Raw genomic sequence first — 57,671 nt, 5'->3', positions numbered from 1 at the left:
AGATGACACAAGGGACAATGAAAATACCCGTGTTAATTGGAATTATAATAGTTACTCTAATTGTCGCTTTTGTGGTTATATTCATTCCGTGCATATCCCCAATTTGCGCACCGATTTACGTAATATTACAAGGGGTTTTATTAGGAAGTATTTCAGCATATTATACAATGCGCTTTGGTGATTCTATCGCTTTAACTGCCGTATTACTAACAATTTCGATTTTATTTTCCATGTTAGTGTTATACGCAACTCGAATAGTAAAAGTAACTAAAAAGTTTCGTGCGGTTGTAACGGTTGCAACACTTGGAATTTTTATTATGTATTTTATTGTTTTCTTATTGAGCATCTTAGGGGTGACTGTTCCATATATTCATCAAGGTGGGACAATTAGTATTATCATAAGTGCAATTGTAATTGTTGTTGCTGCATTAGATTTATTACTAGATTTTGATTCAATTGAACATGGTACTCATAGTGGAGCACCAAAGTATATGGAATGGTACAGCGCAGTAGGACTTATGATGACATTAGTATGGTTATATCTAGAGATCCTTCGTCTGGTTTCTTACATTATGAAAAACAAAGACTAGAAAACATCCTGCATGGTTCAAACATGCAGGATGTTTTTGTATTTCGTAGTATCAATTAGGTCACGTTATGTAGAGAAAGAAAAATTTCATTTAGAGGGTACTTCAAAACTTTAGCTTGATGGTGATGTGGTGCTCCCCCACATCCATCAACTTAAGGATTTAGACTATTCTTAAACATAAAAGCACGTTACTATTCTCTTATGTTAATGAGAAAGGGTGACGTGCTTTTTATGAATATGCATCAAAAACAAGAGCTGTCTTTATTTGCCGAAGAGTTATATCGATATATGTCTCCCGCTACACTTAATCAATTAGCTATAGAAGCAGGCGGGATGAAACGAAAACGCAAGTGCCACGGGCACCATTTCTTATCTTTGTGTGTATGGTTAAATCAACAAATCGCTACTACCTCTCTTACTCAACTTTGTAGTCAATTAGAAACTTCAACAGGAATTTTATTAAGTCCGGAGGGACTGAATCGACGATTTAATTCGGCTTCAGTAGCCTTCTTTCGCACTGTATTTACTACACTTCTACAAGCTAAAATTGGAGGAGTATCTAAGATTTCTCATTCTCTTTCTTCTTATTTTGAACGGATTCTCGTCCTTGATTCTACAACCTTCCAAGTTCCAAATCGATTCGCAACTACTTATCCTGGTGCCGGAGGATGTAGTCATACAGCTGGTGTGAAAATTCAACTAGAGTATGACTTGTTGAGTGGAAAATTTTCTGATGTGGAAATTGAACCAGGAAAACGAAGTGATCAGGCATATAGTGCGACTCGAACAGGCATGGCACAAAAGAATGAACTATATATTCGTGACTTAGGATATTTTCGTCTACAAGATTTTAAGTCTATTCAAGATAAGCAAGGATATTATTTATCACGTCTTAAGTTACCAACTAAAATATATAGAAAAGAATTCGAAACAGTCGTATTTAAAACAAAACCCGCTCAATTGAGACCGGTATATATACAAATTCATTTGGAAGACATCATGAAACAATTACAACCTGGCCAAGTGTATGAATTACATGATGTATATGTGGGGAGTAAAGACAAACTGCCTACTCGCATTGTAGTTTATAGATGTACCGAGGAGCAAAAACAGAAACGCCTACGTGATCGAGCTATTCGCGAAAAGAAAAAAGGAATTACATATACAGAGCGTACAAAACTTTTACAAGGCATTACGGTATATATGACAAACATTCCTACGGAATGGGTACCAAAAGAGAAAATTTATGATCTATATTCACTGCGTTGGCAAATTGAACTGTTATTTAAAATATGGAAATCTTGGTTTCAAATTCATCGTTGTAAATCTATTAAACAAGAACGCTTAGAATGTCACCTGTATGGGCAACTCATTAGTATTCTATTATGTTCTTCTACTATGTTTAAAATGCGAGAACTCCTGTTACGTAAGAAACAGAAAGAGCTAAGTGAATATAAAGCGATGTACATAATTAAGGATTATTTTTTACTTTTTTACCAAGCATTACACAAAAACACCCAAGAATTATCAAAGGTTCTCCTTCGTCTGTTTAACCTCCTACAGCACAACGGACGAAAATCTCATCGATATGAGAAAAAGACAGTCTTTGATATTTTGGGTGTTGTATATGAGTATACCACTTCTACTCATCAGGTAGCATAGTAAAAAAATTGAAGCCCGTCAGGGTTTATTTGATATGCCAACTTTTATAAAATCCAGAAAAGATAATAAAAAACTATATGGAAAGAACACATTTTGTATAAAAATATACCTTAAGTTGATGGATGTGTGGTGCTCCCCCATCCCCATCAAGCTAATAGTTTTAATTACCCCCATAACGAAAATTTTATGCATCGTTAACTATTGATAATGATAGGTTATGTTAATAAAAATTGTATGGGTGATATATCATAAGTATTTGTATTTCGAGTTATAAATTGTTATGATAAACTGGTTAATTTAGGGAAATAAAGGAGGGGAAATATGGATTTAATCAAAGAAGTGACTTTATTAAGATATCAATTTAGACTTATGCAAAGTATGATTCAGTCAGATGAATTCCCATTTTATAGATTTGTTATAGATCATGAATTTGAAGAAGAACAAGTAAATGCCTTAAGAAAAATTTTAATTGCATTTCATGATCGATTAACTAGAGAAGAAGTTTCGATTTTTGCCCAAAACGATCATTTATTTTCTAAATTTAAACTTCCTTTAGATATGCTATACAGCCCAGAAAAGCCTAATTTAGATGAGTTTAAACTATATATCACTAAGATTTTTTATCAAGAATTTGAATTGAAATACTTATTATTAAGTTTAAAAAAACAATGTATTTTTGTGAATGTCTGTGATTATCTTTTAGAGCAATTAAAAATAATTAATAACGTTTGATTATATAGATATATAAAGGTGATATAAATAATTATTAAACGGCTATTTGGTACCGTTACATCGATATAAAACTAAGGTTTTGCACTATCCATAAAGCAAAAAAGGCGTTATCCTTTCTGTAGAATTATAGGAAAGGATGGCGTTTTTTATGTCTGTTTCTGTGTCTGATGAATTACAACTATTTGCTCAAGAGATTCAAAGTTTTTTATCTCCAAATACCTTACGGGATCTTGCTAGAGATGTTGGTTTTGTACAACGAACTAGTAAATACCAAGCAAAAGATTTAGTCGCTTTATGTATATGGATGAGTCAAAATATCGCTACAACCTCTTTAGCTCAGTTATCTAGCTGTTTAGAAGCATCCACAGAAGTACTTATCAGTCCAGAAGGACTGAATCAACGGTTTAATACATCAGCCGTTCAGTTTTTACAACATATATTGACTAACCTTCTAAATAAAAAATTAACTTCATCTATGCCACTTTCTTCTCCATACACCTCTGTTTTCAAGCGTATTCGCATTTTAGATTCCACTGCATTTCAGCTTCCAGATATATTTTCAACCATTTATCCTGGGGCTGGAGGATGTAGCCATACTGCTGGGATGAAAATTCAACTTGAATATGACCTATTAAGCGGACAATTCCTGCATATCCATACAGGTCCAGGGAAACAACATGATCGAACCTACGGTTCTCTGTGTGTTCCAACTGTAGCACCAAATGATTTATGTATCCGTGATTTAGGGTATTTTCATTTAAAAGATCTTCAACATATACAAGATAAAAAGGCTTACTATATCTCTCGTATTAAATCCAATACACGTATTTATCAAAAAAATCTCACACCTGATTATTTTCAGGATGGAAGCATCAAGAAAGGTACAGAGTATATACAGATAGATATGGAGGTATTAATGAACTCTCTCCAACCAGGAAAAACCTATGAAATATCCGATGCTTATGTAGGAATGACTGATAAAATCCCAACTCGTGTGATCGTTCATCGGCTAACAAAAGAACAACAACAAAAACGATTACAAGATCAAACTGTAAGAGAAAAAAAGAAAGGAATGAAGTACTCTGCTCGTAGTAAAAGACTTAGCGGTATCAATGTATACATGACCAATACCTCTACAGATATTGTCCCGATGGGACAAGTACATGATTGGTACTCTTTACGTTGGCAAATCGAGATTTTATTTAAAACATGGAAATCATTCTTTCATATTCAGCATTGTAAAAAGATAAAACGAGAAAGATTGGAATGTCATTTGTATGGGCAACTGATTGCCATTCTACTCTGTTCGTCTACTATGTTTCAAATGCGACACTTACTTCTTATGAAAAAGAAACGAGAACTGAGTGAATATAAAGCCATATATATGATTAAAGATTATTTTCTTCTTATTTATCAAGCTACACAGAAAGACACCCAAGAACTATCAAAGATTCTCATTCGCCTGTTCAACCTCCTACAGCAGAACGGGCGAAAATCCCATAGATATGAGAAAAAAACCGTCTTTGATATATTAGGTGTCGTTTACAATTGTACCATGTCTGATGATCAAGCGGCCTAATTCAAAAAATGAAACCCGATAGGGTTTATTTCGCATGCAACTCTTTAAATTCTCTACACCTAGCTTTTAGAAAAAAGAAACAAGTTCTACTATACTTGACGTTGTAAGGGCTTAGCTTGATAGCGATGTGGTGCTCCCCCTATAAGCTCAATAGGTCATAGTTGGAAAAAAGTAAGGCTATGGCCTATTTTTACACGTATCTCGGTTGTACCCCTTTAACCGATGAATATTGCAAGTAAGAACGGCCCATTCAATATTTTCTATTCAAATATGATAGAATGAAGATATATCCAAAACGGAGGGAAAACAAATGAACTCAAACACAAAACAGTTTATTTATGATATCCAGCAAAGAAAGAACAATTATATAGAAAATGTATTAATAGCAATACAACACCCTCAAAAAGAGCAATCTGAACAAGTCATTCAAAATATAGTAGAGAAGATGGATATGATGATTAGTTTAGTTACTACTTACATGGCTATTGAATCCGAATCTACAAAAGAATTAAAAGAGCTTCAGGAAGAACTTATTCATGCTCAAGCATATATTCAAAAACGGAAATTTGAAGAAACACAGAGATAAAACCCTGTGTTTTTACTTGGTGGACTATGACATTAATTTTTTATAAATTTGATTATTGCTTTGGCATAATCCATACAATTTGTTGAATGCGTACAATATATGGCGCCGTATCTTCAATGAGCAAATGATCTGGTTTCACATCCTTTAATTTACCTCTTATATTGCCTCTTACAGTTTCAATAACCACATGTTTACCAATTACTGATTGTAATGTCTGATATACATAGGGATTAGGCACACTTACCATATGTTGTTCACTCAAGTCATTTCCTTTCGAATAACTCATTCTATAAGACTCCTTTCTAACTTGCATTCTTTCTACTAATATATGATATAAATCTTATAAATATGCTAGAAGGATAATTCATTATAGGAACGAAAATACCATTTTAATAGAGTACGGTTTCTATTTCTACGTTGCTAAAAAATAATTTATATAAAGTTACTTTTACTAGTTAATAGGAGATGATAAAGGGATATTTTGAATATACATCTAGGTTGTTCGTTTCTGGATATGTATCATTTTAAATACGGCCTTTATTAGAATAGTGCTCATACTTTTTTTGAGATTCTTTCGTAATACGTGCGTTAAGTAAAATTGCTAACAATAAAAACACTCCATATTTTCCTCCTGTAGCTCCTATGATAATCACACTACTACAAACAAGTATAATTAATAGGATAAACGAAACTGAATAAATACGGTCATAATTCTTTGACATCTTTTCGTATTTTATGCGTTCTTTCCTTGCATTCATCTAAATTCCTCCTTTAAATTACCCATTTCACTATCAAATAAATCTCACCCTTAAAAAGGAAATAATATAACGTTATGTAAATTAGTTTGTTTTTTTATCAACTAATTTATATAACGTAAAAAGAAACCCTACCAATATTAAGCTTTCCATTATGATAATTCCGACCCTCTCCTTCCTTTTAATCCCAACACATCAAATAAAAGTTGCAGCAAACAAAAAGGATCATCCCTTTTCGTAAAGGATCATCCTTTTCTTCATTCAACAATTTTCAGGTATTCTTGATTGATTAAAATAACAGCCGGTCCATCTACAACAATTCCACCAACTTCAATTTTTTCATAAGGCTCAATCTTAATAGAAGTAATCCCTTTCCGCTTCTTTAACTCGTTACTTAATTCTTGCGTTGGCATGCGTTTCATATCTTCACCCCTTCTTATTGTTTCATTTAATCTTATTATGTTAAATAAATTGTAAAAATGGTTTCTAGTTCTAGAAATCCCATCAATTTGTATCGTTGACCATATATTTAGATGTTACCAACTCGCGTATCTCTCTTATGAAAAGAAGATAAGCAATTACTATTCACTGTCTCAGTGAATGTAAAAATTCTTAAAGATAGAGATGAGATTGATTGTTTTTTCTTTTAGAAATAATGACTTAGATATATATACCTAAAACAATGAAAGCCCTACCTCTCTTTCATCCTTACGGCTCCTTGTCCGTGCCAGTGTGAATCAGGATTGCAAAAATTCAAGTGACTATTTGATCGAGTTATTTAATGAAACTTCGAACGTTCGTAAAAGAAATTTAAAAATAAAAATGGATTAGATTGAAGTAATAACAAAAGAGGTTCCTACTCTAAAAGTGAGTTGAAGAAATTGAATGTCTTTGAAATGAGTTGCTTTTAATACTCATCATATTCCCGAAAGATTTAGAATGTTTTTAGAGGATATAACGCAGTATTTATAATGAACCTTAACAGAAACTTTTTATTTGATTTTCAGTGATTCCTTTAATTAATTCTAGTTCACTGACCAAAAATCTATATGCATCATCCAACAATTTTTTTTCGCTTGTATTGAGTGCTTTTTCTTTCTTCATACGCATTAAATCCCGTACAACTTCAGCACCTTCTTGTATTTCACCCGTTTTTATTTTGTCCGTGTTCACCTTATGCCTTTGTTTCCACGGCAGTAATTTACAGGATTCTTCATGCTGAAAAATGTGTATAATGTGCTTTAATGCAAGTATATCAATAACTGGGCGTATATTCGAATTCAATATTTTACCCGTAGGAATCATGACTTGCATATTACTGATCGACATTTTTATGACAAAATACTGTTGTTTTTTTCCTGAGAATTCTTTTTCTTCTATGGCTTCAATTATACCTGCTCCGTGCATTGGATAAACAATGTTATCGCCAATTTGAAACATATAATCCACCTCCATATATGGTAACCTTCTTAACTTTAACATATATGTGTTTTTTTATCAAATATTTTATAATATCATAAAATTATTTTTGTTGTCAATTACTTTTTCTTTAAAAATCAAATCGAATAAAAATAGCACAAAAAACATAGGGAGTGTGTCAGATTTCCCATAAAGGGAAGGGGAATTTCCCCTCGTATATTCTGAAACCTCTACTCATTAACGTAGATCAGTTTTTCCCTTGAAAACGACCAAATCGATCCCTTATTTTTTTCAATCTTGTGTGGTAATCCAAAATCTCAATTCTTGCTTTTTCAGCTAGAGGTGCAATTGGTCGTAGGGCTTTTAAACCCCAATACTCAATCACTACATCAAGTACTTGATCAAAATATTGTAGTGGTCCATAGTTCGCTTCTTTTGCAATTACAGCCATTCTATTTTCAAAATCAGGCATGACGGCACCTGGCATTTTAAAATTCTTAATTACATTGGCAATATGATAGCAATAATTAGGTTCTAATTCCAAATGTGTTCGAATGACGTCTCGATAAAAAGCATAATGAAGAGTCTCATCTTTGGCAAGACGACGTAATAACGTAGCAAGATCTGGATCATGCTTACTTGCAACCTTAGCAACATTATTGTAAAACACCATTGTTGCAAGTTCTTGTAGCGTCGTATACGTCATAGCTTCGATTGGTGTATGAAAATCAGGTTCAAATCCCCCCTCAACGACTGACTTTCTTAATTCATGTATTCGTTTAGGATTCACACTTCGAGTGAGTAGTAAATATGTCTCCAATAGATTCGAATGTTGATCCTCTTCTGATGTCCAAGTATGAATAAAGTCTGTAATAACAGAGAGGGAGCCTTTAAAAGTCGCAGATAAATACGTGGTAAACCAAGGTAAATTCACTTCTGTTAATAAAGCTGTTTCAATGGCTGTAATTACACCAGTAGGAAGAGTAACTTGACTTTCATCCCAAGGAACTCTTTTAAAGTCCATTCCCTTATCCCATGGTAAAAACTCATGATAACCCCAGTCTATCTTCTGCGCTCTAATTTTATGTTGTTCATACAGTTCTTTTAAACGTGGTTCTAATCGGAAATCTAAATCATTTGTTAGCATAAAAGTCCCCCCATTTCTTATCACAGATAGTCATTCTATTTTTACTCTTAAAATTTTCTACAAATAAATATTACGTTCCTTTTTTTAAGTCAAACATAATAAATTTGTAACAAAACCTTTTAAGAGCGCTATATTTTTATAGGATTTTTTTATTAAAAGAGGGACCGTTATATATTTTCCTTTTTATAAAATAGATACTGAGGCATACAATATGTTAGTTAGCCTAAATAGAGAAACTAACCTCAGTAAATTCAGAATAACATTCATGGATGAAGATACTCGTCATGTTATAAATCTTCGTGAGTGTAAAAAGGTGCATGCTTATAAAGAATCATTTTATAATAAAGATAGATAGTGTTTTATACACATTAACAACTTATTTAGATGTAAATCCAATATATTAGATTAAGCACTTGAAGACCAAATAAAGTGGATGAGATAGCATTAAACGACAAATCCCAACTAGAACAATGTACATTGGCTATGTATGGTGAGTTAGACCAAATTTTGTTATACAACAAAAAAGGGAAGAGGCGATAAACATGCAGTCAACAGAAGCGCATATGAAGGAAAAACAACGTAGAGAAAAAATAGAAATTATATTTAGTCACAGGGTAAAAGGGGAGAGTTATTTTCACGGCTCTTCCTATCAATGGAAAAACATTGTATATCAAAATTATGATAGAATACAACAAAAAGAGATGGAAGTTGAACAACTCATTTCGAAAATGGAAAAAGCAGGGGTTCGTTTTACGCAGCACCGTTCACTCATATACTATCCCGTCATTGATTTTGTAAAATATATAGCTAAGATTTATAAGGAACCCCTCGAAATACAATAATCATATTTAAAGGAAACATTTATAAAAGGTTTATTTTCGAGGCTTTTTTAACTAAAACCTTAAAAAATCATTACTACATTCTTTTTATTTTCAATACTCATCGGTTTTGTTATAATATCAACCATAGCGTATTATATTCGTTTGTATATTTTCATATTTTGGGGATTTTATTACACAAAAAGACAACTCTTAATTGGAGTTGTCTTTTATTTTTTTCGATATACACAATACTATTCTGATACAAAAACATCAAGATTCTTACAACCAAAGAAAAAGTAGGATTTCTAATAAGAAAGATCCTACTTTATTTCCTCATATTCCGTCATTATTTTATGAAACGTGTTTTTCTTTAGCTCTAACATTTACATAAACATAGTAGCCGTCTTTTCTTCACCTTTACATTTATTACAAAAAATGTTATTATTAAAATGAATTATTTTTGTTCGGTGTAAAGGATTTGTAACTTTTCACCTTTATGATCACTGAGAGCAAGGATAGTATTACATTGTGTGTGTTTACACACTAGGAGGCAATACAAATGGAAAAAGGTAATGTAAAATGGTTTAATGGCGAAAAAGGCTTCGGATTCATCGAACGTGAAGGTGGAGACGATGTATTCGTTCATTTCTCAGCGATTCAAGGCGAAGGTTACAAAACTTTAGAAGAAGGTCAAGCAGTGACTTTTGATTTGGAGCAAGGTCAACGTGGACCTCAAGCTTCAAACGTACGTAAAGCTTCTTAATTTTACAAACTAGGGAAGGCAGGCTCTTTTATAAGAGTCTGCTTTTTTTCCGTGAAACAAAGACCCCCCGACTCGTAAAGGACATGAAAACAGTAAATCAAATGGTAAACCAAGTCTAGCATATACTTACGGAGTATCCTAATTTAATTTTTGAGCTACCAACTTTATAAGCCTTTTTTTAGCATAAAAGTACCCCCTAAATGAAAATTCTCTTTCTCTACAGTTAGTTATTTTGAGAAGTCAGCTCATTTTTTGTTTTGGGGGTGTTTACACTCCTTAAGTTGATGGATGTGGGGTATGGCCACATCGCTATCAAGCTAAGACCATAAAACGTTAATTATAATAGAGGTTGTTTCTTTTTTTTAAAAGCTACGTGTAGGGAATTTAAAGATTTGCATACGAAATAAACCCTAATGGGTTTCAATTTTTTGATTTAAGCCGCTTGATTATCAAACATGGTACAATTGTAAATGACACCTAATATATCAAAGACTGTTTTCTTCTCATATCGATGAGATTTTCTCCCGTTTTGCTGTAGGAGGTTGAACAGGCGAATTAAAATCTTTGATAGCTCTTGGGTGTCTTTCTGTATAGCTTGGAAAATAAGAAGAAAGTAATCTTTAATCATATATATGGCCTTATATTCACTCAGTTCTCGTTTCTTTTTCATAAGAAGCAATTGTCGCATTTGAAACATGGTAGAAGAACAAAGTAAAATGGCAATCAGTTGCCCATACAAATGGCATTCTAATCGTTCTCGTTTTATCTTTTTACAATGATGAATATGAAAGAATGATTTCCACGTTTTAAATAAAAGCTCGATTTGCCAACGTAAAGAATACCAATCATGTACTTGTCCCATCGGGACAATATCTATAGAGGTATTTGTCATATATACATTGATACCGCTAAGTCGTTTACTACGAGCAGAATACTTCATTCCTTTCTTTTTTTCTCTTACAGTTTGATCGTGTAATCGTTTTTGTTGTTGTTCTTTTGTTAGTCGATGAACAATCACACGAGTCGGCACTTTATCAGTCATTCCTACATAAGCGTCAGCTATTTCACATGTTTGTCCTGGTTGAAGAGAGCTCATTAAACCCTCCATATCTATTTGAATATACTCTGTACCTTTCTTAATTCTTCCATCTTGAAAATAATCAGGATTGGGATTTTTTTGATAAATACGTGTATTCGACTTGATACGAGAGATATAGTAAGCCTTTTGGTCTTGTATATGTTTAAGATCTTTCAAATGAAAATACCCTAAATCTCGGATACATAAATCATTCGCTGTCACAGTTGGAACACGCAGGGAACCGTAGGTTCGATCATGTTGTTTACCTGGACCTGTATGGATATGCAGGAACTGGCCACTTAATAGATCATACTCTAGCTGAATCTTCACCCCCGCTGTATGGCTGCATCCTCCTGCACCTGGATAAACAAATGAAAAGGGATCTGGAAGTTGAAATGCAGTTGAATCTAAAATACGAATACGCTTGAAAACAGAAGTATATGGAGAAGGAATAGGTATAGATGAGGCCAATTTTTGGTTTAGTAGTTTAGATAATATGTGTTGTAAAAATTGGACAGCCGCTTTATTAAATCGTTGATTCAGTCCCTCAGGACTGATGAGCACTTCTGTCGATGCTTCTAAACAGCTAGATAACTGGGTTAAAGAAGTTGTAGCGACATTTTGACTCATCCATACACATAAAGCGACTAAATCTTTTGCTTGGTATTTACTAGTTCTTTGTACAAAACCAACATCTCTAGCAAGATCTCGTAAGATATTTGGAGATAAGAATTTTTGAATTTCTTGAGCTAATAGTTGTAATTCATCAGATACAGAAATAGACATACAAAAACGCCATCCTTTCCTATGATTCTACAGAAAGAATAGCGTATTTTTTCATTTTATGGGGTATTTTGTTTTGGTATCTTGATAGCGATGGGGTGGACTCCCTTTTTAACATAAGGGTAATTTATGTCGTGTTTAGCAATTATTCATTACATAATGCAAATGATTGTTTACATTTTGTTAGTAATCATTTACAATTACAGTAATTGTAAATGAGGAAAGGGGAATTATGATACTAGAAAACAGAGTTAGAGAATTACGAGCACGATTTAGATGGACTCAGCAAGACTTGGCCGATGCAATTGGGGTCACAAGGCAGACAATTGGATTAATAGAAAAAGGTGATTATTCTCCATCTGTCACTATGGCGTTAAAATTAGCTGCTGTATTTCAAGTTACCGTAGAAGAGGTTTTTTATTTAAAGGGAGAGGAACGATTATGATAAAACAGGTTTTAAGATCTCCACTTATAGGGGCCAGTATATTTGTGTTGATTATTGCATTTTTACTATTTTCTCTTATGAATACACAAGTCATTTTAGCTAAGTTATGTTTCGGGATTTTAGTGACGGTTACTTTTTTATGGCTCATTCTCACAAGGATTTATAACCGAAAGAATCCTCATGATAAGATTAGGCTATTTGGTTTTATACCATCCGAATTTCGTGAAATAGATGAAGGGCAGCAGTGGGTAACCTATAAGGCTTGCCGAAATGTGTATATTTACTATAGTATTGCGTTTCCAGTAACGGCAGGGATTTGCTTTCTCTTTTCTCAACATAATTTTGTTCCATTATTGTGCATTGGTTTACTAGGTGCAGGTCAATATATTGTCTATTGGTTAACCACTATTTTTATTTTAAATCGTATTTAACAAAGGGGATGAAACAATATGGTGGAGTGGGCTCAAAATGCGGGGGCATTATGGCAATATGTAGTGTTATTTCTTTTAGCATTTGCCCCATGGATGGATGTATCAATTGTTGTACCACTTGGTATCGCATGGGGATTACAACCATTTGCAGTAGGAGTAACAGCATTTGCAGGAAATCTTATCTTGGTTCTATTACTCGGTTTTTTCTTTAAACAGTATGCAAAATGGCAAGCAGCAAGAAAACAAAAAAAAGGTATAACAACACCTTCTAAAAAAGAAACCCGATCAAGAAAAATATGGGATCGATATGGTATTCCAGGTTTGGCTCTTCTAGCTCCAATTCTCGTAGGAACTGATATTGCAGCCGTATTAGCTTTAACATTTGGATCTAACCGGACACACGTCATAAGTTGGATGACGGTCAGTCTAGCAGTATGGACAGTCATTTTTACAGTTGCTGCGATGTATGGACTTAGCTTTTTAAATATTATTTAGGATATCATAGTGATTTTAGGTAATCTAAAATCGTTCACTACCTAAAAATTATGGAGTGATGAAGTGAGTTCATATGATATTAGGAGAAAAGCTTTGACCAAAAACATTTGAACACTCAACTAGCTGTACGATATGGTCATAGTACCGTAATTCACGAACCTATATGGATAGAGACACATTGCTATCAAACTAATATTTTGAAGCATCCCCAAAACAAAAAAATTGTACATTTTCATCTGGAAATGTCAATTTTCTCGTTTTGGGGTATTTGCTTTCCTTAGGTTGATGGGCATGGGGTATGGCCACACATCCATCAACTTAAGGTATATTTTTATACAAAATGTGTTCTTTCCATATAGTTTTTTATTATCTTTTCTGGATTTTATAAAAGTTGGCATATCAAATAAACCCTGACGGGCTTCAATTTTTTTACTATGCTACCTGATGAGTAGAAGTGGTATACTCATATACAACACCCAAAATATCAAAGACTGTCTTTTTCTCATATCGATGAGATTTTCGTCCGTTGTGCTGTAGGAGGTTAAACAGACGAAGGAGAACCTTTGATAATTCTTGGGTGTTTTTGTGTAATGCTTGGTAAAAAAGTAAAAAATAATCCTTAATTATGTACATCGCTTTATATTCACTTAGCTCTTTCTGTTTCTTACGTAACAGGAGTTCTCGCATTTTAAACATAGTAGAAGAACATAATAGAATACTAATGAGTTGCCCATACAGGTGACATTCTAAGCGTTCTTGTTTAATAGATTTACAACGATGAATTTGAAACCAAGATTTCCATATTTTAAATAACAGTTCAATTTGCCAACGCAGTGAATATAGATCATAAATTTTCTCTTTTGGTACCCATTCCGTAGGAATGTTTGTCATATATACCGTAATGCCTTGTAAAAGTTTTGTACGCTCTGTATATGTAATTCCTTTTTTCTTTTCGCGAATAGCTCGATCACGTAGGCGTTTCTGTTTTTGCTCCTCGGTACATCTATAAACTACAATGCGAGTAGGCAGTTTGTCTTTACTCCCCACATATACATCATGTAATTCATACACTTGGCCAGGTTGTAATTGTTTCATGATGTCTTCCAAATGAATTTGTATATATACCGGTCTCAATTGAGCGGGTTTTGTTTTAAATACGACTGTTTCGAATTCTTTTCTATATATTTTAGTTGGTAACTTAAGACGTGATAAATAATATCCTTGCTTATCTTGAATAGACTTAAAATCTTGTAGACGAAAATATCCTAAGTCACGAATATATAGTTCATTCTTTTGTGCCATGCCTGTTCGAGTCGCACTATATGCCTGATCACTTCGTTTTCCTGGTTCAATTTCCACATCAGAAAATTTTCCACTCAACAAGTCATACTCTAGTTGAATTTTCACACCAGCTGTATGACTACATCCTCCGGCACCAGGATAAGTAGTTGCGAATCGATTTGGAACTTGGAAGGTTGTAGAATCAAGGACGAGAATCCGTTCAAAATAAGAAGAAAGAGAATGAGAAATCTTAGATACTCCTCCAATTTTAGCTTGTAGAAGTGTAGTAAATACAGTGCGAAAGAAGGCTACTGAAGCCGAATTAAATCGTCGATTCAGTCCCTCCGGACTTAATAAAATTCCTGTTGAAGTTTCTAATTGACTACAAAGTTGAGTAAGAGAGGTAGTAGCGATTTGTTGATTTAACCATACACACAAAGATAAGAAATGGTGCCCGTGGCACTTGCGTTTTCGTTTCATCCCGCCTGCTTCTATAGCTAATTGATTAAGTGTAGCGGGAGACATATATCGATATAACTCTTCGGCAAATAAAGACAGCTCTTGTTTTTGATGCATATTCATAAAAAGCACGTCACCCTTTCTCATTAACATAAGAGAATAGTAACGTGCTTTTATGTTTAAGAATAGTCTAAATCCTTAAGTTGATGGATGTGGGGTATGGCCACATATCCATCAAGTTATCTAAATAAAACACCCTCTAAAAATTAAGAATACCCAAAAATAAAATAGACATTAATTAACTTTGTTTGTTATAATTCAAACAAAATAAAAAATCGTTTACATTTTACGATATCAAATTTACTGGAGGGGATAAAGATGAAAAAAGCACTTTACATCAATATAGGTGGAGAAGGACACTTAAATCCAACATTAGGATTAGTACATGATTTAGTACAACGTGGAGACAACATTGTCTATTATTCATCAAATGATTTTGAAGAAAAAATCAAAAAAGCAGGTGCACAATTCCGTCCCATCAATCAAGAGGCACAAAGAGAGCTTTCGGAAACTATGAATCTTATGACTTCCCATCCTCAAGAGTACTTATTACACTTCCTTCATGCTATGGAAAGAATTACTGATTCCATTTTTGAAGAAATCTCCAAAGAAACATACGATTACATCCTCTATGATGCACAGTCTTTACCTGGAAAATGGGTTGCTCACCATAGAGGTTTAGCATCTATTGCAACTTGGACCACGTTTGTTTTTTCACAAGAACTAAAAGAAAATATGAACCTGACAGGAACAAGAAACATAGAACAAAAACAGGAACGTTTAGCCATGCTACAAGCATTTTTGCAATTAGAAGAAATAGCAAAAAGGAAACAATATTTAGAAGGAAAATATGAAGTATCCCTATCTGATAATTTTTTACTTTGTCCGGGTTCAGGCGATTTGAATATTGTCTTTACTTCTCGCTATTTCCAAAGAAACAGCAAGGATTTTAAGGCTGGCTATATTTTTATCGGTCCTTCCATTGCTGAAAATGAAACTCTAAATGATTTTTCGGTTGATGAATTAAAAGGAGAACGTGTGATTTATATTTCTATGGGAACCATAATTAATAATCAGCCTGAATTCTATCAAAAATGTTTCGTCGGTTTAAAAGATCTCAATCCGAAAGTAGTACTTAGTATAGGCAAACAATTAATAGTGGAGCAGCTAGGAGATATACCTGATAATTTTATTGTTGGTAACTATCTTCCACAATTAGATATACTGCGTCAAGCGGATGTATTTATTAGTCATTGTGGAATGAATAGCACAAGTGAATCACTTTATTTTGAAGTACCTCTAGTTATGCTCCCATTTATAAATGATCAGCATACGATTGCTGAGCGAGTATACGAACTTGGCGCAGGACTTATGTTAAATATCCAGCAATTATCGGCCGAGGATTTAAAACATGCCGTTAATGAAGTGTTGCAGCATTCGCTTTACAAAGAGAATGCCAAAAAAATTAGTCAATCATTCCGTGAGGCAGGTGGTTATATCAAAGCTGTTGATGAGATTATTACATTTACTCGTTAATTCTGCTATGTATGCCACTCAAGGCCTATTAACTTAAGAATTTTATAACACCCTACAACAAAAATATAGAAGATAGAAGAAATGCTGGCAGTATCCCATACTCATCAAGCTAAGAAATTAAATACCTCACATCCACCAACTTAAAAAATCAAGTCATCCCCAAACGACAAAGTTAGCTTCTTATTTTAAAAAGATAAGAAGTGAGCCTTTTTGTCTACTATGATAATGATTGATATGTAAGTTACATTTTTATAGCATTAAGTTTTTTTATCATTTCTATATACTCTTTTTTAATGAAACGCTGCCATTTAAGGAAATAAAAAAGCTATTTCAAAGAAATAGCTTTTTTATAGACTCAATTTTTTAGTAATTAAATTATAGAATAGGTTTCGGATATTTAATTAATATAGGACTCTGTTTTTTTATTTTGAAATTCAGATTTTAATTTATCATATGAAACGGACACAATAGAATCATGTACTTTTTCTGGGAAGGTATTTGAGTTGTCACATATAATATTGGTGTCTCCGTTTTCTGACATACGTAATTGAAATGCATTTGGAATATCTAATTTAATCTTTTTATAACTATCTTTATTAAATTGGTATACCCAAATTTTTTGATTGTCAGTTCTAAATGCCCAATAATTCATAGTTGCACTCATAGATCCAATCCCATCTCCTTGTTGGGTATTTACCCCTTCAATAGAGAGTGGTGTTACCTGCTTAGAGTCCATATCCAAAATGAAATAACTTTCAATTGAATTTTCACTTGTTTTTTCATCGTTAGATAAGCTTACATAGACTATTTTGTTACCTACAATTTTAGGAGCTAAAACATTATTTTGTGGAACTACATATTTGTTTATATTTTTATTTTTCAAGCTATATGTGCTTATGGTAGTTTGTTTTTCAGTAGAGTTAGTATAGACTAATTTATCTTCATTCATATGAAGTGCAGTACTAGCTGTATCATAAGATTGTACAGTGTCTATTTTCGTTTTTGTATTGGTTTCTAGGTCATAGAGAATAATATCTGCATTTTTTTGACCTTCATTAATTTCCATCCATGATACATAATGGTTATAAAGATAAGGTTCTATAATTTCATTTGTTTTATGGATTTGATTTTCCTTATCATTACTTAAATTTTTTGCGTATAGAATGGTTTTTGATCCAATAGCATTGGTATCCATCCATAATAACCATTTTTCATTGGCATGTACCCCTTGTATATTTGCCTCGCTACCCATTTTCGAATGAAATATAGTCTCTTCTGTTTGATTAGAGAAATTATATGCAAGAAGTTTATTAGGTAGACGTTCTTTAGTATTATCAGAAACAGGTAAGTACATTTTGTTATTGGATGTAGATGCCATGTAATAGTTTTCATAATCCAATTTTAATTCTGTATAGGTACTATTAAGCTCTTTTTCTTTTATATTTGATTTGTTTTGACTGCAAGATACAAGTATACCTAGACATAGAATAAACAATAATATTTTAAAATTTCTCAATATACTAATGTTGGATTGCCACCTGTTGCACTTAGAACGGCTTTTCCTACTCCTTTTCCATTCTCGTCTACTTTCTCCTCATATACACCACCTAAGGATTTTCCATCTTTATCTAATTTGTGATTAGGATCGACAATTTGCATTGTTCTATCTGCACCATGATAGCCATTAATTACTATAAAATGCCTATAGTTCTTTTCTGCTCTTTTATAACGTTCCATGTGTTGTGTATTTGTCAGCACAATCGGTACATTCGTTCCATCTGATAATTTGTTTTTTACTAATACTTCTAGTTCCCTAATGCTACTAGGGCTCATAGCTCCATAGGTACTATCAGCAAAATCATAATTGTCTTTGTATGCATTTAATCCCCAAGCCAAATTAAGAGAATTTGTTCCTTGGTTAGTTGTTAACATTAAAGAAGCAAGAAGTTCTTCAGTTGGTATTGGAAATGATGATCCACTATCTGATTTGTGGAAAGTCAGAACACTGCGTGCTGATGCTGGTCCGCAATAAAACCAATCACTTTGTTTAAAATGTGTAACAGGTCGAAAATAGCTTTCAGATGGTGGTCGCATTCTGTTTATCTTATTTTTTTGATTTTCTTGTTCCCAAGCTTTCCTAGCTTTTTCCTTTCCGATTTCAAGGATTTTTTTTCCTTCTTCAGGATCTAATGATGGTGGTTTTGATGTGACAACAGTTTTTTTGTCTTGACTAGAATCAATGTTTTCATCCGCAAAACTGACAGTAGAAGGAAGTAAAAGACTCATTGCTAAAACACTCATGCTTACCCCTTTAATAATAGGTTTCATATCGCATCTCCTTAATTCATAATCTTATAACATTTTAGAATAAATGGTATATTATAGCAATTGAATTCCTTAAATATGCATAATTGCATATTTAAGGAATATAAAAAACTGACCCCTATTTATGAGGTCAGTTTACATTATCAAAATCTTATATATTTACTTTGATAATTCTTTAGAGATACGTTGTATATCTGCTTTAATTTTAGTTTTTTCTTGAACAGTTAAAGCATTAAATTTTTGTTTCTCTGCACTAGGATCAAAAGGCTTCACCGGTGGAGGTGGTGGATCTTGGGGATTCGGAAGCAATTTGTTATCCCATAAAATAACCCCATATGCTCTACCTGCTTCATCATTTTCTTGATCAAAATAATTATCAGCCCATCCTTTTAATTCCTCGCTATACCAGATTTGGTAAGCTCCTTCAATATCAGCTAATAGTTCAATTGGTATTGTTCCAGCTCTTGCTACATAACCAAAGTGAATATTTCCTAAGTCTTCACCTTTCATCAAGTAGCCATTGTAAATGAACTGTTTTTTTCTTCCGAATTTTGTTTTATAATCCCATTCACCACCAGGCTTTACTTTTTCGGCAAATGCCAATCCAACACTCCAAGGATAAGTGCCTTCTTCTTTAGCCTCTTCAGCAGCATAAGCCATAATTAAGGCATTTCTCTTTAAAATGTAAGAGAAACTTGAAGTCATTTCATTTGATGGGATTGTTTGAGCAGATGCAAAGCCACCTTCGGATAAAGAAATAGAAAATAATAAACAAAAAATAAGTAATGTTTTCTTCCACATATTTATGGACCTCCCTTTTTAGTAGTCTATATATTTATAATTCAATTTTAAAAATATGTAAATTTTTATATAGGAAAATAATTTACTTTTTTCTAAATATTGTTATATCATATGTGAGAATTCAAAATTTTATAGAAAAGGAGTTTTTGTATGTTTAAAGTATTTCGAACTAGTTATACCGTTTTAACCTTTTTATTTTTATTTTTCGTCACTACAACCAGTGTCAATGCCGAAGAAAAGGGAGATTTAAGGATTGTCCCTATTGAGAAAGCGACACAACAAGCAATGAATTATTTTAATATTATTCAGAATAATTCTAATACTGATTGGAAAGACAGTAAGCTGGCATTTGATAGAAAATTATATGACGAAAATAAAAAAATAACTGCATATCTTTTTGTTGTACAAAAAGCAGACCAGGAAAATGGATTTATTATTGTGAGCGGTAACGAAAAGATTCCGGGTGTAATAGAATCTACAAGGAAAGGTGCTAATCCATTCAAAACAATTAATAAAGAGAATAGCATTTATGTGTCACCTATTTCATATTTGCAAAAATCAGATATAGAAGGTTCCTTCATTGATTTGAACACTAAAAAATCAGTATTTAAGGAAAAATTAGAAGAAATAAATATATTTACGAATGCACAGAACACTACCTCAAATATAGAAAATATAAAAAAAATTAATGGGTTAACTCGCTCAGCGAATGCTCCATATTATAATCATAAGTTTATACCGAATGTGCCAGACTACGACTGGACTCATGGGTGTTTACCTACAGCATATGCAAATGTTTCTGTATATTGGGCAAATAATGGATTCCCACGTCTAAAAAATAATCAGGCAGATTATGAAACTTATATTATTGATACGCTACCGAAATTAATGAAAACAGATGCCCAAGGTAATACATTTGGTAATGATGGTATTGCAGGCACGAAAGAGTATTGGGAAAAAACAGGGAAATATTCTGTGACTATTAAAGAATATAAGAACAAGCCTGTGAACCCTGCTGTTTTTGAGGAATATAAGAAAGAAATAGATAAAAATAGACCGGCTATTATCACAACTCAAACACATCCAATTTATAAAAATCATGCTGTGACAGGTGTAGGATATGAGGAAATCTTTGATCCTGCTGAAAGAGTTTGGCACCGTTCAGCAATTGTACATGATGAATGGATGTCTACTCCTCAAGATCATTATCTTGTTTGGACTCCGGATATTGATAATTTTTATGCTGTTATTCCAGGTGCTGATATTTCATCTAGTAATAATGTTTACAAAGAAAAAACAAGCCAAGTTCATTATAATTGGGGATTAGGTGCACCAGAAGGACAAAAAAATGATGAGTTTTCGGCTAAATTTGATCAATCGCAACATTTAGAAGCAGGGGATTATTTTATGCAAACTCTTGCCGATGATTATGTTAAAGTAAATTTTGACGGTAAGAATATTATTGATGGATGGAATAATGATTCAATTGGACAAATTAAACGTGCACTACTACCAAAGTTAACAGCGGGAGAGCATAAAATAGATACAGATTTTCATGAATTGACAGGGAATGCGGGTATCTTCTCTGATGTAGTTCCATTTGATCATTGGTTGGCGTATTATTATCCAAATAAGAATTTACAAGGACTTCCTGTAGATGCAAGAGTAATTAAGCCATTTGGTCAACAGCAAAAACTTGCAGAAGATAATGGCGAAGGCGCTCCAACTTTGAAGGTACCAAAGGATAATTTCTCTGCGCGCTATACCACCGTAAAACGTTTACCTAAAGGTGAATATATTATTCGTGGAAAAGCTGATGATGGCTTACGAGTTTATATTGATGGCAAACTTGTTATAGATCGTTGGCATGGAAGTGGTGGATTTGTAGAAGATGCTCGAAAGATAGTTATTGACGACAACACAGGCGCAACAATTCTTGGCAAGTCTACAGAAAAAGATGTTCACCTTATTGAAGTACAATACTTAGAAGAAAGTGGCGGAAGTAAGGTGGAATTTGGTATCGAGCCATATGCTACTGCAGTGCCATTTCCACATTGGACAGCTGAGTATTATGCCAATAAAGATTTAAAGGGTGATGCAATTGTAAAAGGGGGGAAATGGTCAATAGATAGATTTATTAATATTGATTTTAACTGGGGAAGCACTTCTCCGTATCCAAGTATCCCTAATGATAATTTCTCTGCTAGATTTACAAAATTAGGTTTATTTGAGAATGGAAATTATGAATTTGAAGCTAAGGCAGATGATGGAGTAAGAATATATGTTGACGATAAGCGGGTAATTGATTCTTGGATTGCGAATGGAGGAGATATCCGTAAAGTAAAAATACCGATGACTGCTGGTGTACACAAAATTACAGTAGAATACCTAGAATTATCAGGAAACGCTAACTTAAAGATGGACTATAGAAAAGTAAATTAGATGATTTAAATTGAAAGTAAATGTACAAAAAGCTAGTTCTTCATTTTAGAACTAGTTTTTTTTTTTTTTTTTGTTTTTGGGATTAAATTTAATTTAAGGTAAAAATATGCAATTTTGCATATTTCGATTAACTTATTGTTATAATATACCATTTGGATTAAGATGAATTGGAAAGATGCGCACCTTTCATAATTTTTAAATTAGAATATATTTTCTTAGTATTATAAAAAACAAGATTTTTAAGGTGGGAATAAAATTGAAAAAGAAGGCAATTACTTTAGCACTTTCAGCTATGTTGGGAATTGGAGCACTAGTACCTATTGCAGCCTCTGCAGCAGAAAGTTTTGATACTGGTTTTGATAAAAATAAAATGGAGCATTACGCTATATATTATCATTCTTCTAGAGTACATGCCTCTGGAATCACAAAAAATGGCACTCCTTATAAGAGTATAGCTGTAGGGCCTGGTTATAAAGCTGCTTTACATTTAGCTTTTACTGGACCATATGCTGTAACTTACCAAAAATATGTTTTTTAATTAAATATATTGATATTGTGGGGATTTATAGAAATTATATAAATCCCCTTAAAATGTTTTTAAGGTGGGATTTATATGATTTCTATAAATAATATGAATAAGAGTTTTAACAATAAAATTCTTTTTGAAAATTTTAATTTGGAAGTAAAAGCAGGAGAGTTTATTGGGATATATGGAAAAAGTGGGAAGGGGAAGACAACACTTTTAAATATTATTGGCATGTTAGAAAATCCAGATTCTGGTGAAATCAAATTGTTAGGAAAGGAAACAAATTCTAATAAGAAAAAACGAGACTTATTAAGAAATGATATTGGATTCATATTTCAAAACTATGCATTAATAGATAACGAATCTGTAAATAGTAATCTAGAAATTGCTATTAAACATAGAAAGTTAAATAAAAAACAGAAAAAAGATGCGATATGCTCAGTATTAAAGGAAGTGGATCTTACAAACTATGGTGAAGAGAAAGTCCATACTTTAAGTGGAGGAGAACAGCAGCGTGTTGCTATCGCTAGACTACTACTTAAAAACCCAACTCTCATTTTAGCTGATGAACCAACTGGTTCATTAGATAGTGAAAATCGTGATATTATTACCTCTCTTTTTCAAAAGTTACACCAGCAAGGAAAAACAATTATTGTAGTAACGCATGATACAGCTTTGTCTCATCTGTTTTCAAGAATCATTCAATTATAAGAGAAAGGTTATATTATGAAAAAATTAATATTTATTCTTAGTTTTATTACTTTTACAATTGTGAGTTTTTTATCAATTAAACAATTTGAATACTTGCAGTTTCAAGCTTTTAATTATGATGTTAACTATTCAGAGGAAAATTTTGATTTAGAAATAAAAGAAGGGAATCCTCAAAAAAATAAAGTTGAAAACTTTAAAATTTTATCAGAAATTGCAATGCAGGCTAAAGTAAATCTGCAAAGGACGTCACATGAAATTACAAAAAATAAACAAGAAAAAATCGTGTATTATGTAGCATTATATGATTATGATCAATATTTTAAGCAGCTAAAATTAAAAACAGGGGAATTCCTGAATTCAAATAGTAATTCTGAAGCATTCCTTTCTACTATAAAAACTAATAATAAAAATCAAATTGGTCAGATTGAGATTTTTCATAATTTTAACCCAATAGAAATTCGGCCGATGATTGCAGCAGCATCAATTAAAGATATTAGAGGTACATATTCTTTAAACAATTCTAAAAATATCAAGTTATTTAAACAAATGGCCGAGAAAAATGGACTTTCAATAAAAATAACAAAAAATGAATCAATATCTGTTTTTACAGAGTATCCGTATCAAACCATGATCTATACAACAAGTTTTGTATTATGTTTATTATTATTACTAGCTATGTCTTATGATGTTATGAACAATTACAAAGCTATTGCTATTCAATATATGCACGGAGATAGTTTTTGGCAAATCGGATTATATTTACTTAGAAGGTATGTAAATATCATTTTAGGTTCATTTCTTCTGGCTAGCATGAGTCTATTAATATTTCTTTATTACTACAATCAATATCAGCAAATAGTACCTTTTATAGGCTTTTGGATAGAAAACATTTCTCTTTTATTCTTAGTCATACTTTTAATTATAATCGTTACTTGGCTTGGTAGTAAAAATATACATATATCTCAAATGATTAAAAATAAAAAACCCATAAAACTATTCTTTTATTCTAATCTCGGGATTCGATTTATATTAGCTGTGTTCTTAATTCTTGCACTGCAACAAGGGATTAGCACTTTTATTGAACTCAAAAAAACAATTACACAACAAGAAAAATGGGAATTGATGAAAGATTATGCATCACTAGGTATGGAAGTAGGGGCTGGAGACAGATTTGATATCAAAAATGAAGATAGTTTGAATCGATTCAAGAATTTATATAAGGAATTAGAGGATCAGGGAGCCATATACATTGCTCCGTCTTATTATTATTTCAATCAAAAGAATAATGAGTTAAATCCTAACCCTTGGGGAATGGAAGGAAAACAAATCGTTATTAATAGAAATTATTTATCAATCAATCCTGTATACGGAATTGATGGTGAAAAGTTACAGTTACCAATACCTAATAAATCTGAAATAACGGTTTTAGTGCCTAAAAGATATGAAGCAAATCAAGAAGATATCAAAACAACAATAAAAAAAGATTATTCCATGATGCTAAATCATGAGAATCCTGACTCAGTACAAATAAAGATACTATATGTAAAAAATGAACAATCTTATTTTACATTTACTACTCAAATGGCTGTAGATACGAATTATCAAATTATTGATCCAATAGTGGTGGTTTTGACGCATGAGTTTGAGCCGATGTATACATCCAGTTCAATTGCCATGGGTTATGGCTATTATACCAAAAATGGAGATAATGAGTTTCCTTTTAAGAAAACAAAAAGAACAATTGAAAAGTATAATTTTGATAATATTTGGAGTCCTGTATCTATTGCATACTCACTTGTTGAGCAAAAGATATCAAATGATACAGAAAAACTTCAATTAACTATAATTAGTTGTACACTATTTTTAGTGCTTTCTGCTGTGTTACTTTTCTTTTCTGCTATATATTATTTAGAGATGTTTAAACAAATACTTGCATTACAATGGGTTTTTGGATACAGTTTTTTTGAAAAACATAACGTGGTTTATCTCGCTTTATTGGTATTTTGGCAATTTTCCTTTATGGTTTGTTTTTTCATTTCTAATGATAGATGGTTATTATTTAAAATTAGTTTAGGATTAGCAATTTGTGATATTTTATTAATTAGTATTTTATTGATTGCAAAAGAACGTAAAATTACTAAGTTAATGATACTAGGGAAGTAAGTTAAATATAGTAAAGGGTGGATATATTTGTTGCAGAAAAAACAAATAGTTTTATTAAGTTGTTTTGTATTTTTAAGTATTCTATTTTTCGGTGGATATCTTCTTCTGAAGGATGGAGGAAAGAATGTGTTTGAAGAACAAAGCTTATCTGGTACAAATGAGGTTAAGAGTGAAGTTAAGAGTGTAGTTGAAAGTCAAAATAAATATTACTTTGTGTATTTAAAACAAGATAATGGAGTTCCGGATACTACTTTCATCCCTGAAAAATTAAATCCTGGATTTGATAAAACGGCTAGCTTTAATACGCATATTGAATTCGATGATTATGGGAATATTATAGAAGACGAAAAAATGATTGTTATATATAATAATAAACTATCAGAGAACAATAGAAAAAAGATAAAAAATATAGCGGGTAAACAAAATTATGCTGAAGCTTTAAAGGAAATCCAACAAAAAATTGATGAAACAAAGACTACAGATTTTAATTCAGAAGAAGTAGTTTCTCAATAAATGTATTTTAACTAAAAGGAGAAAAAGTACAAAATTATTTATACGAAATAACTAAATGGATTTCTTAGAAAGAAAAATAATATAACTATTAATTCTTATAATTAAAAAGAACTTGTATTGATTTCTGCAAGTTCTTTTTAATTTTAGAATAACGTCACATATTTTTACAAGATAAGAAAATACTAATGTTTGTTTTAGTACTTTAATTCCAAGCTATTAAAGCTGGATTATTAACTGCGATACTAGGAAGACATTACTATGTACTATGAATATTCGGCTCATATGATTTATTTAGGGTTTAATTTGTTCTCTTCATATTCTTTTAGTATCTTATAAAAAGTATTCTTCTTAAGTCCTAATATTTCCATAAATCTAACGCTAGTCATTTCTCTTTTTTTCCATTTTTCATAAGTTTCTTCTATTATAATTAGTTGCTTGTGACTTAATGCTGAAAGGTTAAATGGAGGGCGCCCTAAATGCTTACCTTGAGATTTAGCAACTGCAATCCCTTCTGCTTGTCGCTGATGGATTTTTTTCCGCTCTTGATCTGCAACATAAGAAAGTAAAGATAAAAATTGATCCTCCATTAATCTGCCCATATCCCCCATTTCACGAAACTGCCGGCTATCAAACAGGGTTTCATTTTCTAAAACTACGATATCAGCTTGTAATTCTCTTGTTATATACTTCCATTCTGAAATTACCTCATCATAATTGCGGCCCATACGATCTAAGGCATCTATATAAACAATATCACCTGTACTTAATATCTTTCTTAATAATTGATATTGAGGGCGATCAAAATGTCTTCCACTTGCTTTATCGACAAAAATGCGTCGAGCTTCTACTCCTCGTTCCATCATCTTATGTAACTGACGTTGTTCATTTTGATCTTTTGTACTTACACGTATATATCCATAAATATTTACCACGTTTTGTATTCTCCTTACATTTGTTACCACAATTATACCATTTTCGTTTATAAAGGTGTTCGTTAAAAATAAACGTTTATAAAATGATTCGAATTACCTTTATAAACTTGATGTTTCAACGTTTCATAGATAGGACACTACTGTTTGTAAAGGTATACCTTTACAAACAGTATAATTCTTTTTGAATACAATATTTTTCTGTGTATAAATTGATTAAAAATATTTATACATAAGTATCTCCTTAATTGTGTTTTGAATCATACTTCTATTAATTACAGAAAAATCTATAAATACTAGAGAAAGTTTTACATATATTTACATTTTTAATATTTATGATTATTATTAATTTGAATAAATATTCTGAATAAAAGGGATGTTAAAATGTTCAAGAAATTATTAGTGGGAACAGTAGCAACAGGAATTATAATGTCGGGAAAGGATAATGATATTGGTATATTACGGGAGAAGGCGGAATTGTAGGAGCAAAGGGAATGTGCCCATATTGACCATATGACGGATATGGAGATAAATGTTGCCAAGTAGAAGCTGGAGCTACAACAATCCTCATCGGTAAAGGATTCATAATGTAATCACTCCTAAAGTAGTATTCATGTAATAGGGTATGCGCTCACTGAATATAGATGTGCACAATCTAGGCCTATAAACATAATAATTAACGAACAGAAAATATGGTTACTAATCTTATGATATGTCAATATGGGTGTTTTATTTTACTATGTAGATAGAACAAACATGTGTATATCAATTATCGTAGGCGCTGCCGTGATTTGGGTGGCGTTTTGTTTGTTGTTAAGGAAAGATAAGGAGGAGAAGAAATGAGTCTTACACTTCATAATGGAGATTTGAACAAGTTAGCAAGAGATATTACAATTTGATAAAAGGTTATAAAGTCGAATTAGTATAAAAGGAGGTGGTGCTATGCCTAAAATCAACTTCAGTGATAAACAATTACAAGTAATTAGAGCCCCTTTCAATTACACGCTAGAAGTTAATGAAGGCACATAACGCCACGTTCCGGTAAGACAACTGCCGGGCACTTCAGATATGCTCGTTATTTAACTAATTCAAGAGATGAAAACCATTTAGTCGTTGCGTACAATCAAGAACAGGCGCAACGACTTTTTATTGATGGAGACGGAACTGGATTAGCTCATATATTCGGAGATTTAGCGGTTATAAAACATAAAGAGCTCGGATCTCATTTAGAGATACACACGCCGCGAGGCATAAAGAGACTTTTTTATAAAGACGGCGGCAAAAGTAACAGTGTCGGCGCTATAACGGGTATGTCGCTCGGTAGTGTAGTCTTTTGTGAAATCAACTTATTAAACATGGGTATAATCCAAGAGTGCTTCCGTCGTACATTCGCTGCTCAGGACCGTTATCACTTAGCAGACTTAAACCCTCCTGCTCCTAACCATCCTGTTATATCGGAAGTATTCGACGTTCAAAACACACGTTGGACTCATTGGACTCCTAATGATAATCCGATATTATCAGAACAACGTAAGCAGGAAATATATGAGGTTTTCCCTAAGAATCCGTATCTATTGGAACGAGATTGGTATGGTAAACGAGTAATGCCTCAAGGTGTTATCTACAGCATGTTTGATATGGGTAAAAACATCCAACATGTTGTTTTGGGTGATCGATACGAAATGTTCTTTACTGCTGACGGTGGGCAAAGTGATGCTACAAGCTGCAGCTGTTACATTGTATCGAGATTTCAGAATAAATTCAGATTGTTCCGTGTGGCTAACTACTATTAGATACTAAATCTCCATCATCTACGATACGAGCATGCACTGGTGTAGCTCCCATTTTAGGTAAAGCACCCATCCACATAAAATGTGTACTAGCATATCGACCAATTTAGTAGTCCAATCATGCCTAAAAGGTTAGCACCTACGCATACTGTATTTAAATTAATATTAGGGTTGTGTGCTGCTTGATGTAGTACAGTTTTCAACTCTGTCTCAGAAGCTTTTTTTAACCTATTTACAACTGAATTTGGTCCATCATCGTAGGAATCGCCAGCACTACCTGGAATTAAAATTACACCTTCAGCGGTTGGATCGAGTATGCCTGTGGCTTCGATTCTTACGCCATTTACTCCACTTTTAACTAATCTTTTCCCTTCGACAGTTACTAACTCCACTATTACTTCTTCTGGAGAAAGAGCTGATGCAACGTGAAAGACATCATAAGGAGCAAGTGTATCCATTAAATCAAACCTATCAAATAAAACAACTTGAAATTTCATATTTTATACACATCCTATAATTATTTCAGACCGAACAGTTCGGTCTGATGAAAGTGCTATATACAGATTAATGAACAATCCTCCAGTTACAAGGAATATGATAATAGGTATGTATATATAACAGTCAATAGTTGCTTATAACACCTGGATTTTAATATCATAAAAATTCTGTAATATACGGAGAAAAAGTAAATAAAAAGAGAGAGTTCAGAATTTAAAAATCTGAATTTATAGATGTAATTATCCGTAATGTATGGGTCTTATGAGTAGCATCATTATATACATTTTGAATTTCCTTTCAGTGTTATAAATGGGGGGGAGTCTTATATATGGTTCCAATGTAACATACAAGTATCTAAATGGATTTTGTCTTAATACAACACTGTCTATTTAATTATCGCTAAACTTTTCTATTAGTTATACCAACCAACATATGTATAAAATCTTGATTTTTCAGTTTAAATTATTTAACATCTAACCATTAATCTTATTACTATCAAAAAATAACTTGTAGTCTAGCTACAAGTTATTTTTTGATAAGGTTATATGTTTTTAAATGAGGCAGTCCTATTGTTATATTTATAAGATTGAATAGATTTTTTGAACTACTAATCATTTAGCACCATACTGTAATTAAAAGAATGGTGAATTGTCATGAGTTGTCTTCGATGAAATAACCGAATGGAATATATGACATAAAACTTTAACACCCTCTTTTAATTCTTGTTCACTCATATAAGAAAAACTTAATCTCATATGATGATTTTCTAATTCTACAGGATAACAAGCTGAACCAGGCAAAAATGTCACTTTTTTCTTTTGTGCTTCTAAAAGAATAGAATTTGTATCTACCCACTCAGGAAGACTAATCCAAAGATTTAATCCTCCTTCAGGAGTGTACCATGAAACTTCAGAAGGAGCATACTTTGATAATAAATCTAAAACTAGATCTCTTCGTAATTTCAAAGCAGTTCGTAACTTTTTTATATGCTCCATTGATTTCTCTGATTTAATAAACGGTAAAATCATCTTCTGAGTGAGTAAAGGACTACCCAAATCTGCGTTAGCTTTTGCTGCTAACAATCGATTAAATATGGAACCAGAAGCAACTAAAACCCCAATTCTGCAACCAGGTGCAAATGTTTTACTTAAACCTTTTAAATAAATAACATGCCCGGAATCATCTAAGCTTTTTATAGGAATCGGTGGTTTTTTACTATAGTAAATTTCATTCCATGGATCATCTTCTATAATTATGCTATTGCTACTTTGGGCTATATCAAGAATCTGTCTACGCCTTTTGGCAGTTGTGATAACACCTGTTGGATTATGAAAAGTAGGGACTGTATATATAACCTTTGGTTTATATTTATCGCATAAACTCTGAAGAATATCTATCCTCATGCCATCTTTATCAATTGGAACGGTAAGGACTGTAGCACCTCTCCCACGAAAAACATCGATTGCTCCTGGATAAGTAGGAGCCTCCATAATAACCACATCATCAGGCCCGATAAATGTTCGAGCAATTAGACCGATTCCTTGCTGAGAGCCATTTGTAACTAATATATTATCTGGATCCGTAGTAATATCAGTTCTTTTTAAATATGCAGCCATTGCATGTCTTAGTTCAAGATCTCCTTGAACTTCTGCATACTGGGATAAGATCCTTGGATTATGAACAAATATTTTTTGAACTTCTTGTTCTAAAAAGCGGTTAGGAAATAACCTGGGATCAATCATTGAAGATGATAATTGAATCATTTCTGGAACTTGATGAAAACGAGAAAATTGAGATCTAGGTAAGTAATCCTGAATTGAGAGCTGCCAATTATAAGGTGAAACTTTTGGTTGTCGATTAACAACTTCTTTTCTTTCGGGATTAACAAAAGACCCTTTCCCTTGAATAGAAGTAACGAAGCCATCTTCCTCGAGTTTCTTATATGCTTTTGCTACTGTTACTAGACTCACCTTCAATTGTTTTGTAAGTGTGCGTATAGAAGGTAATTGTGTTCCTTCTTGTAGAAAACCAGAACGTATATGATCCACAATAGATAGATATATTTGGCTGGAAAGTGAAATTTCACTATTGCGTTGAATTTCAAAATGCATATTAAATCTCCTTTCAGTGTTATAGAAGGCGGTTGCGTGTTATATAGGGTTTCGATATAACATACAAGTAGTTCAAGGGATTTTCAAAATAAAATTTAAAATGCGAAAGGAGGTAATAGCTCTATTAATAAGTATTAGGTTAAACGTCTTTACTTAAAATGATACCCATATGTGATGATAATTTAATTATCTCGCACAAAAGCGATTTATATTTATAACCCATTAAGTAATGTGAATTAAACGAGACTTATAGTATAGAGGCAATATACGTGATTTTTAAGATTCATGCAAATATTTAATTTTGATCAAATAATTTTTTAGGTAGTCAGAGATTGCAATATTATCACGCTTAAAAGGGGAGATATTATGTTTAAACACGATACTATTGTACGTTTTAGTGAATGTGATTCTTTAGGACATGTAAACAACTCAAATTATTTTACGTATTTTGAAGAAGCAAGAAATGACCTCTTTAAAATTTTTAACCCGAGTCTAAAAATAGAATCTTGGAATTTAATTGTTGCTTCAACTCAATGTGACTTTATTCGTGAGGTGGTTTATGGTCAAAAATTAGTTGTTTCTACATGGATTAGCAAAATTGGTAATGCAAGTTTTCAAGTTGAACATGTTATACAAGATGAAAATCAAAATTGGATTGTAAGAGGAAAAGTTATTTTAGTTCATTTTAATTTTCAATCACAAAAATCAATTCCTTTATCTCAAGAAATAAGGAACGTACTTTCGGAACATACTGAGGCACCTAAAGGTGTTCCGATGTTGAGATAAAAACATCATAATCATTTGATCTTAATACACAATGGGACACTATGGAGGTATATGTAATGAAATATTATGTAGTAGACGCATTTGCAGAAAACATATTTGAAGGAAACCCTGCAGCAATTTGTATCATGGAAGATTGGATTTCAGATGAGATGATGCAAAAAATTGCGATAGAAAATAATCTGTCTGAAACAGCTTATACTGTAAAAGAAGGGGAGTGCTATCAACTAAGATGGTTTACTCCTGGAGGAGAAATTGATCTATGTGGCCATGCAACTTTAGCAGCAGCATACGTTATTGCAAATTATTATGAAAAAGGTATTGAGGAAATTACATTTCTAACAAAGAGCGGAAAACTTGTTGTATCCAAGAACGGTAATCTTTATGAGATGGATTTCCCAAGCAGAATGCCTGAAAAGATTACATTAACAGATGAGATGGTTAAAGCCATTGGAATAAACCCTATTGAAAGCTACTTAGGTAGAGATTTGATCTTCATATTAGAAAATGAAGAGGATGTTCAAAATCTAACTCCTGATTTTGCGAAAATGAAGGAGCTAACAGAAGGATTAGCCGTATCAGTTACTGCCAGAAGTGCTAAATATGATTTTGTTTCCAGAGTTTTTTTTCCAAAACTAAATGTAAATGAAGATCCAGTTTGCGGTTCAGCGCATTGTAGTTTCATCCCATTTTGGGCACAACGTCTTGGTAAAGATGAAATGGTAGCAAGGCAGCTGTCTGACCGAGGCGGAACATTATATTGTAAACATGAGGGAGACAGAGTAAAGATTGCGGGAACAGCAGTTGTATATGCCATTGGTGAGATTCAAATTTAATAAAAAGGAGGCTAGAACATGAAAATAGAACAAAGAATGGAAGAACTAGGTATTTTATTAACTAATACTTCGCCTGCTAAAGCATTATACGTACCTGTCAAACAATTAGGGAATTCCCTTTTTGTTTCAGGACAAGCTCCATTTATAGATGGTACACCCGCTTATACAGGAAAAGTCGGTGGAGAAAGAACCTTAGAAGAAGCACAAGAAGCAGCAAGAATTTGTATTATTAATACACTGGCAGCAGTCAAAGAGTATATTGGTGATTTAGACCGTATTGTAAATGTAGTGAAACTACAAGCCTTTGTGAATTGTGAAATTGAATTCAATCAACAACATATTGTTATTAATGCTGCTTCAAAATTATTACATGATATCTTTGGAGTGGAAGGTCAACATGCCCGAACGGCAATTGGAGTGAATCAGCTACCCATGAATATCACAGTGGAAATTGATTCTATCTTCGAAATTCAGGGCCAATAAGCTAATTATAAATGAAATTTCCCCTTAAAAATAATAATTAATACTAAAATCACATGCTAGTGTTAGACATATTCAGCAAGTATTAAAATTTAACTTTCAATTATAATACTTGCATTACATGGAGAAGAATATATGAATAAAAAGAACGATTTCAATGATAATCAAACCAAATGTAAAGCTCTTAAACTTTCCAATAATGATCAGTGGCAATATGAATCATTTTATAGATACCAACCTGTATTTTCATGTAAAGCTTTATTGAAATTTTTCACTAGAAGAGCAAAGTAATAGTATTAACTCACATCATAAAGTCAGAATTTTCTTCATTCAAACTCCAGGAAAGGAATGCAACTTGTGAAATGCAGATTAAAGCAATTACTATAGAGGAAATTTATCAGGAGATATTAGATGGAAAAAGAAATAGATTCCCGCCAAACACTTGAAAATTAGATGAAAATAATGAAATGGCTAAAGAGTAACAAGATATTTAGTAACAAACATTTTAAATTGGAACGAAGAAGAAATCAAACAGAATTGGAATAACGCATTAATTGCAAAGTATCGTTTACGTGGCGTATTGAAACATAAATATGAAAATAGTCCGTATGCAATGATTAATGATTTATATCCAAACAGATATGTAAAACATTTATTTAGAGGATATATAAATAAATCTTAATATTTTTATAAAGCTCACATTAACATGATACCCCAAAAGGGAAAGGAAGGTCCGTAAAATGTCATTAGAAAAAGTTATTTCCTATTTTAAACAATATGGTATGGAAGATAGAATTATAGAGGTAACAGAATCTAGCGCAACAGTTGAATTAGCAGCAAAAGCGTTACAATGTGAACCTCAAAGAATCGCAAAGACTTTATCTTTTCAAATAGAAGATCGTGTTTTAGTAATAGTAACTGCAGGTGATGCTAAAATTGATAATCGTAAATACAAGGAACAGTTTGGTGTTAAAGCTAAGATGGTCGATGCAAACAAAGTGGAAGAGTTAATTGGACATGCAATAGGTGGTGTTTGCCCGTTTGCTGTAAATAAAGATGTAGAAGTGTATTTGGATGTATCACTACAAAGATTTATAACTGTTTTTCCTGCTTGTGGAAGTGGAAATAGTGCTATTGAATTAACAATAGAAGAACTAGAACGATACTCAAAATATTTAAAGTGGATTGATGCCTGTAAGGGATATACAAACTAAGAAGCAATCTTAGGAGAACATTCCATATATGTACGTCTGTACGCTATTTTTATAGAACTATAAATTACAGTGGGATTGAATAAGAATGAGAAATAGATTTTTTATAATAATGTTATCTATGCTATTTAGTATTGGATTGGCTGGCTGCGAGCAATGGAATCGTTATAGTCCGTTTGTAAGTGCGATAGATGTATATGGTGTAGTGAAAGAAGAAGCTAAAAGAGACACTAAGGCCCCTAAAGATGTAATTCATTATTCATATGATTTAATTGGATATGATGAGAGTTTAAATAAAATAGACTTAGGTTTTGGGTCAGATAACAAATTCCCTATTGGCACATATATTAAAGCTGCGAAAAGGGGAAGTGATACAAGAATGCATGATATTTCAGTTATTAAAAAAGAAGAGATTCCAGAAAATATATTAAAGAAATTAAATAAGAAGTAATAACCTCGATAAAAAACTACATTCTATATAGGGTGTAGTTTTTTTAGTATAAATTAAAATATCTCGAACAATCAGCAAAAGAGATTAGTTCAATTATTAATATTAATTCAGAAATGAAACAAGTTTTGAAACGTTTATACGTATAGTACAGTTAATCCGCAAAATGAAATTTTTTTTGGTTTAGCATGTAAATCTAAAAAAGCTTTAGTTTAGACTTTCTTGTCCCAATCAAGTTCCAAAAACAAAAGTTTAGACTTTCTTGTCTAAATAGTTTAGAGTTTCATGTCTTTGTACAGTACAATAATAGAAGGGGAGATGAACTGACCATCATCCAAGAGTTCGTTAAATTCTGATATAACGAACTCTTGGATACTGAAATTCTATTCCTATTATAGCGGTAGCTTATTTGATTTTTAGGTTTATAATTCATAGCTAGTTTAAGTTAAGTGACTATTTTGAGTAATCTATAAAGAATTAATCGCTTTTATATAATTATATACAAATAAATTATACATTTTTGGGTATGGATCCCTTTAATTTGCAAAAATAGGAAATGTGCATTTTAATTTTATGATATTTTCCCTTTGTTGTATTCATTGCGAGTGACAAATATTTTAAAAGCGTAGAAAGATCTTATTTCTACGCTTCTTTTAATAAGTAGTAGATTTAGTGTTTTTTTAAATTTGTTATATAAGATTTTACAGCTTGCAATAAGAATTCTTCCTGTCTCATACCAGCTTCCGCTGCCATTTGAACTACTTTTTGCTTAAATTCATGATCTGCATGAAAAGTTAATGGCTCTACATTACTTTTAAAGTAAATACCTTCTACATGTGGAAGAATCGTGCCAGATTTCATATGAGAATGTAAGTACTTAATCTCTTCTTGAAACTGCAATGGATCTACTTGTAATACGAAAGGTTTAATTTCTAATTTGATAGTATCTGCTGAAATACTCAATCTCATATTTGTGATACCTAGCTCCTTATAAAATAAGTTTATTAGATTATAAGTAATGGAATTAAATAATTGAGGTTTTTTAAAGGAAAAAGATAAATACCCTCGTTTTGTAATTACCGCTTTTTTAATGAATGGTTCAAAGGTGTAATCATGTTGTTTATAAGTGGATAGAGGGAAAATATCCTCGTCTTCTGTAAGAATCTTACCGTCTGCTCCATTGATCTCTATTACCCTAGCTGTTTTTCCGTTATGTTGATGTGTTAATAATTGATATAAGTATATATCTTCATTTTGAATTTTCGTAATGAATGTTTTTCGCTCTTTTGTTTTGGTTTTTTCATAATCAAGCATAAAAATCTCTAGTTCTTCCTCATCGATAAGATATACTTGTTTTCCTCTTTTTTCTTCCATTGTGGCGGGTAATTTTCCAGATTTGATGTATGTAAAGATAGTAGATGGTGCAACATTAAGAATTTCAGCTACTTCTTTTGTGCTAAGGCCTTTAACCTTATTTTCATTTTGTAAACGTTCAATATCCTCTAAATAGAAAATCTTACTACCGAATTGCTTCCAGTTATCTTTATATACACATTCTATTAATCCATCTTTTTCTTTTTTTAAAATTGTTTGTACCGTTACTCCTAATAAGTCAGCTGCCTCTTTGGTCGTTACAGTAGGTTTTGTAATGAACAATAAATCTTGTGTCATAAAAGGACACCTCCATAACTATCGTTTGTTAATATTTTAGGTATGTATATATCATATCAGAATCTGATTTATATTTAAAATAAGAAATAGATTTTATTAAATATAGTATGCATTGTTATCGTTTAGAAATATTTTTCATTCAATCTATATGTTAATGAATTATTATAGTTGTTTTTATTATAAAATCACTATGGATTTTAATTATTTAATTGTTAAAAGATATCTATTTAATAATAAATTATAAAAAAATATAATTATAAGTAAATAGAGAAGAATGTAGCGTTCTTACAGAAGGAAAATGAATTATCATTTGTATAATTAATAGAAGTAAAATAAAATAATAATTATAGGTAATAAAGAGAAGTATTATTATAATCTTCAATAGGAGAGGTAAATTTGAAATATGGATAATAAAAATGAAAAAGAAAATTTATCTATTATAAATAAACATAGTGAATATATAGATACATATGTAGAGAATTTAAGAGATATAGTTCCATTTCTGTATAACGATAGTTATGTGGATAAATTGGAAGAGAAAATGGAGCTTGCAGAAAAAGAGGGAAAGAGTAAATATACGTATTTAAGTGACCTGGAAGTTATTTATCATTTCGTACATTTACAAAAAGATATGGATGAGAAGAAGAATAGAAAAGAGGATACGAAAAAGAGTTATGTTTCTGAAATCTTGTCATTTTGTCAGTGCATGGTGCAGCATGCAGAAGAATTTGAATTGAATGGGGAAGAGGTACAGAAAAATGACTCTTTATTGAAAACATTGCAACCTTGGCATATTCGTAAATACAATTCTTGGCTGAAACGAGTAGAGAACGGTAGGAATGGTGACACATATGCAGTCGCAACACTTGCAAAGAAAACAGTGCTCATTCGTTCTTTTCTAAAACATCTTCATGCATTTTCTTATATTGAAAAGCCTCTTCATGAAGAACTACAGCGCGCAAATGTAAATGAGCAGGATCGGCCAAATCGGGACCTATCCTATGATGAGGTTATGAAAATTTTAGGGTTTTTTAAAGAAAGAGGACATTTAGTAAACTATACAATTTTACTGGCTCTAGCAAGTACTGGTGCAAGAATTCAAGAATTGTGCACCGCGAGAGTGAAAGATTTACATTACGACGGAAAGTACTGGTTAAAAGTCACTGGAAAAGGGGATAAAGTGCGTGAACTTTTTATTTCGGAACATTTATATCAGTGTATTTGTGAAATGAGGCTGAGAAGAGGATTCCAAACGGTATTGGATAAAGGGGATGAGAGTCCGGTATTTATAAATCAAAGAGGAAATACTTATGACTCTAAAACATTATCGAATCAAGTAACAGATATGATAAAAAAGACAAACTTAGAGTTTCTACTGTATCGTGAAAATCCAGTAACGGCGCATACATTCCGTCATGCTTTCGCAATTATGGCAGTAGAACAAGGTAATGCAGATTTATATCATTTAATGCAAACACTTGGCCATGAAAATATTCAAACGACTAAAATATATTTAGAAAAGCATATGAAGCGTAAAAACAACGTTGGATCTACTTTCGCTGATATGCTGGTTTAAACTTTATATAGTTTATAGGGGGATTTAATTATATATTTTTTACATAATTAAATGATTTATATGTTTGTTTATTAATTGTGAAGAAATATATAATTGGGGAAATAAATAAAATAACGAAATTCATTTTATACAGAAAAAACCAGGATGATTTTAAAAAGTTATCCTGGTTTTTTCTTGAATACACATAATTATTCATATTTCATAAAATTAATTTGAGTTAATTATAAGTTAGCAGAATTTATATCTATTCCAATCTGATAGTGTTAATAACATTATATAATTTGTAGAATTAGTTTATAGAGATTATGAAACTATTTTTCATTGGGTGTATCTAATTGATGATTGATTACTGTGCTGGACCTTTTATTCATAAGTATATAGATCCCACCTATGAATGATAAGATTACTGGATAGAAAATCGCCCAACCACTAAATGAGTATACAAAAATACATATAACTAAAGATAAGAAGGCCATCCACCAACCTATATCTTGAACTTTTAATAACTTAAGAGCAGCTAGCATTGTAAAAATATACGAGGTAATAAAAATTACACTAGGGCCTTTTAGAAGCATCTCTAAATTTGGTCGTGCTATACCATAAAAAATTAAAATACAACTAAAAATTCCGCCTAAAACTAGTAAAACCCTAGTTGGAGTTTGGAATTTAGAATGTAATTTAGCAAAGAAGGAAGGGAAATGTCCTTCTCTAGCTTGGGCGTAAATCATTCTTGAAAAACCTGCAATGTTAGCATGTACAGCACTAAACGAAATGAAAATTGCTAAAATAGTGGTTATATATGTACCTATTGGTCCTAATCCTTTTGATATTAGAATGCTAAGGGAAGCTATCTGGTTCTTATCACCATATGAGTGAGTCCCTATTGTTACAAAAGATATTGCAATGTACATAATTGAGATGCAAATTGCCCCTAAAAATAGACTAATGGAAATATCTTTAGCAGGTCTTTTAAACTCTTCAGCTAATGGGGTTATCATCTCCCATCCTACAAATGAGAAAAAGATAATTACAGAAGAAGCTCCAACAGAAGACCATCCGTTTGGTACAAAAGGTGTAAAAGAACTTAATTTTACATAGGGGATAGAAACGACAACAGCCACAATTATTAGAAGTGAAATTATACAAATGACAAACACACTTATTTTTGATGATAACTCAATTCCTTTAATATGTAAGAGTAAAGAAGTAATCAAAATTACTGCCGCGATGCCTATAACTCCTACATTACTTATTGGAAAAACATAACCAATATAATGGGCACCTGTTAAAGCGATAATAGGTAATCCAATAGGAATAGATCCTAACATAATCCATCCTAGGATTGCACTCGTATTTGCATTAAATGCCATTTGAACATAAGCTGTAATTCCTCCTGCACTAGGAATCATTTTAGCAAGATGCGCCAGAGTTGCGACAATGGGAAAAGCTAATATAGACATGATAACCCAAGATAAAAGCGAAGCTGGTCCAGCGCTATTTGCAGTAATTGAGGGCAATATAAGAATTCCACAACCCAACACAGCCCCTATGGTTAATGCAGTCCCTTGTACCCAAGTAATTGAACGTTTCAATGATTGTTGTGTCAAGATACTCAGCCTCTCTTTCGTTAATTGATATCAATTATATAAAGTTTTAAAAAAAGATAACATGCTATAATTTATGTATTAATTATAATTTTCTTAAAAAATTTAAGAATTATTAATTGTATTCTTAATTAATCAAGGGGAGATACATTAATGGATCAAACAGATTTAAAGATTCTTTCACATCTTCAGGAAAATGCACGTTTAAGTATGGTTGAAATAGGAAAGCTGGTAGGTTTGAGTTCCCCCTCTGTTACAGAGCGAGTCAGAAGACTAGAGGAACAGGGTGTCATTATAAGTTATCGTACGATTGTTAATCCGAAAGAATTAAAAAAACATATTACCGCGTTTGTTTTAATGGAACCAAGAGATTGCAACAAATATAAAAAATTTGCAATGGAACATCCAGATGTAGTCGAATGCCATCGTATTGCCGGTTTATACAGTTATCTAACAAAGGTAGTGACAGAATCAGTACATACACTCGAAGACTATATTAATTTGTGCTTAGAGTATGGAAAGCCTACAACCTTAATAGTGCTTTCTTCTCCAGTAGAACATAAATCACTTTTTACAGAGAGTGAAAAACCTTAATTACATATGAGAGATTATTTTAAATAAAAGCGTGTAATACTTTTGGAATAGCTAAAAAGATCTGCTCAATTGCAATTGAAAATGATTTAATTATTGAAACGTCTGGTCCTAATGATGAAGTAATTAAGTTGTTACCTTCTTTAACAATTGACAAAGAAGGCTTAAGTTATGGATTTGAATTGTTAGAAGAAAGTATTTCTATTATTATAAAAGAGTAGCTGGGTAATGAATAAAAATATCACCAAATTAGGTAAGAAGAATACTTAGGGATATTGTGAAATCCAAAGGATTAGATTATTTCAAAGTGAAGAAAATAAATAAGAATTTTTACTTATCATCTTGCATTTTACTATACGTAAATGTCTATGAAAAGGAGTCATATTTTTTATATTTAGAAGTTCCATTACATGTAAAATCGTTATTTAGTAAGAGTTAAGGAGTACTTGTCCAGAGCACTCCTTAATTCTTACAACACCTATAAGGGTATATGAGTTCTTTGAGTAAACATGTTTTTAAAATAAAATCCATATTTAACGATAAATTTGTAAAGCATCTTGAGAAGAAGATGCTTTGAAGGTGAATATTATCTTATTCTAAAAGATAAATGTTGTGAAATGATAAAAATTTAAATTATATATTTGATATAGCCATAGACTAAGGTTTCGGCACTAGCTTTTCTTTCACTTGAATATATTACTAAGTCATATATAATATGCTTATATACTTGAAAGTGAGGGAGAGAATGGCATACAGCAAGGCGCAAAATGAAGCCACAAAAAACTATAAAAAACGTAATCCAGAACAAGCGAAATACCTCAATTATAAAACTATGGCTAGAAGTTTCATCAAGAATTTAGCCACACAAGAAGATTTGGATATGCTAAAAGAATTAATGGCAGAAAAAGAGGAGAATGACCGTGCTAGAAAATAAATTAGGTATCAAAAATCAGTTGGAATTGAATCGAGTGGAAGAACGACTATCAAAAATGAAAGCCAAAGATTTATATGATTCAGGAGAAATAAACCACATAGAAGTTGGCACATTTAAGGGTCTTTCTGACATTCATAATTATCTATTTGAAGATATTTATTTCTTTGCTGGAAAGATCCGAAAGGTTAACATAGCGAAGGGAAACTTTCGATTTGCTCCTGTTATGTATCTAAGCCATTCACTAGAACATATAAACAATATGCCACAAACAACCTTTGATGAAATCGTTGAAAAGTATGTTGAAATGAACATTGCTCATCCTTTTAGAGAAGGAAACGGTAGAGCGACTAGAATATGGTTAGATTTAATCTTTAAGAATGAAATTCAACAGGTGGTTGACTGGAATAGGATTGATAAAGAAGATTATTTACTGGCAATGGAACGCAGCCCGATTAAAGATATTGAAATTAAGCATTTACTCAAAAATGCCCTAGTAGATAAAATTAATAGCCGTGAAGTATTCATGAAAGGCATTGATATTAGTTACTATTATGAGGGATATACTGAATATGATATAGAGGATTTATAAATAAAAAAGGGCTGAAATTGCCCTTTTTTATTTGCGTTTTGAAGAGGATTTTTCATATAAAAGTAGAACAAGTACAAAAGCCAATCCTAGCTATGGATATGGAGAAAAAAGAACATATAATGTAGAACTAACAGTTAAAGATAGTAGAGGAAAAAAAAGTAAAGAACAAATAAAAGTTACTGTAAAAAAGACTCGCAAACAGGTGGATTGCTTGAAGAAGAGAAGATACTCAGGTTTAATAAGCTTGTAAAAGGAAATATGATTAATCCTGATCAAACAGATGTTTATACGTTTGATGTTACAGTTCCAAAAGAAGTAGATATCTCCGTGGTAAATAAAATATTGGAATGACATGGGTGTTTTATCATGAATAAGACATGTGAAATTATTTAGCTTGTGGTGAATATGAAGGAAATACTATAAAGGAAAATATCATTTGAATGTGTATAAATTTGATGGTAAAAATGGTGGATATTCATTATTAGTAAAATGAATTTATTTTTAACATGTATACTACAGTTTTTTTGTAGGGGGGGCCTGTCACTATAGGCTCCTCTTACTTTGTTATTTATACATTAGAACCATCTTATTGAACTACTTACCACTTAACGTCCTAACGGACTGTTGAAGTGGGAGATTCCTGCGAACACCGATGTATCCACCAGTTATCTTAGCAGGCTCTACCCGCAGTCCCTACGGTGAGAACTTATACGCTGACTCACCACACTACCTACTTTAGCTTGGTTTTCGCAATTTAGAGAAGCGTGGGGCGATAGAACGTTGAAGTTTTTACGGTTGCAACGTTTTTCTGCAACCAACCTCATATCTTCAGTTTTCGAAGAGCAATCTGTACAAGTAAATGATAGCAAATATGTTGGCTTATGCCAACCGACATTCATCTCCCACCTAAAATTGGGGTTTCACACCTTCACATTTTTGAAGAAGGAGTCTTCTGTCAGAAAACGATAAAAAACAAATATCCGCTTTAATAAAGCTAATATTCAACGTGGAGAATCCAAGTGCTTATAAAGAATACTTAGCTAACTGTTCACCCCAAGAAGATAATTTTGTTTCAATAAATCCTGCCTTTTTATATACAAATTTAGCTGAAAGATTTTCAGGAGCATATCCAATCATAATTAAAGGGATACTTGTATAGTTATCTTGTCTAATCTCATCAATAACCAGATATATAGCTTGTTTACCTATACCTTTCCCTTGAAATTTACCATCAATCATAAGTCTATAAATCCAATAATTATTATCATCAGGATCTATTCCAAACATAGTAAATCCTATCATTTTTTCATCAAGATAAATACCTTTTGCGTAGAAATGATCTAGAAATTGAACTTCTGCGATAGAATAGAGGTTGGATGCAATAAATGTTTGCTGTTCTTCTTTAACAGACAGTCTAATTGCTTCTTCCCAATTACTTTTGTCAATAGGCTTTAAATAAATTTTCTTCAATTTGATACTCTCCTTCTAATATTGAAGAGGAACCACGTAGTTTATGGGCTAGTAAAACGTTATCCTCTTGTTTTTTTGCCCAATCAAATAAAAATATTTTCTCATCGACATCGCCTCCTTAAAGTTAAAATCACGTCATTATATTCAATATAGTTATATTCTTTATCTATAAATTCTTTTCCTACTGAACAAATCCTATTACTTTAGCTAATTAATTCAAGGTATATGCTAAAAAATATCGGTAGAATTTCTTTACTTACAATTCTATTTCACTTTCAATAAAGTGTGACGTTTTTTCGTTTTGAGGAAGAATATAATTCTTAATTTGTTAGCATTGCCATCAACCTATTATTATAGGGATCTCTTTTCTATTTACTTATATTTTCATTGTTACTGAACTTTAATCCATTAGAAGTTTGTTTATATCTCAGGTTGCCTCGTGTGAAAATAAGAATAAGCAAAGCAATAAACCCCAGACCTATCACTACAAATGTACCTGTATTCTTTAAAACAGCGTTGGTGGAATGAGTTTGTACCAAGCTAAACGTATTTACACTTGCATGAACTAGCATGACAATAAATACGTTACCGTGATTACAGTTATAAATCCAAGTGAGAATGATTGAGATTGGCAAACACAATAAAATAAAAATTGGCAAGTGAATATATAGGAGAGAAAGGTCAGAACCCGTTCCACCCCTTTGGGCAGCCGTTAAGAAATGTGGAAGATGCCAAAAAGTCTACAAAACACTAAGTAGTAATGTAGCTTTTAACGGTCCAAATTTTGATTGTAATCTAGGCAGAGCGAAACCACGCCATCCAATTTCCTCCGGTAAAGGTCCACCGAGAAAGAAAATTGCTACAAAAGAGATGAGATAGGTTATAAAAAATTCAAAATTAAGGTCACGGAAAGTAGGTATCTCTCCATTTAATATCACCATACCTAGAAACATTGCAGTGGGGATAACGATGAGGGTAAACAAGTACCACTTCAAACCGACTTTAGTAGATAGGATGCTTTTTCTAACTTTTTTCCATGACTCTTTGCCTTCAAGGGTTCGAAACATGATATACGCTGCTAACATAGGGCCTACAAATGCATTAGCAAAAAAGAAAATATCAAATGCCTTTGTTTTAGGAAAAGTACCCCATTGCGATAAGATAAATGGAATTAATACAACCCAAGAGAATAAATATGCCATTACAAAAAATGAAGTTAACGGATAGGATTCCAAATACCCTCTCAGACCTATTAATGAATTTTTTGATTTTGTTAAATGCTTCAACACAATCACCTCTCCATTTATAAAATACCGTATATGTGCTAATTCTACATATTTTCATAAAGAACCTTTTTGACGTAGTAGAGTTGAGTTTTTTGTAAGAAAGGAGCGATACATTACCAAAGAAATGGAGAAATTTCTATAACAGTTTCCTTCATTTTCGTGTCTATCTTGAATGCATCTGGGGGAGCATCTCATGCCTATCAAATTAAGAACATAGACAAGATGAACTTCGTCTTTTAAAACTAAAATATTCTTAATGCAGAGGTACACTCAAACAAATGTGATTATTAGTGCTTCACTAACATGATTTGTTGAACCCTCAATATAGAGGCATACTAGGTTATGATGTTTTTCCGTAACAAATATTGTTAAAAGTTTTTAGGTTTAGAGAGAGTTATAGAGGGTATACATACATTATAAAGAGTTGGTTAGAGATAAACTTTATAGTGAATTGGTCTATAAAACTTACATTCTTACTTTAAATAAAAAGGGGGGAGTATATATGAGTAAAAGGTTAATAAATAAGAGGATTCTATTTATTTTGTGAACGAGGAGCGTGTGAAAAATGAAAAATATGAAACGTAAGCTTGGAACCTTTGCACTTACAATGACTGGGATTGGTTCGATTTTAGGGTCTGGCTGGTTATTTGGTGCATGGAAGGCCGCCAAAATATCAGGAGGGGCTGCTATCTTTTCTTGGGTCTTAGGAATGATTGTAATATTATTTATTGCCTTACCATATAGCGAGTTAGGAGCCATGATTCCAGAGGCTGGCGGAATGGTAAAATATACACAATACTCACATGGAGATTTTGTAGGATTTATTGCTGCATGGGCTAATTGGATAGCTATTGTCTCAGTTATCCCGGTTGAAGCGATAGCGTCAATACAATATATGAGTTCATGGCCTTGGGAGTGGGCAAGTTGGGCCAAGGATTTAGTAGACAATGGGATGTTGACTTCCAAAGGTCTTGCAGCGGCTTCTTTACTTATAATCATATATTTCTTTTTAAATTATTGGACAGTTAGTCTATTTGCAAAAGTTAATTCATTAATTACTATATTTAAAATTATAATTCCTGGTCTTACAATTGGTGCATTGCTATTTGTTGGATTTCATGGAGAGAACTTTACTAGTCATCAGGATTTTCATGTATCTAATTGGTCAAATGTATTAACTGCTATGGCAACATCTGGTGTTATTTTTGCATTCAATGGTTTTCAAAGCCCAATTAATATGGCTGGTGAAGCAAAGAACCCAGGGAAATCTATTCCTCGGGCAGTTGTAGGATCCATTTTAATTGCAACTGTAATATATGTATTATTACAAATTGCTTTTATCGGTGCTGTAAACCCCAATATGTTAATTAACGGATGGTCGAATTTAAATTTCAATTCACCATTTGCTGATTTAGCGATAGCACTAAATATTAATTGGTTAGTTATTGTATTATATTTAGATGCTTTTGTATCTCCTTCTGGTACAGGTACTACTTATATGGCAACCACATCACGCATGCTATACGGAATGGAGAAGAATGGATATTTCCCTAAAGTTTTTGGGAAATTACATCCTATATATGGTGTGCCTAGATTTGCCATGATGTTTAATTTAATGATTTGTTTTGTTTTTTTATTTTTATTTAAAGGATGGGGTATTTTAGCTGAAGTTATTTCAGTAGCGACATTAATTTCATATGTTACTGGACCTATAACAGTAATGACTCTGAGAAAAACAGCGCCTAATTTCCATCGTCCTTTCTATATAAGAGGATTAAATATTTTTGCACCTTTAGGGTTCATTTTTGCATCATTAACATTATATTGGGCAAGATGGCCATTAACAGGAGAAGTAATGTTTATTATACTTATGGGCTTACCTATATATTTTTATTATCAATTAAAAACAAAATGGGTTGGATTTAAGAAGAATTTTTTAGCTGGATTATGGATTGTGGGGTATTTATTATTTATGATTTGTATATCGTACATTGGAAGTGAAAGATTTGGTGGATTAAATATTATAACTTATGGATGGGATATGGTACTGATTTCAATTGTTGCATTTCTATTTTATAGATGGGCTATAAATAGCGGATTTAAAACAAAAGATCTAAAAGTAGCAAAGAAGATTAATCAGAAAATTAGTTAAATAATATACATAAATTAGAAAAATAGATTTATTTTAGACTTTTTTGTGATTAACGTGTCTTATACTGTACTTGTATAACAAAAATATATTGAAAAACACTAAAAAAGAAGAGAAGAAGTTTTAGCTAAAAATAAGAAAAATAATAATCTGTCAAAACCAAGATTAAATGAGCAGCCACGCAGGACCTTATGGACAACATATGTATGGTGTGGAGTAGGATTAATTTTTGCAGGAATTTACTTTTTGGGGATAACACTGGGGATTGCAGCTTTCTTCTATGCAGAAAGGACACACGGGTACTGTAAACACTGTCAGAGTGGGACATAGAGTACCACCAAAAACGAAATTTCGTTCTAATTTACAATGAAAAATTCATCTTGCTTTGTTTAGCTCGACAGATATTCGGTCTCACTACATTGCTATCAAGTTAAGAAATACATTCTTCCCCAAAAGGAAAAAATAAGTTGCCCTCTATCAGAAACACAAAATTTTCATCCTGGGGGTTTTATAAAATTATTAAGTTGATAATCATGGGGTACCATCAGAAAAATGCGGGTTTACAACGCTATGCCCATTTTTAAGACGCTTCCTTCATTTTTAAAAACGTTAAGAGAGTTTTAGTGGCTTTAAGGAATCTAATGATACTATATTATCCATATTAAAAAGGTATGCTCCTAATAAATTGATATGTTTCCCTCTAAAGGTGACTATAGATAGCTATCGAAAGGGAACAAATAATGATTTCTTATCATTAGAATTATAGGAAATGAAATAAGACCGCTCCTAATTATAGGAACGGTTATAAATTTATCATGTGCTGGAGGTCAATCCGAATGGCATGGACTACCGTCTCTAAACAGTATGGACATGAAATTTGACGAGTATACGTAAGAATAGTGGAAGCCGTAACGAATTATTAGTTCGTGGTACTGAAAGTGTAATTGATCAAATGAAATATAAAATCGCATAAGAGTTTGATATACAACTTGGTGCAGACGCAACCGCTCGTCCAAACGGACTGTTGGTGGTGAAATTACAAAACGTCTAATAGCAATGGCTGAGGAACAACTTGTCGGTCGATTCACTCGCTAATTATATAGTGTATGGATTAGAAGGAGAGATTATAATCTCTCCTTTTTTAATGTGAAAAATTTATGCTCAAATTGTTTTCAAGGAATTTTAAGTAAAAGTACAAACTACTCTTCTAGATAGAAAGAGCTGAGCTAATAGTTAGGGATTCATCATTTTGATGAGGACATACTTAATAATAAAAAGCAGTTAGCAAAAGCTAACTGCCATAAGAACATTACATAAATAGTAGTTTTTAAAAATTATTCAATTTTATTTTCAAATCTGTACAGTCTTTTCTTTCATCATACTCAATGTAAGCTATGTGACCATCGGGGCGAATTAAAATGACATCAATATTTTTTAATTGATAATCCTGTATTTCTCCTACAACCACCTTTGTGTGCGAATCAATGTTTATTTTATCTATTTCTTCTTTATAAGAAGGATGTATTAATAAAATATATTTACCATCTTGCATCAATGCAAAGAGTTTATAAGTTTTCTTATTTTGAGAAGAAATAGTAAGATTTGTACATCTTTTCCCTATTAATGGATGCTTTTCTTTCGTATGCATAGAGGAATATATAACCCCTAAGCCACTTACTCTTTCAGCTAAATCTTTATTCATCTCTGGGTATGTGAGTAAATGCGAGAATAACTCTCTTAATTCTATACCTGCATTTGAAAAGTTTATCATTAATTGTTCTTGTGCTTGTACATCCTTTAAAAATTGTTTTCCCACAGCATGTCGTTCAAAATGATAACTTTCTAATAGGCTTTCATATTTTTTTTGTTTTATAGCGAGTCCCAATTTCCACCCTAAATTAAAAGCATCTTGTAAACCTATATTCAAACCTTGTCCTCCTGCAGGGAAATGAATATGCGCTGCATCACCTGCCAAGAATACACGCTTATGTTGATAAGTATTTGCTAGTTTGGTTGCATTTCCAAAACGAGAAAGCCATATTGAGCTATTAATTTGAACATGTTCACCTGTAATACTATAAATACTATCGATAAGCTCTTTTTCTGTGACAGCAACATGAACAGGTATTGTCTGATTCTTAGGATCTACAATTGCAAAACGAAATACATTAGGTGCAATAGGTACCATTATTATTAACCCATTTATATTAGATGTAGAAAAAAATGGGTTATCTGGTACATCTTCTAAAATGACATCGCCTAATATAGCTGTAGTTGTTGTATCTGTTCCATTAAAAGGTATATGTGATAACTCACGAACTACGCTTCTTGCGCCATCAGCGCCTACTACATATTGAAGTTCTATTTTATATATTGTTTCTGCTTGTTCTATTTCTAGTTGTACGAATGTTTCATACTGTTTTATATCTTTTAATGTATGACCACGTTTAATATCTACACCTAATTCTAACGCACGCTCTTCTAATATTTCTTCTGTAATGGATTGGGGAATAAAAAGCGTATATGGAAAATCAGTATCTAAATTTTTAAAGTTTAATCTTGTATCTAGGGCAGCAAAATGGCTTGTATCTGATTTCTTCCCTCTAGATAAAAATCGATTTTCAATACCTCTCATAGCCATTAATTCTAAGGAGCGAGGGTGAAGTGTGAGTGCTCTAGAATTTCTTATCCGATTTAATCTTCTCTCTACAACGACAACTTTTACACCTTGAATAGCTAATTCACATGCTGTCATAAGTCCAACCGGACCACCGCCAACTACCGCAACATCATAATAATTTTCCATGTCATGCCCTCCATTTTTTTATTTAATTAAGAGCTAATACAAGAATTTGCACAATGGATTTGTAAACGATATCTATTGTGCAAATATAATTATACCTCATTTTAGTTTCCTTGGAAACTAAAATGAGGTAACTTGAGATTTTCCCCATATCAAAGATTCGATATGAAGGTTAATTGAATTCAATATGAGAAAGATAATAGGGTAATCTATTTTGAATTATTTAATGGAAGGGGTACGAGATTGAGATGAATAATTCATATAATGAAAAGACACATACATTGATTAAACAATTATTTAACAAGTTTTCACCAAAATCTCCTGGCTTTGCATATATTGCTAGTTTTGATAGCGGGGTAACTTATAAAGGTACGATTGGCTTAGCTTCTATAGAGAAAAATTTACCTATAACCACAAAAAATATTTTTAATATTGCCTCAGTCTCTAAACAATTCACTGCATTTTCTATATTACTCTTAGAACAAGAGGGAAGATTGAGTTTAGATGATTCGCGCGGATACAGATATACCCACCCCTAATAGACATATCTAGAAACTTAATATATAAAAGGACGTGGAAAAATGTATAATCATCCTTACCCTTATTCTTATGATTATCCTATTTATAATGAAGATTATCCGAGACCTGCACCACAAGTTGCTCCATTTATAGGTCCAGGTGCTATACAACCGCAACCGACTCCATCTTGGCCTCCAGTGCCTCCAACTGGTCAGGGCTGCATGAATAAGTGGGCACGATTCCGTTTGAAAGATGGAAGAGTTATAAATATGTATGTTACCCATATCGATTCTAAGTCTGTAGCGGGATCGGTATGGATACAAGGTTCAGGATGGAAACAAGTAGGGCTTGACTTAGATGAAATTTTAGAATCCCAATGTTAAACAAAGCCCCAGTAATGGGGCTTAATAGTTATCTTTTTTCATTTGTATTTATTGTATTATCACCAACACTTTTTAATATATTTTACATATGTTAAAGCAGGGTAAGTTACACCATTTTCCACTTCATGATTAAAGAAGAGATGATTAGATGGCATCTCTTTTTTGTTGGAATATATAAAACATTTATCATTTTGCCCAGAAGATTCTTTTCTCAAAGAACAACGTAAAGTGTCATTCTCTAATGCCTAAGGAGTATGTGGGAGTTGAATTAGATTCGGACAAGCAATGGTATAGTTGAATTTACGGACATTAAATATGTAATTGTTCAGTTACCTTTTTGAATGAACAATTAAAGCATCCGGTAGGATACTTTTTCTTTATAAATAGAAAAATTTCTTGATGTGATTTAAGTTACATGAAAAGCTATATATTTAAAATAGGAGGGGTAATACCGTTAAGGAGATCCCAAGTACTTAATCCAAAAGAATATTCGAAATGCGGATAATCAACTAGGGTAGTAAAGCGCCCGCCCCAAGTTAGACCAAGTTGTTCCCCTATATACCCCATTTGCTTAAATTTTTTGATGTTATTCCAGTGTATAGAATTATTTTCATAAGGTGCAGCATCAAAGGCTAACCCCCAATTGTGATATGATTCGCCGCCTCGAGCGTTTGTAACCTTTTTACCCGGTTTCCATCTTCCTAAAGAAAATAACCGGTCTTGTTCACTCCAACTCCTAAACACTGAATATATTCGAACATCTAAGCCATTAGTCTTTGTTAATTGAAGAAATTCTTTAGCCAACATCTCCACATATGGATGTAAGGATTGTAAATGATTAGAGCTAGTATAAAATTCAGATTGAGAATTGGGATTAAATAATTTGTGGCGTGTTCTCGGTGTAATATCTCCAGAAGGGTATAAATTTTGCTCTTTTTGGTATTCTTGTGTGGCTTTGGTAGTTGATAAACCGAATACTCCATCAAGTTGTCCAAAATAAAACCCTATAGATTGTAGCTTCTTTTGTATTAATATTACGTTCTCAAACAATGATTTCCAAGTGTTAACTTCTACTATCCCATTAGGCTTTAATTTAGTTTTCTCTTGGAAAATTTTTGTGCATTTATGTGTTTTTTCATCAAAAAAGCCGGTAATAGCAAGTTTCTCGTAGCTTAGTCCCAAACCAATTAAATTTAATTGGAGTATTGTTACGTAATGGCCTGTGGAACCTAATTTAAGAGTGGGTAAATTCTCCATATTTCACCCCTTGATTTTAGAATACTGTTACTTATTATAGTTAGATTGAACTTTAATATGACAGGTACTAATCGTAAAAAGATAAAATCGATTTTATTAAAGTTACTATATTCGAATATTTGTAAGAGTTTTTTCTACTTATAAAATATAGATTTTAAAGGAGTAATCTTAGAAAATCCCTTTATAAATCAACTTAAATCTTCAATTCATAACTTTCTTTGTAATAGACAAATATAAATATGAATTACATAAAATTATCTTTGTAAATAAGGTTATTTGACTTTTATAGTATGTAATAAAATATAACTAGATTAACCTTTTGGATTGAAGGAGATTTTGGGTAGATTAGCAGGAAGTGGTCAAGTAAAAGTAGAGTAGTCCATACTTATTTTTAAAAAATCTGGAGAATCTTTAAAGAAAATAGGCAATTATATGATTTCAAAAAATAGAGTTGAGCATAATATCATGGATAAAGGGCCTTTTTATTTTGTTTATATACTAGAGTTTTAATATAAATAGGATTTATCGAGAGGAGAGGTGAATTTGTATAATTCTTATCCATATTCTTCAGGAGGTTATAAACCACCATATTCTGTAGCAGGAGTGAGTGATAAAGGTCAGGAAGATTTTTATCGGCAACCAAGCGGAAAGATATTTGCAAAAATATATGAAAAAGATACAGAAAGTCCGATTAAGGGTGTCAAAGTATCTATTTATAAAATGACAGGGGAAGGACGTATTTTATCTTCCCGCCAAAGTGATATTATTACTTTGTATACGAATGAATTCGGTGAAACTGATACAGTTGCATTGCCTACGCCCCCTAAAGAGAATGCGAGCGATCCTTTAGGATCTAAACCGTATTCAGAATATGCAATTTCCATTGAAGCTGCAGGTTATGCACCTGTAGTACTGCGCGGTACACAAATTTTTGAAGATGTTACAGCTGTTCAAAAAATGGAACTTATACCTGTTAGTGGTACAGAAGGACGAGATTCTGTTGAAATAATTGATATTCCCGAGCATACATTAACTGGACAATATCCTCAGCAAGAATCACAACAGGAACTACAACAAGAACATAAGGAACAACAAGAGTCAAGACAAAACTTAGATGTGGATGTTGTATTACCGGAATTTGTTATCGTTCATGATGGTCATCCCAATACGCCTGCTCCAAGATACAAGCTAAGGTTTAAAGATTATATTAAAAATGTTCTTGCTTCTGAAGTATATCCAACATGGAAGAAAGATGCATTGATAGCTAATGCACTTTGTGTCATTTCCTATACATTAAACCGGATTTATACAAATTACTATAAAGATAAAGGATTTACAATCACAGGTATTACACAGTTTGATCATAAATATACTCATGGCAGAAATACTTTTGAAGAAACTGATGATGTGGTAGAGGAAGTATTTAAACAATACATTGCAAAGCCTGGTGAAAACGCACCACTTTTTGCGCAATATCGTGCTGGTAAAAAGCAACCATGTCCATTTGCAAGTCGACCAGGGATGCTTTATCAATGGGGGACAGCATGCCTTGCAGAACGAGGGATGAATTATATGGAGATTTTAAAATATTATTATAAAAATGTAGAAATCCGTTTAGCTGACTTTATACAAGTAACCAAATCATTCCCAGGTTATAATATAAAGGAAGGAGACCAAAAAGGAGCTGTTCGGACTATTCAGAAATACTTATTTCAAATAAGAAAAAAATATTCAAATATCCCTGAAATAATAATAAGCGGCACGTTTGATTCAAATACAGTAAATGCAGTCAAAATTTTTCAAAGGAATTTTCAAATTCCTGATAATGGAATTGTAGATGAGCTAACTTGGAATAAGCTAAATGATATATATGTATATGTGACAAATCTTCTTGGGTTTTACCCGATTTTGCAGAATGGTAGCCAAGGAGAAAGTGTAAAAATGATACAAAGTTTATTGAAAAGGTTTGGTTTTTACACAGGGGAAATAGATGGATTTTTTGGACTTGGAACTGAAAAATCAGTAAAGGAATTTCAAAAAATTAAAAGTTTTACTGTAACAGGAGTAGTGCGTAAAGAACTATGGAGATTACTTGAAGAATTACAATATACTGCAGGTACCACAAGGGATTTGGAATATAACCCCATACCAGTACAGACAAATACAGATGCAAATATTAAAACATACACACCTTCTCAACATACAAACCAATTGTTTATTAATCCTTCCTCTACACCTTCTATGACAAATCCCTCCACATCTCATTACCCAAATCAAAATGGATACTATCCTAATTATTAATCATTGAAAGTAATAAAAATATAAAGGAGTGATTGCAATGAATTGTTATAGAGAGAGGGCGAATAGTTTTGATTGATTATCTCTCTTATCTATGGGATACAGGAAAGCAGTTATGCTATCAACCAAATATATTTTTGAATAATCAACAATTTTTTTATGATACACGAGATACTTATCGCGCATCAAGTGGTAAGTTAATTGTGTCTGTTTATGAAATGAATACAGATAAACCAATCAAGGGTGCAAAGGTATACGTTCGTAAGCAAGATGAGGGTAGTCAAATTATTACCACACTTCAAACAAATGATATTGGTTTAACAAGTGTCGTTTCTTTATCTGCTCCTCCTAAAGAATCTGCTTCAGATCCTTCGGGCCCTAAACCTTATTCAGAATATGTCCTTACAATTGAAGCACCTAATTATGGTGTGAAAATAGTTAGAGGTGTACAAATTTTTGCGGGAACTACAGCAAAACAAAGAGTAGAAATGATTCCTATAAATCGAACAGGAGAGCTGCAATCAATAGAAATTATTGATGTAACTCAGCATAAATTAACTAAACAGCATTTAGAAAGACAACTTCAGCAGTACTCTATGTATTCTACAGATATTCCTTTACATGCAGATAATCTACAAATACCGCAATATATTATAGTTCATGATGGGAATCCTTATGAAAATGCTCCAAGATACAAAGTGGATTTTAAGGAATATATAAAAAATGTTAGCGCTTCGGAATTATACCCGAATTGGCCAAAAGAAGCTTTAAGGGCTAATGTTATTTGTATAACTTCATTTGTATTGAATCGTATATATAAAGAACATTATTTTGAAAGAGGATTTACAATTAGTAGTTCTTCTTTGTTTGATCAATCTTTTAATTATGGTAGAAATACGTTCTTAGAAATAGATGATGTAGTTGATGAGATTTTTAATCAATACATTGCAAAACCGTATAGTATTGAACCGATGTTAATTGTATATAGTAGTGGGGGAAGAGATTATTCAAATGAATACTTCTGTAGATGGTGCAGTAAATATCTTGCTGATCAAGGTATGGATTATGTAGGTATTTTAAAGAGCTATTATCCATTAGCTCAAATTTATTTTTTATAATTTAGTTATGTGAATTAGGAGTAAGATGAATTACAAATGGTATTTGGATTCAAGTTTATTATTAAAATATAGATAAATCAAAAACCGTAGAAGTAGTTAAGTCTATGGTTTTTCTGTATATAATTATTAAAAGGTTTATTTTGTTAAAATAAAGAAAACTCCCTCCTAAAAAAGGTAAGGGAGTGAGTATTAAGCTTTTTTAACTTATATTTATTTGAATTATAAAAACTCAAGAAGAACTCAATGGAAAATCAATTTTACGAGCATAGTTAGGAAAATCAACAAGGGGGTTTCTATTCCCTTGGGTGTCTTGAATACTTTGATTTCGATGTCGTTCATATATACTTACTGGAAATTCTTCATGCCATTTAAGTAATAATTCAATGTCTATATTTTTTTCTTTGTCGTTTGCAATTTCATCTGGATATCTTAGTAAAAAGTATAAAGTAGCTCGAGCCACTATACCTTTAGCATACTCAGGTTCGAATAAACTCTCCTCTAATTTTCCACATTCTTGTCTAATAATGTTCAGTACTTTACCTCCTTCATAATCTGAGAAATCATGATAAGGATAGTTACTTCTTAATGAGTTACATGATGGTTCACATGCGAATAAATGATGTAAATCACCTCTCATTGGTTCCTGTTTATGAAACCATGATTGTGGTACTACATGTTCACAGTTTAGTTTATTGTTTTCTTCAATTCGCTTTTTTTGGGTTTTTAATTCATTTTCTGTTAATGAGTGATTAGCAAGAAGTAAATCTAATTCATTTTTTCGTTTGGTGAGTATTTCAAAGTCTTCAGCAATAACGTCTTCTGGGTTTCGTATCTTCCCTGAGTAGATACTTTTTAATTTTCCGTCTTCTTGCAAATCTACCCAATTATATAAATATTGTGTAGGGTTATACTTAACTGGTTTATGTGTATTTTCTAACAAGGATTGTAATGCTTTGAATAATTCATTTGATTTTAATTCCTCGAAATTAATTGCTGCATAATAGGTTGCTAAAATGTGTTTTTCCAAGTCCAAATCTAAATATTTCCCTGCATCTTTTTCAATAATATCTTTATTTTTATTAAGTTCATTAAGAAGTTCCACTTGTTCACTTTCTTCCACGAATAAGGTCGAAAAATCGTCTTCTGGAATACTCGAATTATTTTTTGTCATAATATATTAGTCCTTTCATAAGAATTTAATAGTTAAGCTTAGATAATTCATTCATTAATTGTGTCCTTCAAAGTTAGATTAAATATATTATTTTAGATAGGTAATTCAATACTTATAGAATAAGGAATTTCACATGCGTATAAAATCCTATTAACACTTATGTGAATTGTAATTTAACAGTAAGAATCTCTGTAACCAAAGGATTTGGTGGTATTAGCTGATAATATATAATGTTATTTGTATATTCCTTTAATGAATTGTTAATAATTTAATAATAAGATTTAGGTATTTAGACAATAAATATATTGGATTCTTCCTATATCAACCTTATTTAATGATCTAAGAGCCATACTGTAACTTGAAAACATAAGTGCATCACGAACATTTGAATGGGATAAACCAAGGGCGAGATTTAACTCATGTTCACCTACATTCATTAGATAAATTCTTGATAAGGTTAATTTAATTGACCAGGATTGACTGTCAACAAATCAGCAAGAATTCAATTGTAGGCGATGGAAGGGTAGGTAAGTACCAGTACATTTCCATTACCATCAACTTAGATTGTTATCACTATGCTTACTTGTTTGAAGGCTTTTAGATCATTTATAGAGGTCTCTTTGGAGTTATTTCAGTTCAATAGTTATTAGTACGTGTATTAAAATTCCTTTTTTAAATTTTATACTGGACTATTTTCAGATGAATTTTATTTAATATTTGTAAGTATGTATTGGTCAATACAATTATACTTTACTGTAAATCTAATTTATGGTTTATAGCAAGTTCTTGTAAAAATGTTAATAAGGGACGAAGTTCTACAGGGGCATTTAAATCATTACAGATAAAGTTTTTTTGCTTATCATTATCCTTTAACAATAGTTCGTAATAGAAAATACTAGGCGGGAGGGAAGTGTGCTTTTCAGTAATAGTATCGTTTATTTCCCAAATTTGATATTTATTTATTATATTTTGTATTTTTTTTGAAATCTTTGTTGGTAATTTATTTGTTTCTACATTATAAACTAATTGTAAATTGGCAAATCCTCCATGAGAGGTAAAATTAA

At 32.0% G+C, this 57,671-nt stretch carries 50 protein-coding genes and 9 pseudogenes (2 of these 59 cut by a window edge); 35 read left to right on the top strand and 24 right to left on the bottom strand.

Going from position 1 to position 57,671, the window contains the following annotated elements; all coding sequences use genetic code 11:
• The 5 genes from NST86_RS29745 to NST86_RS29725 all read left to right on the top strand — a co-directional run.
• Positions 1-590, top strand: the 3' portion of a protein-coding gene (locus NST86_RS29745) for a Bax inhibitor-1/YccA family protein (RefSeq protein ID WP_086423423.1). Its footprint begins 145 nt before the window's first position; the window shows 590 of its 735 coding nt (coding positions 146-735); its start codon lies off the left edge, out of view; its stop codon occupies positions 588-590.
• A 230-nt stretch (positions 591-820) separates the two neighbouring features.
• Entirely contained in the window at positions 821-2,251 is a 1,431-nt protein-coding gene (locus NST86_RS29740; protein ID WP_086423324.1) for an IS4 family transposase, read from the top strand.
• Between the two features lie 321 nt (positions 2,252-2,572).
• Positions 2,573-2,983 carry a DUF1878 family protein gene (locus NST86_RS29735; protein ID WP_086423311.1) on the top strand — a complete coding sequence of 137 codons (411 nt, stop codon included), beginning with the start codon at positions 2,573-2,575 and terminating at the stop codon, positions 2,981-2,983.
• Between the two features lie 148 nt (positions 2,984-3,131).
• Positions 3,132-4,562, top strand: a complete 1,431-nt coding sequence (locus tag NST86_RS29730; RefSeq protein ID WP_086423312.1) for an IS4 family transposase — start codon at positions 3,132-3,134, stop codon at positions 4,560-4,562.
• Between the two features lie 310 nt (positions 4,563-4,872).
• Complete coding sequence (locus tag NST86_RS29725; RefSeq protein WP_001087724.1) at positions 4,873-5,148, top strand: hypothetical protein; 276 nt, start codon at positions 4,873-4,875, stop codon at positions 5,146-5,148.
• 52 nt (positions 5,149-5,200) lie between these two features.
• On the opposite strand, the gene NST86_RS29720 is transcribed toward NST86_RS29725, so the two are convergent.
• From NST86_RS29720 to NST86_RS29700, 5 genes are all read right to left on the bottom strand, one after another.
• Positions 5,201-5,434, bottom strand: coding sequence for a YuzF family protein (locus NST86_RS29720; protein WP_000122390.1), 234 nt, complete (start codon positions 5,432-5,434; stop codon positions 5,201-5,203).
• A gap of 238 nt (positions 5,435-5,672) precedes the next feature.
• Entirely contained in the window at positions 5,673-5,906 is a 234-nt protein-coding gene (locus NST86_RS29715) for a hypothetical protein (protein ID WP_000993974.1), read from the bottom strand.
• 254 nt (positions 5,907-6,160) lie between these two features.
• Positions 6,161-6,325, bottom strand: coding sequence for a BC1881 family protein (locus NST86_RS29710; protein ID WP_000827566.1), 165 nt, complete (start codon positions 6,323-6,325; stop codon positions 6,161-6,163).
• Positions 6,326-6,881: 556 nt separating this feature from the next.
• Positions 6,882-7,343 (bottom strand): CarD family transcriptional regulator, encoded by a 462-nt coding sequence (locus NST86_RS29705; protein ID WP_176342981.1) that lies wholly within the window; start codon positions 7,341-7,343, stop codon positions 6,882-6,884.
• 226 nt (positions 7,344-7,569) lie between these two features.
• Complete coding sequence (locus NST86_RS29700) at positions 7,570-8,469, bottom strand: acyl-ACP desaturase (protein WP_000957108.1); 900 nt, start codon at positions 8,467-8,469, stop codon at positions 7,570-7,572.
• A 542-nt stretch (positions 8,470-9,011) separates the two neighbouring features.
• On the opposite strand from NST86_RS29700, the gene NST86_RS29695 reads away from it, so the two are divergent.
• On the top strand, positions 9,012-9,311 hold the full coding sequence (locus NST86_RS29695; RefSeq protein ID WP_001191997.1) for a hypothetical protein: 300 nt from the start codon (positions 9,012-9,014) through the stop codon (positions 9,309-9,311).
• Between the two features lie 299 nt (positions 9,312-9,610).
• On the opposite strand, the pseudogene NST86_RS29690 reads toward NST86_RS29695, so the two are convergent.
• Positions 9,611-9,718 (bottom strand): annotated as a pseudogene (locus tag NST86_RS29690) (integrase); the annotation flags it as partial.
• 131 nt (positions 9,719-9,849) lie between these two features.
• On the opposite strand from NST86_RS29690, the gene NST86_RS29685 reads away from it, so the two are divergent.
• Positions 9,850-10,053, top strand: a complete 204-nt coding sequence (locus tag NST86_RS29685) for a cold-shock protein (RefSeq protein ID WP_000410775.1) — start codon at positions 9,850-9,852, stop codon at positions 10,051-10,053.
• Positions 10,054-10,486: 433 nt separating this feature from the next.
• Here the strand turns inward: NST86_RS29685 and NST86_RS29680 are convergent, their stop codons facing one another.
• On the bottom strand, positions 10,487-11,917 hold the full coding sequence (locus NST86_RS29680; protein ID WP_016098534.1) for an IS4 family transposase: 1,431 nt from the start codon (positions 11,915-11,917) through the stop codon (positions 10,487-10,489).
• Positions 11,918-12,146: 229 nt separating this feature from the next.
• Between NST86_RS29680 and NST86_RS29675 the strand changes: the two genes are divergently transcribed.
• Genes NST86_RS29675 through NST86_RS29665 form a run of 3 tightly spaced genes read left to right on the top strand, consistent with a single transcriptional unit; the run spans position 12,147 to position 13,285 of the window.
• The gene (locus NST86_RS29675; protein ID WP_000599740.1) at positions 12,147-12,359 is read left to right on the top strand and encodes a helix-turn-helix transcriptional regulator; all 213 of its coding nucleotides are present in this window, start codon (positions 12,147-12,149) and stop codon (positions 12,357-12,359) included.
• The gene (locus NST86_RS29670; RefSeq protein WP_086424164.1) at positions 12,356-12,790 is read left to right on the top strand and encodes a hypothetical protein; all 435 of its coding nucleotides are present in this window, start codon (positions 12,356-12,358) and stop codon (positions 12,788-12,790) included. Before NST86_RS29675 ends, NST86_RS29670 begins: the two co-directional genes overlap by 4 nt.
• Before the next feature lie 18 nt (positions 12,791-12,808).
• Positions 12,809-13,285 (top strand): small multi-drug export protein, encoded by a 477-nt coding sequence (locus NST86_RS29665; protein ID WP_000230643.1) that lies wholly within the window; start codon positions 12,809-12,811, stop codon positions 13,283-13,285.
• Positions 13,286-13,717: 432 nt separating this feature from the next.
• Here the strand turns inward: NST86_RS29665 and NST86_RS29660 are convergent, their stop codons facing one another.
• On the bottom strand, positions 13,718-15,148 hold the full coding sequence (locus tag NST86_RS29660) for an IS4 family transposase (protein WP_086423324.1): 1,431 nt from the start codon (positions 15,146-15,148) through the stop codon (positions 13,718-13,720).
• A 255-nt stretch (positions 15,149-15,403) separates the two neighbouring features.
• Between NST86_RS29660 and NST86_RS29655 the strand changes: the two genes are divergently transcribed.
• Positions 15,404-16,621 carry a macrolide family glycosyltransferase gene (locus tag NST86_RS29655; protein ID WP_086424163.1) on the top strand — a complete coding sequence of 406 codons (1,218 nt, stop codon included), beginning with the start codon at positions 15,404-15,406 and terminating at the stop codon, positions 16,619-16,621.
• Positions 16,622-17,018: 397 nt separating this feature from the next.
• Here the strand turns inward: NST86_RS29655 and NST86_RS29650 are convergent, their stop codons facing one another.
• From NST86_RS29650 to NST86_RS29640, 3 genes are all read right to left on the bottom strand, one after another.
• Positions 17,019-17,999, bottom strand: coding sequence for a hypothetical protein (locus tag NST86_RS29650; RefSeq protein WP_227593390.1), 981 nt, complete (start codon positions 17,997-17,999; stop codon positions 17,019-17,021).
• 134 nt (positions 18,000-18,133) lie between these two features.
• Positions 18,134-18,949: a C39 family peptidase gene (locus NST86_RS29645; RefSeq protein WP_086400824.1), complete on the bottom strand. Its 816-nt coding sequence runs from the start codon at positions 18,947-18,949 to the stop codon at positions 18,134-18,136.
• Positions 18,950-19,105: 156 nt separating this feature from the next.
• A complete protein-coding gene (locus tag NST86_RS29640; protein ID WP_086400825.1) occupies positions 19,106-19,747 on the bottom strand; it encodes a polymorphic toxin type 44 domain-containing protein in 642 nt (213 codons plus the stop codon).
• A gap of 150 nt (positions 19,748-19,897) precedes the next feature.
• On the opposite strand from NST86_RS29640, the gene NST86_RS29635 reads away from it, so the two are divergent.
• From NST86_RS29635 to NST86_RS29615, 5 genes are all read left to right on the top strand, one after another.
• The gene (locus tag NST86_RS29635) at positions 19,898-22,189 is read left to right on the top strand and encodes a PA14 domain-containing protein (RefSeq protein WP_086424161.1); all 2,292 of its coding nucleotides are present in this window, start codon (positions 19,898-19,900) and stop codon (positions 22,187-22,189) included.
• 256 nt (positions 22,190-22,445) lie between these two features.
• Complete coding sequence (locus tag NST86_RS29630) at positions 22,446-22,727, top strand: hypothetical protein (RefSeq protein ID WP_061663964.1); 282 nt, start codon at positions 22,446-22,448, stop codon at positions 22,725-22,727.
• 75 nt (positions 22,728-22,802) lie between these two features.
• Positions 22,803-23,426 carry a putative bacteriocin export ABC transporter gene (locus tag NST86_RS29625; RefSeq protein WP_061663963.1) on the top strand — a complete coding sequence of 208 codons (624 nt, stop codon included), beginning with the start codon at positions 22,803-22,805 and terminating at the stop codon, positions 23,424-23,426.
• 15 nt (positions 23,427-23,441) lie between these two features.
• Positions 23,442-25,589, top strand: a complete 2,148-nt coding sequence (locus NST86_RS29620; protein WP_086424160.1) for a DUF1430 domain-containing protein — start codon at positions 23,442-23,444, stop codon at positions 25,587-25,589.
• Positions 25,590-25,619: 30 nt separating this feature from the next.
• Positions 25,620-26,102 (top strand): hypothetical protein, encoded by a 483-nt coding sequence (locus NST86_RS29615; protein WP_086424159.1) that lies wholly within the window; start codon positions 25,620-25,622, stop codon positions 26,100-26,102.
• A 287-nt stretch (positions 26,103-26,389) separates the two neighbouring features.
• On the opposite strand, the gene NST86_RS29610 is transcribed toward NST86_RS29615, so the two are convergent.
• Positions 26,390-27,064, bottom strand: a complete 675-nt coding sequence (locus NST86_RS29610; protein ID WP_086424158.1) for a recombinase family protein — start codon at positions 27,062-27,064, stop codon at positions 26,390-26,392.
• Positions 27,065-27,455: 391 nt separating this feature from the next.
• Positions 27,456-27,617, bottom strand: coding sequence for a hypothetical protein (locus NST86_RS29605; RefSeq protein ID WP_170952297.1), 162 nt, complete (start codon positions 27,615-27,617; stop codon positions 27,456-27,458).
• Positions 27,618-27,973: 356 nt separating this feature from the next.
• On the opposite strand from NST86_RS29605, the pseudogene NST86_RS29600 reads away from it, so the two are divergent.
• A pseudogene (locus NST86_RS29600) lies at positions 27,974-28,821 on the top strand (PBSX family phage terminase large subunit); the annotation flags it as partial.
• Between the two features lie 89 nt (positions 28,822-28,910).
• Here the strand turns inward: NST86_RS29600 and NST86_RS29595 are convergent.
• Both NST86_RS29595 and pdxR read right to left on the bottom strand, forming a co-directional pair.
• A complete protein-coding gene (locus NST86_RS29595; protein WP_227593387.1) occupies positions 28,911-29,318 on the bottom strand; it encodes a hypothetical protein in 408 nt (135 codons plus the stop codon).
• 633 nt (positions 29,319-29,951) lie between these two features.
• Positions 29,952-31,430, bottom strand: coding sequence for a MocR-like pyridoxine biosynthesis transcription factor PdxR (pdxR, locus tag NST86_RS29590; RefSeq protein ID WP_000545352.1), 1,479 nt, complete (start codon positions 31,428-31,430; stop codon positions 29,952-29,954).
• A gap of 366 nt (positions 31,431-31,796) precedes the next feature.
• On the opposite strand from pdxR, the gene NST86_RS29585 reads away from it, so the two are divergent.
• The 6 genes and pseudogenes from NST86_RS29585 to NST86_RS29560 all read left to right on the top strand — a co-directional run bounded on the left by NST86_RS29585 (position 31,797) and on the right by NST86_RS29560 (position 35,191).
• On the top strand, positions 31,797-32,216 hold the full coding sequence (locus NST86_RS29585; protein ID WP_086424157.1) for an acyl-CoA thioesterase: 420 nt from the start codon (positions 31,797-31,799) through the stop codon (positions 32,214-32,216).
• A gap of 56 nt (positions 32,217-32,272) precedes the next feature.
• Entirely contained in the window at positions 32,273-33,049 is a 777-nt protein-coding gene (locus NST86_RS29580; protein WP_086424156.1) for a PhzF family phenazine biosynthesis protein, read from the top strand.
• Between the two features lie 18 nt (positions 33,050-33,067).
• Positions 33,068-33,532, top strand: coding sequence for a RidA family protein (locus NST86_RS29575; RefSeq protein WP_086424155.1), 465 nt, complete (start codon positions 33,068-33,070; stop codon positions 33,530-33,532).
• A gap of 359 nt (positions 33,533-33,891) precedes the next feature.
• Positions 33,892-34,190, top strand: a pseudogene (locus NST86_RS29570) (DUF4046 domain-containing protein); the annotation flags it as partial.
• A 79-nt stretch (positions 34,191-34,269) separates the two neighbouring features.
• On the top strand, positions 34,270-34,743 hold the full coding sequence (locus NST86_RS29565; protein ID WP_065845743.1) for a YbaK/EbsC family protein: 474 nt from the start codon (positions 34,270-34,272) through the stop codon (positions 34,741-34,743).
• Between the two features lie 85 nt (positions 34,744-34,828).
• On the top strand, positions 34,829-35,191 hold the full coding sequence (locus NST86_RS29560) for a DUF1093 domain-containing protein (RefSeq protein ID WP_001988071.1): 363 nt from the start codon (positions 34,829-34,831) through the stop codon (positions 35,189-35,191).
• A 666-nt stretch (positions 35,192-35,857) separates the two neighbouring features.
• On the opposite strand, the gene NST86_RS29555 is transcribed toward NST86_RS29560, so the two are convergent.
• Positions 35,858-36,859 carry a helix-turn-helix domain-containing protein gene (locus NST86_RS29555; RefSeq protein WP_086424154.1) on the bottom strand — a complete coding sequence of 334 codons (1,002 nt, stop codon included), beginning with the start codon at positions 36,857-36,859 and terminating at the stop codon, positions 35,858-35,860.
• A 403-nt stretch (positions 36,860-37,262) separates the two neighbouring features.
• Between NST86_RS29555 and NST86_RS29550 the strand changes: the two genes are divergently transcribed.
• Positions 37,263-38,435, top strand: coding sequence for a tyrosine-type recombinase/integrase (locus NST86_RS29550; protein ID WP_086424153.1), 1,173 nt, complete (start codon positions 37,263-37,265; stop codon positions 38,433-38,435).
• Positions 38,436-38,746: 311 nt separating this feature from the next.
• On the opposite strand, the gene NST86_RS29545 is transcribed toward NST86_RS29550, so the two are convergent.
• Positions 38,747-40,042 carry an APC family permease gene (locus tag NST86_RS29545; RefSeq protein ID WP_000193985.1) on the bottom strand — a complete coding sequence of 432 codons (1,296 nt, stop codon included), beginning with the start codon at positions 40,040-40,042 and terminating at the stop codon, positions 38,747-38,749.
• 150 nt (positions 40,043-40,192) lie between these two features.
• Between NST86_RS29545 and NST86_RS29540 the strand changes: the two genes are divergently transcribed.
• The 5 genes and pseudogenes from NST86_RS29540 to NST86_RS29520 all read left to right on the top strand — a co-directional run.
• Positions 40,193-40,633 (top strand): Lrp/AsnC family transcriptional regulator, encoded by a 441-nt coding sequence (locus NST86_RS29540; RefSeq protein WP_000372879.1) that lies wholly within the window; start codon positions 40,193-40,195, stop codon positions 40,631-40,633.
• A 29-nt stretch (positions 40,634-40,662) separates the two neighbouring features.
• Positions 40,663-40,851 (top strand): annotated as a pseudogene (locus tag NST86_RS29535) (diaminobutyrate--2-oxoglutarate transaminase); the annotation flags it as partial.
• A 524-nt stretch (positions 40,852-41,375) separates the two neighbouring features.
• Positions 41,376-41,564: a hypothetical protein gene (locus tag NST86_RS29530; RefSeq protein ID WP_000331756.1), complete on the top strand. Its 189-nt coding sequence runs from the start codon at positions 41,376-41,378 to the stop codon at positions 41,562-41,564.
• Positions 41,545-42,153, top strand: coding sequence for a protein adenylyltransferase Fic (gene fic / locus NST86_RS29525; protein ID WP_065230032.1), 609 nt, complete (start codon positions 41,545-41,547; stop codon positions 42,151-42,153). Before NST86_RS29530 ends, fic begins: the two co-directional genes overlap by 20 nt.
• Before the next feature lie 67 nt (positions 42,154-42,220).
• A pseudogene (locus NST86_RS29520) lies at positions 42,221-42,646 on the top strand (collagenase); the annotation flags it as partial.
• A gap of 530 nt (positions 42,647-43,176) precedes the next feature.
• Here NST86_RS29520 and NST86_RS29515 read toward each other — a convergent pair.
• Positions 43,177-43,623 (bottom strand): GNAT family N-acetyltransferase, encoded by a 447-nt coding sequence (locus tag NST86_RS29515; protein WP_000725630.1) that lies wholly within the window; start codon positions 43,621-43,623, stop codon positions 43,177-43,179.
• A 368-nt stretch (positions 43,624-43,991) separates the two neighbouring features.
• A pseudogene (locus NST86_RS29510) lies at positions 43,992-44,909 on the bottom strand (CPBP family intramembrane glutamic endopeptidase).
• Positions 44,910-45,474: 565 nt separating this feature from the next.
• Between NST86_RS29510 and NST86_RS29505 the strand changes: the two are divergent.
• Positions 45,475-47,061 (top strand): APC family permease, encoded by a 1,587-nt coding sequence (locus NST86_RS29505; RefSeq protein ID WP_065230031.1) that lies wholly within the window; start codon positions 45,475-45,477, stop codon positions 47,059-47,061.
• An 883-nt stretch (positions 47,062-47,944) separates the two neighbouring features.
• A pseudogene (locus tag NST86_RS29500) lies at positions 47,945-48,153 on the top strand (small, acid-soluble spore protein, alpha/beta type).
• Between the two features lie 232 nt (positions 48,154-48,385).
• On the opposite strand, the gene NST86_RS29495 reads toward NST86_RS29500, so the two are convergent.
• Positions 48,386-49,864 (bottom strand): FAD-dependent oxidoreductase, encoded by a 1,479-nt coding sequence (locus NST86_RS29495; protein ID WP_086424151.1) that lies wholly within the window; start codon positions 49,862-49,864, stop codon positions 48,386-48,388.
• Positions 49,865-50,109: 245 nt separating this feature from the next.
• Here NST86_RS29495 and NST86_RS29490 point away from each other — a divergent pair.
• Positions 50,110-50,373 (top strand): annotated as a pseudogene (locus tag NST86_RS29490) (serine hydrolase); the annotation flags it as partial.
• A 69-nt stretch (positions 50,374-50,442) separates the two neighbouring features.
• Positions 50,443-50,763, top strand: coding sequence for a hypothetical protein (locus NST86_RS29485; protein ID WP_000282321.1), 321 nt, complete (start codon positions 50,443-50,445; stop codon positions 50,761-50,763).
• Between the two features lie 423 nt (positions 50,764-51,186).
• On the opposite strand, the gene NST86_RS29480 is transcribed toward NST86_RS29485, so the two are convergent.
• A complete protein-coding gene (locus tag NST86_RS29480) occupies positions 51,187-52,020 on the bottom strand; it encodes a peptidoglycan-binding protein (protein ID WP_065230027.1) in 834 nt (277 codons plus the stop codon).
• A gap of 543 nt (positions 52,021-52,563) precedes the next feature.
• On the opposite strand from NST86_RS29480, the gene NST86_RS29475 reads away from it, so the two are divergent.
• Both NST86_RS29475 and NST86_RS29470 read left to right on the top strand, forming a co-directional pair.
• The gene (locus tag NST86_RS29475; protein WP_340935052.1) at positions 52,564-54,321 is read left to right on the top strand and encodes a peptidoglycan-binding protein; all 1,758 of its coding nucleotides are present in this window, start codon (positions 52,564-52,566) and stop codon (positions 54,319-54,321) included.
• A gap of 68 nt (positions 54,322-54,389) precedes the next feature.
• Complete coding sequence (locus NST86_RS29470) at positions 54,390-55,436, top strand: SpoIID/LytB domain-containing protein (protein ID WP_086424149.1); 1,047 nt, start codon at positions 54,390-54,392, stop codon at positions 55,434-55,436.
• A 229-nt stretch (positions 55,437-55,665) separates the two neighbouring features.
• On the opposite strand, the gene NST86_RS29465 is transcribed toward NST86_RS29470, so the two are convergent.
• The 3 genes and pseudogenes from NST86_RS29465 to NST86_RS29460 form a co-directional block, all read right to left on the bottom strand.
• Complete coding sequence (locus NST86_RS29465) at positions 55,666-56,607, bottom strand: endonuclease I family protein (protein WP_086424148.1); 942 nt, start codon at positions 56,605-56,607, stop codon at positions 55,666-55,668.
• A gap of 281 nt (positions 56,608-56,888) precedes the next feature.
• Positions 56,889-57,080: pseudogene (locus NST86_RS34945) on the bottom strand (matrixin family metalloprotease); the annotation flags it as partial.
• A 277-nt stretch (positions 57,081-57,357) separates the two neighbouring features.
• A protein-coding gene (locus NST86_RS29460) for a protealysin inhibitor emfourin (RefSeq protein ID WP_086424147.1) crosses the window boundary here: on the bottom strand, positions 57,358-57,671 show its 3' portion. 7 nt of this gene lie beyond the right edge of the window; only the last 314 of its 321 coding nucleotides appear in the window; the start codon falls outside the window, past its right edge; it ends in the stop codon at positions 57,358-57,360.

It is taken from the genome of Bacillus sp. FSL L8-0199 (assembly GCF_038005705.1).
GTDB classification, from domain to species: Bacteria; Bacillota; Bacilli; order Bacillales; family Bacillaceae_G; genus Bacillus_A; species Bacillus_A cereus.
The sequence above is the reverse complement of the archived record's forward strand: the minus strand, read 5'-3'. Positions and strand labels throughout refer to the sequence as shown.

Excerpts from the sequence above, each read along its gene's own strand:
- NST86_RS29740 (WP_086423324.1), top strand. The coding sequence starts at position 821 with ATGAATATGCATCAAAAACAAGAGCTGTCTTTATTTGCCGAAGAGTTA.
- NST86_RS29735 (WP_086423311.1), top strand. The coding sequence starts at position 2,573 with ATGGATTTAATCAAAGAAGTGACTTTATTAAGATATCAATTTAGACTT.
- NST86_RS29730 (WP_086423312.1), top strand. The coding sequence starts at position 3,132 with ATGTCTGTTTCTGTGTCTGATGAATTACAACTATTTGCTCAAGAGATT.
- NST86_RS29725 (WP_001087724.1), top strand. The coding sequence starts at position 4,873 with ATGAACTCAAACACAAAACAGTTTATTTATGATATCCAGCAAAGAAAG.
- NST86_RS29720 (WP_000122390.1), bottom strand. The coding sequence starts at position 5,434 with ATGAGTTATTCGAAAGGAAATGACTTGAGTGAACAACATATGGTAAGT.
- NST86_RS29715 (WP_000993974.1), bottom strand. The coding sequence starts at position 5,906 with ATGAATGCAAGGAAAGAACGCATAAAATACGAAAAGATGTCAAAGAAT.
- NST86_RS29710 (WP_000827566.1), bottom strand. The coding sequence starts at position 6,325 with ATGAAACGCATGCCAACGCAAGAATTAAGTAACGAGTTAAAGAAGCGG.
- NST86_RS29705 (WP_176342981.1), bottom strand. The coding sequence starts at position 7,343 with ATGTTTCAAATTGGCGATAACATTGTTTATCCAATGCACGGAGCAGGT.
- NST86_RS29700 (WP_000957108.1), bottom strand. The coding sequence starts at position 8,469 with ATGCTAACAAATGATTTAGATTTCCGATTAGAACCACGTTTAAAAGAA.
- NST86_RS29695 (WP_001191997.1), top strand. The coding sequence starts at position 9,012 with ATGCAGTCAACAGAAGCGCATATGAAGGAAAAACAACGTAGAGAAAAA.
- NST86_RS29685 (WP_000410775.1), top strand. The coding sequence starts at position 9,850 with ATGGAAAAAGGTAATGTAAAATGGTTTAATGGCGAAAAAGGCTTCGGA.
- NST86_RS29680 (WP_016098534.1), bottom strand. The coding sequence starts at position 11,917 with ATGTCTATTTCTGTATCTGATGAATTACAACTATTAGCTCAAGAAATT.
- NST86_RS29675 (WP_000599740.1), top strand. The coding sequence starts at position 12,147 with ATGATACTAGAAAACAGAGTTAGAGAATTACGAGCACGATTTAGATGG.
- NST86_RS29670 (WP_086424164.1), top strand. The coding sequence starts at position 12,356 with ATGATAAAACAGGTTTTAAGATCTCCACTTATAGGGGCCAGTATATTT.
- NST86_RS29665 (WP_000230643.1), top strand. The coding sequence starts at position 12,809 with ATGGTGGAGTGGGCTCAAAATGCGGGGGCATTATGGCAATATGTAGTG.
- NST86_RS29660 (WP_086423324.1), bottom strand. The coding sequence starts at position 15,148 with ATGAATATGCATCAAAAACAAGAGCTGTCTTTATTTGCCGAAGAGTTA.
- NST86_RS29655 (WP_086424163.1), top strand. The coding sequence starts at position 15,404 with ATGAAAAAAGCACTTTACATCAATATAGGTGGAGAAGGACACTTAAAT.
- NST86_RS29650 (WP_227593390.1), bottom strand. The coding sequence starts at position 17,999 with ATGGCATCTACATCCAATAACAAAATGTACTTACCTGTTTCTGATAAT.
- NST86_RS29645 (WP_086400824.1), bottom strand. The coding sequence starts at position 18,949 with ATGAAACCTATTATTAAAGGGGTAAGCATGAGTGTTTTAGCAATGAGT.
- NST86_RS29640 (WP_086400825.1), bottom strand. The coding sequence starts at position 19,747 with ATGTGGAAGAAAACATTACTTATTTTTTGTTTATTATTTTCTATTTCT.
- NST86_RS29635 (WP_086424161.1), top strand. The coding sequence starts at position 19,898 with ATGTTTAAAGTATTTCGAACTAGTTATACCGTTTTAACCTTTTTATTT.
- NST86_RS29625 (WP_061663963.1), top strand. The coding sequence starts at position 22,803 with ATGATTTCTATAAATAATATGAATAAGAGTTTTAACAATAAAATTCTT.
- NST86_RS29620 (WP_086424160.1), top strand. The coding sequence starts at position 23,442 with ATGAAAAAATTAATATTTATTCTTAGTTTTATTACTTTTACAATTGTG.
- NST86_RS29605 (WP_170952297.1), bottom strand. The coding sequence starts at position 27,617 with ATGAATCCTTTACCGATGAGGATTGTTGTAGCTCCAGCTTCTACTTGG.
- NST86_RS29595 (WP_227593387.1), bottom strand. The coding sequence starts at position 29,318 with ATGAAATTTCAAGTTGTTTTATTTGATAGGTTTGATTTAATGGATACA.
- pdxR (WP_000545352.1), bottom strand. The coding sequence starts at position 31,430 with ATGCATTTTGAAATTCAACGCAATAGTGAAATTTCACTTTCCAGCCAA.
- NST86_RS29585 (WP_086424157.1), top strand. The coding sequence starts at position 31,797 with ATGTTTAAACACGATACTATTGTACGTTTTAGTGAATGTGATTCTTTA.
- NST86_RS29580 (WP_086424156.1), top strand. The coding sequence starts at position 32,273 with ATGAAATATTATGTAGTAGACGCATTTGCAGAAAACATATTTGAAGGA.
- NST86_RS29575 (WP_086424155.1), top strand. The coding sequence starts at position 33,068 with ATGAAAATAGAACAAAGAATGGAAGAACTAGGTATTTTATTAACTAAT.
- NST86_RS29565 (WP_065845743.1), top strand. The coding sequence starts at position 34,270 with ATGTCATTAGAAAAAGTTATTTCCTATTTTAAACAATATGGTATGGAA.
- NST86_RS29560 (WP_001988071.1), top strand. The coding sequence starts at position 34,829 with ATGAGAAATAGATTTTTTATAATAATGTTATCTATGCTATTTAGTATT.
- NST86_RS29555 (WP_086424154.1), bottom strand. The coding sequence starts at position 36,859 with ATGACACAAGATTTATTGTTCATTACAAAACCTACTGTAACGACCAAA.
- NST86_RS29550 (WP_086424153.1), top strand. The coding sequence starts at position 37,263 with ATGGATAATAAAAATGAAAAAGAAAATTTATCTATTATAAATAAACAT.
- NST86_RS29540 (WP_000372879.1), top strand. The coding sequence starts at position 40,193 with ATGGATCAAACAGATTTAAAGATTCTTTCACATCTTCAGGAAAATGCA.
- NST86_RS29530 (WP_000331756.1), top strand. The coding sequence starts at position 41,376 with ATGGCATACAGCAAGGCGCAAAATGAAGCCACAAAAAACTATAAAAAA.
- fic (WP_065230032.1), top strand. The coding sequence starts at position 41,545 with ATGACCGTGCTAGAAAATAAATTAGGTATCAAAAATCAGTTGGAATTG.
- NST86_RS29505 (WP_065230031.1), top strand. The coding sequence starts at position 45,475 with ATGAAAAATATGAAACGTAAGCTTGGAACCTTTGCACTTACAATGACT.
- NST86_RS29495 (WP_086424151.1), bottom strand. The coding sequence starts at position 49,864 with ATGGAAAATTATTATGATGTTGCGGTAGTTGGCGGTGGTCCGGTTGGA.
- NST86_RS29485 (WP_000282321.1), top strand. The coding sequence starts at position 50,443 with ATGTATAATCATCCTTACCCTTATTCTTATGATTATCCTATTTATAAT.
- NST86_RS29480 (WP_065230027.1), bottom strand. The coding sequence starts at position 52,020 with ATGGAGAATTTACCCACTCTTAAATTAGGTTCCACAGGCCATTACGTA.
- NST86_RS29465 (WP_086424148.1), bottom strand. The coding sequence starts at position 56,607 with ATGACAAAAAATAATTCGAGTATTCCAGAAGACGATTTTTCGACCTTA.